Source organism: Agrobacterium sp. 16-2014-1-2a (genome assembly GCF_053522705.1).
Genome location: NZ_JBNWBX010000003.1, coordinates 456,081 through 513,751 on the forward strand (window position 1 = coordinate 456,081; position 57,671 = coordinate 513,751).

Here is a 57,671-nt window from a genome sequence, read left to right on the forward strand (position 1 = left end):
CATGCCGAGATCCTGAAGCGCCTGTACTGCGGGGCGAATACAGGCAAGCGTGGGCATGCCGACATTTTCGATGAAGACGTCCTGCGTGGCCGCCGTGCCGCCCTGCATGCCATCAAGCACCACCACATCGGCACCGGCCTTTACGGCAAGTGCGGTGTCGTAATAGGGGCGCGCACCACCAACCTTGATGTAGATCGGTTTTTCCCAATCGGTGATTTCGCGCAGTTCAAAGATCTTGATTTCCAGATCGTCCGGGCCGGTCCAATCAGGATGACGGCAGGCGGAACGTTGGTCGATGCCCTTCGGCAAATTGCGCATATTGGCGACGCGATCGGAAATCTTCTGGCCAAGCAGCATGCCGCCGCCACCCGGTTTCGCACCCTGGCCAACAACTACCTCGATGGCGTCCGCACGGCGCAAATCCTTGGGGTTCATGCCATAACGCGACGGCAGATACTGATAAACCAGCGTCTGGCTGTGGCCGCGTTCCTCATCCGTCATGCCGCCATCGCCCGTCGTGGTGGACGTGCCGGCAATGGTCGCGCCACGGCCGAGCGCTTCCTTGGCGTTGCCGGAAAGCGCGCCGAAGCTCATGCCGGCAATGGTGATCGGCGTTTTCAGCGTGATCGGCTTCTTGGCAAAGCGCGTGCCGAGGGTGACGGTCGTATCGCACTTCTCGCGATAACCTTCGAGCGGATAACGCGAGATGGACGCGCCGAGAAACAGCAAGTCGTCGAAATGCGGCACCTTGCGCTTCGTGCCTGCGCCGCGAATATCATAGATGCCGGTCGCAGCCGCACGGCGGATTTCCGCCAGCGTGTGATCATCGAAAGTCGCGGACTTGCGTGGTGGGGTGAAGGGGTTGTGATAGCTCATCGGAAAATCCCTCGCCTCAATACGCGTCGGCGTTGTCGATGTTGAAATTGTAGAGCGTGCGGGCCGAACCGTAGCGTTTGAACTCGCTTGGGCTGACATCGGAGACGCCGGCTTTTTCAAGAAGTTCGGCAAGCTTCTCCAGATGTTCGGGCCGCATTTCCTTCTCGATGCAGTCGGCACCCAGGCTCTTGACCGAGCCGCGCACAAAAAGCTTCGCTTCATAAAGGGAGTCACCCAACGCATCGCCCGCATCGCCGCAGACAACGAGGTGGCCAGACTGACCCATGAAGGCGGACATGTGGCCGATATTGCCCTTCACGACGATATCGATGCCCTTCATGGAAATGCCGCAGCGGGAAGCGGCATTGCCCTTGATGACCAGCAGCCCGCCGCGACCGGTGGCACCTGCGTATTGCGAAGCGTCGCCCTCGATGACGACGGTGCCCGACATCATGTTTTCGGCAACGCCCGGCCCGGCCGAGCCGTAAACGGTGACGGTCCCGCCATCATTCATGCCGGCGCAATAATAACCGACCGAGCCGCGAACATCGACGATGACGGGGCTGTCGATGCCAACAGCGACGGCATGGTGGCCGCGCGGATTGACAACTTCGAATTCGGTGTCGTTTGCGCCCGAGGAAAGCCCATGGAGCGCGCTGTTGAGTTCACGCAAAGGCGTGTGGGAGAGATCGAAAACTGGCATGGATATGACTTTCGCAATATGCGCCGATGACGGTTTCACGCGGCCTTTTCATGGTCCCAGAAATAGACGGTCGCCGGCTCCGGCTCCCAGACGCGGGCATTTTCGATGCCAGGCAGATTGACAAGCGCGCGGTATTCGGAGCCGAAAGCGACATATTGATCGGTCTCGGCCATCACCGCCGGCTTGCAGGCGATGGGATCGCGCACCACGCCGAAACCGGATTTGGTGCCGACGACGAAGGTAAAGAACCCGTCGAGATCATCGAGCGCGCCGGTCAGCGCTTCGCCCAGATCCTTGCCCTTGGCCATTTCAGCCGTGAGATACGCGGCGGCCACTTCCGAGTCGTTCTGGGTTTCGAAGGTCATGCCCTCTCGTACCAGTTCCCGACGCAGATTATTGTGGTTGGAGAGCGAACCGTTATGCACCAGGCACTGGTCGGCACCGGTGGAGAAGGGGTGTGCGCCAAGCGTCGTCACAGCCGATTCCGTTGCCATGCGGGTGTGGCCGATGCCATGGCTGCCCGCCATGGAGCGCACGCCAAAACGGGCGACGACATCTTTCGGCAGGCCGGTTTCCTTGTAGATTTCCACGCTGTCGCCGGAGCCCATCACCCGCACATTCGGGCGGATGGCAGCCAGGACCGAGCGAATTTCCGTGAGCTTTGCCGATGAAATATCCAGGACCGCGTGGGTGCTTTTCACCGCAATCGAAGCTTCAACGCCATTTTCCTTCAGCGCTTCGGCAAGGCCCGAAAAATCGGCGACGGGATCGGCCGACTGGATGGTCACTTTTGCCCGGCCATCGGCAGCGCTTCCATAGATCGCGATGCCGGCGGAATCCGGTCCACGATCCGTCATGGTCACGAGCATGTCCGAAAGCAGCTCACCCAGCTGCGGTTCAAGGCTTTTGTCTTTCAGGAATAGTCCAACAATGCCGCACATCGACAGGCACCTCCATTCGTTTCTGAATGAAGAGCTAGCATATGGAATTCCATCTCGTCAACTATCAGGAATATTTTTTTCTTCTAAGGCAACTTTTCAATCATTTGTCAGCCGTCTTTGCGGATAGGAAATGATCGACAGATAGCGAGCGGGAAGCTTCACCAGCTCCTCCGGTCCGTGCGGCGCATCAGCATCAAAAAACAGGCTGTCACCCGCCTGCATGGTGAAAAGCTGCTCGCCGTGGCGATAAACCACCTCTCCCTCCAGCATGTAGAGGAACTCCATGCCCTCATGCTGGAAGGTCGGAAATACATCCGAGTCCGTCGTCAGCGTGATGAGATAGGGCTCGACGGTGACGCCGCTAGTATTGTTGTCGATATGGCCAAGCAGGCTGTACTGATGGCCGGCGCGGGTGCCTCTACGCTCGATGTTCACCCCTTGGCCCGCCTTGACGAAGGTGGCGCTGCGCGGCTCCTCGAAGCCACGGAAGAACGCCGTGATCGGCACGCCGAGCGCCTTTGACAGCGTCTGCAGCGTGGTGAGGGACGGCGAAATATTACCGTTTTCGATCTTTGAGAGCATTCCCACCGATACGCCGGTGGCCGATGCGAGATCGGTGACCGTGATGCCCAGCTTCTTGCGATAGGCACGCACCTCATGGCCGATCGCCATTTCGAGATTATTGACCCTCGGCTCGCGAACCGCATGCGGGTCCTGCGACAAAAGCGCAGGCTCGGTCTTTGTGCTGTCCTTTGCCATGTGATCCTCCGGCATAACGTGTTTTCCTTCTTTAAAGGAAAACTATTTTAATTCGGAGGAAATTTTTACATCGCAGCAGCGGTAAAGCCTGCGGAGGGTCAGCACGTCACCCTGCCATCGGAGAGATCAAAGACGGCACCAGTATAGAGGCATTTCAGTGGACTACGGACACGCGCTGCTCATCGTAGTCTTACGCAGATATTGAAGCTCACCTCTAACACGCCGCCAAACGGTGCCAAGAATTACTCGGCACCGCTGGTTTTCGAAAGGCCCTTCCACCAGTCAATGGCAAGAACCGTTCCTGCGGAGTTCAGGCTTCGACCAGCTCGCGAACATCATCAACGAGAAAATGCACGATCACATAGCGCGTCGTGTATTTCTGACCGCTATCGGACACGCTCTCGACGCTGCCGCCGTCGGAGGGATGCCATTTCTGATAGTGAGGATTGTTGGCGATCAGCGTAATCGCCTTGCCCGAAAACCTGCCGGTCAGCCGATAGCGAGCCTCTGCAAGATGCCAAATCTTTTCAAAATCCTGCTGGCTGATGCGGGCTTTCAAAGCCTTCTTGGATATCGTTTCTTCGGGCGAACTGTCGTCGTGTGCCCCCGATGGAATATGCAGGTCAACCTCTTCCGCGCCGTCCAGCAGAAAGGCAAATTCGTCTGGCCACATCCGTCTCACGTATCGCTCCTCCCAAAGCTTATCGTCCTACAACACAATTATGATAGCGCCTCTGCCGTAAGAGGCAATGGCGGATATGAGAGAGCACTTGCCGGCATCCCAATTTTTCGGGAGCGTGGCCGTGTGGGCCTCCAACAGGTGCTGAAGATCGCGGGTGGGACGCAACGAAATGGAAGCCAACCGCTATCTCAACCAGTCTGCCTCCGCTGGCGCAGAGCAGTACCGGCTTCGCTAGCAGACTGCAGCATCAAAGCGACCAACGAATGAAATCAGGCTATCTCGGAAAATCTTACTGCTTAGCGTAAATTATGGCGGAGAGGGTGGGATTCGAACCCACGATACCCTTGCAGGTATGCCGCATTTCGAGTGCGGTGCATTCGACCACTCTGCCACCTCTCCGCATGCGCGAACGCTTGCGTTGCGCGCTCCTCATAAACATCAATGGCGGGACTGACAAGGGAAATTTCGTGTTTGTGTCACAAATTATTCGTCCCGGACAAGGCTGTATAAATGCTTCGGCTTCTGGCCGTTTTGTGGATATTTTTCACGTGGCGCCACACCGCGTCACTCCTGCACGTCACATTCGGGCGGTGGCGTTACAGCTGTTGATAACGACGTAATATTTCCACGATCCGGTCATCCTGTTCCTGATCTGGCAGAAGGGCGGGTTGCCGGCTGGCGCCGACGGATGGGTCCTGAAGGTAAAGCGAGCGCTTGACCATGGCGGGCGCAAAACCGAGCGCATAGAGATCGGTGCGAAAATCCGTATAGATCGCCTGCTGGCGTTCGGCCTCGGCGATATCGCTGGCGTTGAAAGCATTGAGAATGCCGGCAAGTACATGCGGGAGCGCGTTGCCGAGGCCGGAGATGCAGCCGGCGGCACCGTTCTGCAACGACCAGAGAACGAGATGATCCGGGCCGGAATAGACTTCGAAACCGGGCATCTCCTTTGCTACCTGTAGATAGGCTTCCAGCGTCTGCTGCGCACCGCCCGAATCCTTGATGCCGGCAATGTTGCCATGGGCGGCAAGTTTGCGGGCGGTTTCCGGCTCTATGTGGTTCTGGGTTCGGGCGGGAATATCGTAAAGATAGACCGGTGTTTCGAGGGCGTCGGCCACAGTCGAGAAATGGCGGATCAGCCCATCCTGGGTGCAGGCGATGAAGAAGGGTGTGATGACGGCAATACCGTCTACGCCGATGCGGTCGAAGGCTTTGGCGAGTTGCAGCGTTTCGAAAGTGGCGGGCATGCCGGCATTGACGATGACCTTCGCACGGCCCGCAACTTCGTCCACCACCTCTTCCGTCAGCCGGATTTTTTCTTCATGCGTCAGTGCGGTGAAATCGCCGTTAGTTCCGGCGCACATGATGTTGTTGCCGGCCGCCACCTGACGGCGCACCTGCGCACGGGTCGCTTCGTAATTGATGGTTTCGTCCTCGTTGAAACAGGTCACGAGCGCGACGAAGGCTTGTTTGGTCATGAAAGAACTCCGCTTGGATTTCCAATAGTGTGATCGGCATCGATCCGACGCACAGACTGCATATCGGGGTCGGGATCGAGGCTGGCGGAAAGAAGTGCGCGCGTATAGCCCTCGCGCGGCGCTTCGAAAACCTGCCGGACAGTCCCGAATTCCACAACCTCTCCCCGCTGCATGACCATGACGTGATCGGCAAAATCGCGGACCACCGGCAGGTCATGCGCGATGAAGATGAAGGAGAGGCCCATTTCACGGCGCAGCTTGTCAAGAAGTGCAACAACCTGCGCCTGGACAGACACGTCGAGCGCCGAGACCGCTTCATCGCAGATGATGAGCTTCGGCTCCAGCGCCAGCGCGCGGGCAATCGCGATCCTCTGCCGCTGGCCACCGGAAAACTGATGCGGATAACGGCGCATATGTTCCGGCGAGAGGCCGACCTGATGCAGCAATTCCGCGACCCGTTCGCGCCATTTCGCTTTGGGTAGTATGTCCGGATGGATCACCCAGGCTTCGGAAACCAGCTGGAACACAGTCATGCGGGGGTTCAGCGACTGGGTTGGATCCTGAAACACCATCTGTAAATCACGCCTGAGGGCAAAGAGTTCGGCAGGCGAAAGCTTGAAGAGATCACGCCCCTTCCACTCGGCGCTGCCGGCATCCGGCTCGTCGAGCCGGAGCAGAATGCGCGCGAGTGTCGATTTGCCGGAACCGCTTTCGCCAACGACAGCTATGGTTTCCCCCGCCATAAGGTCAAAGGAAACGCCCTTCAGTGCCTCGAAAGCCCCATAACGTTTGCGCACATCGCGCACACGGAGGAGCGGTTCGCCGGTCGCATTCGGCTCGTGCATTTCGCCCCTGCCGGGGGCGGCGCTGATGAGCTTGCGGGTATAGGGATGCTTTGGGTTGCGATAGACCTCGCGAACCGTGCCTGCCTCCACCAGCACGCCCTTTTCCATCACGACCACCCGGTCGGCGATTTCGGCGACGACGCCAAGATCATGGGTGATGATGAGAACGGCCATACCGGTTTCCCGCTGCAATTCCTTGAGCAGGGCAAGAACTTCAGCCTGAACCGTCACATCGAGTGCCGTGGTCGGCTCGTCGGCGATCAGGAGATCGGGCCGGAGCGCAAGCGCCATGGCGATCATCACACGCTGGCGCTGGCCGCCAGAAAATTCATGCGGATATTTCTTCAAGGCTCCGTCCGGATCAGGAATTCCAACACGCGCGACAAGCCGCCTCGCCTCCGCTTCGGCTTTCACCCTGTCCATTCCATGGGTGGTCATCGCCTCGCGGATCTGCCAGCCGACGGTATAGACCGGATTGAGATGGCTGAGCGGGTCCTGAAAGATCATGGCGATGCGCCGGCCATTGATCTCGCGGCGGGCCTCAGCCGGCATTGTCAGAAGGTCTTTGCCATCAAGAAATATCTGGCCGCCGCTGATACGTCCGGGCGGCATGTCGATGAGGTTCATGATGGCCGAGGACGATACCGATTTGCCCGAGCCGCTTTCACCGAGGATCGCAAGCGTTTCACCACGGTCGATATGATAGGAAACATCCTTCACCGCATGCACGACACCGCCTGCGGTGTGAAACTCCACGGAAAGGTTGCGCACATCGAGAAGATGGTCAGGCATGTTTGCGGCCTTTCATTTCCAGCCGCCAGCGCTGCACGGGGTCGAGCGCAATGCGCAGCCAGTTGGACAGCAGGTTGAGCGACAGGGTGGTGAGTATGATGGCAAGGCCCGGCCAGAAGGACAGCCACCAGGCATTGGTGAGGTACTGCCGCCCCTGCGAGATCATCAGGCCCCAGGTGATTTCCGGCGGCTGAATGCCGATACCAAGGAAAGACAGCGCGCTTTCCGCCAGCATCACATAGGCAAAATCGAGCGTCGCAAGCGTTGTCAGCGTCGGCAGGACCACGGGTAGAATATGGCGGAACAGGATACGTTTGCCCGATGCGCCCATCACGCGCGCCGCCTGTACGAACATGCGTTCACGCACCTCCAGCACTTCGGCCCTTGTGGTGCGGATGTAAACGGGGATGCGGGTTATCGCCAGAACCAGCATCAGGTTGAGGATGGATGAGCCGAGCAGATAAAGCACGATGACCGCGATCAACAGTGACGGAAACGACATGATCACGTCCGCCAGCCTCATGATAATCTGGCCAACACGGTTGGAGGAAAAACCGGCGATCAGGCCAAGCACGGTGCCGGTGACGGCGGAAATGAAAACGGCACCGGCGGCGATCATCAGTGTATTTTGCGTGGCGGCGACGATGCGCGCCAGCAGCGGGCGACCGAGCGCATCCGCCCCCAGCCAGAAATACCATTCGCGTTGCCATTCGAACGGAGCAAGGTTGCGTCCACGCAGGTTCTGCTTCGTCGCCAGCTCGCCAAGCCACGCCGGGCCGACAAAGGCGAGAATGATGACGACGATGAGGAAGATCGCGGCGCAGAGGGCGAATTTATCCGCCCACAACATGCGCAGCATGCGCGTTGCAAAGGATGGCTCATCGATGATCTCTGTATCGGCGTTTGAAAGGCTCATGGCTGAACGTCTCCTCAGTGCCGGATACGCGGATCGAGTAGCGCATAGGCGATATCGATCAGAAGATTCATCAGGAAGATCGCAAGCGCGGTCACGAGAATTGCTGCCAGCACGACGTTGAAATCGCGCTGAAGAATGGAATCGATCATCAGCTTGCCAACCCCGGGGAAACCAAAGATGGTTTCGACGATGACTGCGCCGTTGAGAAGGCTTGCCGCCTGATCGCCGATGACGGTGATGACCGGCAGCATGGCGTTTCGCAAGGCGTGGATGAAGATAATCGGACCCGATTTCACACCCTTGGCGCGCGCCGTTTTGACATAGGCAGAGGACAACGCACCGATCATCGAGCCGCGCACCACCTGAACGATGATGCCGAAGGGGCGCACGAACAGAACCGAGATCGGCAGTATCCAGTGCAGCACCGAGCCGGTGCCGGAGGTGGGCAGCCAGGCGAGATTGACGGAAAACACCACGATCGCCACGATCGCGAGCCAGAAATCCGGCACGGAAGCGCCGATGAGCGAAATGGTGGAGGCCATGCGGTCGAAGAAGCCACCGGAGCGGAAAGCGGCAAGCGAACCGACGACGATTGCTGCTGTGGTGACGAGCGACATGGTGATGACCGCAAGCCACAGCGTCCAGACGAAAGCCTCCAGCACCACATCCAGCGCAGGGCGGGCTTTCCTGAGCGATTCACCCAGATCCCCCGTCATCACGTCGCCCGCGTAGCGCAGGAACTGCACCATCAGCGGATCGTTCAGCCCATGCAGCGCACGAAACTGCTGCTTCAATTCCTCCGAAGCCTCCACCGGCAAAAACAGTGCGGCCGGGTCGCCCGTCAGGCGGGAGAGGAAGAAAACCATTACGATGAGGCCGATCAGGGAGATCAGGCTTGCAACGGAACGTTTTCGGATGAAGCTCAGCATGGTTACCTCCGGTGTTCAGCACGACGGCGAAGCTAAAGCTCCGCCGCCGCTCTTTGGCAGATGAAATACCGGCTTACTTGATGCCGATTTCCGAAAGCTGCAGCATCGAATTGGTGGCGATGGTGGGCTTGAAGTCCAGCCGTTCGGAGACGCGTGAGAAGCCAACCATGTGGAACAGCAGCACATCCGCCACGACATCGTCATGCAGGTAGGCGATGAGCTCGGACCAGAGCTTGGCGCGTTCATCGCCGACGGCTGCGGATGCTCGTTCGATCAAGTCATCCACCTTGGGGTCCGAGAAACCGGATTGCGTGCCCTTGGTGGCATATTTGAAGAACATGGTGAAGGACGGATCACCCTTGGAATTGTCGTGCATGGCAGCGACGATCTGCGGTCCCCGGCCTTCCTTGAAGGGCTTGGAATAATAGCTTTCGTGCTCGGCCACTTCCACGAATTTGAGGTCGATCTTGAAGCCGACTTCCTGCAATTGCTGCTGGATCGCCTCCATGATCTCGGTGACATTAGGGAAGTTCGCAGTGCGCGCGATGATGGTGATCGGCGTATCCACCTTCACACCAGCAGCTTTTGCCTCCTCCAGCAACTTCTTCGCGCTATCAGGGTCGTAGGGGAAAACCTTGACATCAGGGTTCCAGCCGAGCGTGGTCGGCGGAACGAGTGCGGTGGCCAGCACAGCACCTTCGGGAACCAGCGTGCCGAGGAAAGCCTGCCGGTCGATGGCGAGGTTGAGTGCACGGCGCACCCGCACGTCATTCAGCGGCGCGATGTTGTGGTCGAGGCGCATGTAGACCGTCTCGCTGTCGAGATAGGAAAAGTCGGTCTTCGGGTTTGTCGCGTCGAGCTGCGAAATGGAGGGTGAAAGATCGGCTTCGCCGGTCTGCACCATGGCGGCGCGAACCGAGGGATCAGCGCGGAAAAGATAGGTCGCTTCCGTCACCTGCGGCTTGGCGCCCCAATAGTCGTCACGTGCAGTCAAAACAATCTGCTGGCCCGGTGTCCAGTTGGTCAGCTTGTAAGGACCGGTGCCAACAGGCTCGCGGATAAATTCCATCTTGGTTTCTTCGGGCACGATGGTGACGAGCGACATCAGGAGCGGCAGAATGGGCTGGGCCGGCTCTGTCTTGAAGTCGATCGTATGGTCATCGACAATCGTGGGGGTGACGGTCATACCGCCGAAGTAACGACGGGATTCGCATGCATTCTTGTCGCTCATGATGCGTTCGAAGCTATGCTTGACATCCTTGGCATCGAAACCCGTGCCGTCGGAAAACTTCACGCCTTCACGCAGGTGGAAACGCCAGCTGCCATCCGCGTTCTGCTCCCATTTTTCAGCGAGGCGCGGCTGCACGCCGTTCTTGCCGCGCACATCAAGCTCGGTCAGCGTCTCGCTGACATTTTCCATGATGATACGACCAATATTGGAGCGGGTCGCCATGCAAGGCTCCAGCAGGTCAGCCTCTTCCGCCAGCACGATCTTGATCGGCCCCGACGCCGCAAGCGCCGGCGAAACCGCGGCGCTAAGGCAACCCATAACAAGGGCGCCCGCAATCAATGACTTCTTCATTCCGTTCTCCTCCCAGATCAGAAATTCAGCAACATGGCGGCGTGCCGCAAGAGGCATTCAAAAGCCCCGTCTCCTGCATTGAGGAGCATGGCGTGCGGATGATCGTCTCCTCCACCCGTTATCAAAGCATCGACGCTATCACATTTTTTGTCAAATTATTTTTCAGAAGGATTTTTTATTGAGACCCAGTACAGAAGTTTTATCATTATAAAACATATATTTATGTTAAGTCATCAAAAATTTTAGGGCCTCCTTTTGTCTTAAATAAACTTGACAACTTTTTGAATATGTCATTTTCATCAGACCAAGAGGAGACCACGATGACCCCTGATGACATTGCTCACGCCATGACCGGAGCCATCCATGCCGTTTCGGAAAACCGGCACGAAGCGTTCCTGCCATCGCCGATGATCCAGAACCATGCGAGCTTCCTGCACCTTCTGCAGGACGGCACCCTGCTGTGCGCCTGGTTTGGCGGAACGCTGGAGGGAAAATCGGATATTTCGATCTTCGCGTCAGCGCTCACACCCGGCGCGAGCCGGTGGGGAGCACCGCAGCGCCTGAGCAACGATCCCGCCCATTCCGAACAGAACCCGGTTATTTTCACCGCACCTGATGGCACTCTCTGGCTGTTTCACACCGCCCAGCCCTCCGGCAATCAGGACGAATGCCGCATCCGCATGGCGCGGGTCGTCCACGACCCGGCAACGCCGGAAAAGCTGTCCGCCGAAGATGGCCGTTTTCTCGATCTTCCGAAAGGCTGCTTCATCCGTGCGCCACTTCGCATCCGCGATGACGGCGCATGGCTTCTGCCGATCTTCCGCTGCGTCCAACGCCCCGGCCAGAAATGGAACGGCAGCCACGATAACGCAGCACTCGGCATATCGAAAGATAACGGCCTCACTTGGCAATTGCAGGAGCTGGCGGGCTCGACCGGCTGCGTTCATATGAGCCCGGTTGCAGGCGCGAATGGGCGCTACTCCGCTTTTTTTCGCCGCCGTCAGGCCGATTTCGTTTACCGCACGGAAAGCACAGATGGCGGTCGCTCATGGACAGAACCGCTGCCGACCGACGTACCGAACAATAATTCCTCCATCGCCGCGATCAGGCTCGCAGACGGCAGGCTGGCGATGATCTGCAACCCCGTCAACGCCGCGCAATCCAGCGACCGCCGCGCCTCGCTTTATGACGAACTGGGCGAGGAAGACGACAGACCGGATGCCGATCCGAGCGGTGGATGTGTGCCCATATGGGGCGTGCCACGCGCGCCGGTTTCCATCTGCCTGTCCGATGACGACGGCCGCAGCTTTCCTACCCGGATTTTGATCGAGGAGGGGCAGGGCACCTGCCTGTCCAACGATTCGACCAACGGCCGCAATCTGGAAATGTCCTATCCATGGCTTCTGGAGGCAGCGGACGGTACCCTGCACGCAAGCTACACCTATCATCGCCGCGCAATCAAATATGTCCGGCTGGCGCCCGGCTGGGCAGACGCCAAGGACGGGAGAATCGGATGAGCAACATCATTGGTATCACCATGGGTGACCCCTGCGGCGTCGGCCCGGAAATCACCGTCCGCGCGCTTGCGGAAATGTACGCCCCGGATAGGGAAGCAACGCGGATTTATGGCAACCTTGCCACGCTGGAAGCGGCGCGGGGTGCGCTTGGCATCGACATCGATCTTACTCGGAATGTGGTCGATCTGCCGGTGGAGGGTGCGCCGCTGCCATGGGGCACGCTGTCGCCGGTTGCCGGAGACGCCGCTTTCCGTTTCATTGAAAAAGCGGTGCGGGATGCCGAAGCGGGCGCAATCGGCTGCATCGTCACTGCTCCGATTAACAAGGAAGCCCTCAATCTTGCGGGCCACCATTATGACGGCCACACCGGCATGCTGCGCAGCCTGACCGGTTCTTCAGCCGCCTATATGTTGCTTGCCTCCGAGCGGCTGAAGGTCATTCACGTCTCGACCCACGTGTCCCTGCAGGAAGCCATTCGCCGGGCAACGACGGAGCGGGTGCTGGCGACCATCCGCGCTGGCAATGCTCATTTAAAGCGCATCGGTTACGAGCGGCCGCGCATCGCGGTTGCCGGTATCAATCCGCATTGCGGCGAAAACGGTCTGTTCGGCACCGAGGATGATGACCAGATTGCGCCAGCGGTTGCCGCCGCGCGCGCTGAAGGCATCGAGGTACACGGGCCGATCTCCGCCGATACCGTGTTCCACCGCGCCTATTCGGGCACTTTCGATCTGGTCGTCGCGCAATATCACGATCAGGGCCATATCCCGATCAAGCTCGTCGCCTTCGATACCGCCGTCAATGTCTCGGTCGATCTGCCGATTGATCGCACTTCGGTCGATCATGGAACGGCCTTCGACATCGCCGGCAAAGGCATCGCTAATCACGGCAACATGAATGAGGCCATAGCCTATGCGCGCAAGCTCGTGGCGGGCAAGGGCGCAAGAGGATGAACACCATGTCCACAGCCTCCATTCTCATCCATCAGCCGCGCAGGCTTGCCGTTGGCGCCGGCACCATTTCTCAGGTCGGCGCCTGGGCCGTCAAAACCGCTTCGACCCTGGTGATCGCCACGCCGCTGACAGCGAAATTTGCCGACCGGCTGCAATTGCAGGGTCCGTTCACTGTCTTTGACGCCATTCCCGGCGAACCGGACACAGGGACGCTCGATGCAGCACTGGCCGCAGCGCGCGCCGCCAAACCCGATCTCGTCATCGGCCTCGGCGGTGGCTCAGTGATGGATGTGGCGAAACTCGTCGCCGCACTCTGGAATTCCAGCCAGATGCTTGAGGATGTGGCAGGACCGAACAGGGTCGCAGGGCGCGACACCAGGCTCGTCCAGATTGCCACCACCGCCGGAACCGGCTCGGAAGCCGGGATTCGCTCGCTCATCACCGATCCCGTCAAGGGCAGCAAGGTCGCGGTCGAAAGCCCTCATCTGATTGCCGATTTCGCGGTGCTCGATCCGGAACTCACCTATTCCGTGCCATCAGCCGTGACAGCGGCGACGGGGGTGGATGCCATGGCGCATTGCGTGGAGGCTTTCACCAATCGCAAGGCGCATCCGATGATCGACGGTTTTGCCCGCATGGGCTTTTCGCTGGTGGGCAAATATCTGGCGCGCGCCGTTCGCGACGGCGCGGATACCGAAGCCCGCGAAGGAATGATGCTCGCCTCCTACTATGGCGGCATCTGCCTTGGCCCGGTCAATACGGCGGCGGGTCACGCCATCGCCTATCCGCTCGGCACGCTTCTCAACCTGCCGCACGGGCTGGCAAACGCTATCGTCTTCCCGCATGTTCTGGCTTTCAACCAGCACGCGGTTTCGGCAAAGACGGCAGAGGTGGCCGGAGCGCTTGGGCTTCGCGAGCATCTTTCATCCGATGATCTTCGCAAGGCAGCGACAGATTTCTGCGCCGGCCTCGGCATTGAAATGTCCCTTGCGCGGCACGGGGCAAGCGAAACCGACCTTCCCCGTTATGCGCAAGACGCTCACGCAATCCGCCGGCTGATGGACAACAATCCCGTCGATATGAGCCTTGATGACGTGCTCGGCATTTACCGCCGCGCTTTCTAATCGAAAGTCCGGTGCGCTATCGCGCGCACCGGCTCGCCGTCACTTCCCTCAATCCGTATGCGAAGACTCGAAGAGGCGGTCACGTGATCCCGTCAGATGGTCGTGCATCAGCCGCCGCGCGGCCTCGGCATCTCCTTCGGCAATCGCCACCGCAATCGCCTCGTGCTCGGCAAACACGCGGGTAAGGCCGGATGCCTCGCGCTTCACCGACATGCCGTGAAACTTCATTCCCACCGCAATGTGGTCCTTGAGAGCCTCCATCGCAGTCGAGAAATAGCTATTCCGTGCCGCCCGCGCGATGGCAAGGTGGAACTGATAATCGGCATCCTCACGGTGGGACTGGCGATTGGTGGCGTCCCGCATCAGCTCGAGCGCCTTTTTGATTGCGACGAGCCTCTCGCCATCATGCCGCAAGGCCGCCGCCGCCGCAGCTGCCGGCTCCAGAGTCAGCCTGAATTCATAACAGTTCAGCAGGTCAGCGACATTTTCGAGCTGGCCGAAGCCCAGCGGCTCGCGCAGGCCGAATGCCCGCACATAGCTGCCGGAACCCCTTCGCGAATAGATGAACCCCTGTTCGCGCAGCCGCCGAAGCGCCTCGCGGACCACCGGTCGCGACACTTCGAATTCCATGGCGAGTTCATGTTCGGTCGGAAGCCGTTCATCCGGCTTGTAGGCGCCGGATTTGATCGCCCGGTGCATTCTCTCGAAAATAATGTCCGGAAGTGCCTTGCGCGCCGTTTCTTTCATCAGCCCCATCTGGTCAGCTTTCTCCAGCGTCATTTTCGCCGAGCATCATTTTCGCAATCCGTTTCAACGTGTCAGCTTGCCCAAAACCACCTGACTTCGCAATGATACATTGGTCGCCGGACCAGCCGACACCAAGACCGGGCAGGCACTCGCCGGCAAGGCGCAGACGCGATACCCCCATGGCAAGCAGCACCGCTTCGGCCGTGGCGCCGCCGGACAAAAGCAACGTGTCGGTCCCGGTGGTGAAAAGCGGCACGACGCCATACGCCAGCTGGTCTGAAACCTCGAGCGGGGAAAGATCTTCCGCCCCTTGCGTCGCGTAAACGAGCGTCAGGCTGGAACGAGCATGCGCGTGAAAGGGCACGACGCCATTGGGTGCATCGGTGACCGATACCAACCCCGTTCCTTTAAGGATTTCAATTTGTTCAACGGTGATCGGGTCGCGCGAACCTATGACGAAAAGCCCCTTACCCGCGGGAATAGATGCCGCTTCGGGCACTGCCTGCGCTGTCATCATTTCGGCCAGCGCCTCGGCCAGCCCTCGCGCGCCCACCAGAAGATCAACCCCGTTTGCGCGCCCGGCAAGCAAAGCCTCCCTGATGTCCGCATGCGATAGGGTGTCTGGGATTGCGCAGCGGCTGGCGTGACCGCCCAGTCTTTCATGAACCGAAATCGTGCCGTCAACGCCAAAGCCGGACACGGAACCGTCTACGACGATGCGTCCAAAATCCGGAATGGCTGGCGCTACAAGCGCATGCCGATAGGAAACAGCATCCATTTCCGCGGCGATATGTCCTTTCAGGCGGGAATCGATCTTCTTGAACAGAATTGTATCCGCCGGAACCAGTGCCATCAGTTCCTGCGTGCGGCGGCGGGCTTCATCCGCCTTGCCATCCCGACAACCCAGATTGACGCTGAGGACGGCCGGCGCATCGGCCACCGCTGCACGGACGCCGTCAAGACCAATCGCAACTTCAGTCGAAAGCCCACGCCCGGCGAAGGGGGCGGCCGCATCAAGCGCACCGGTCAGGTCATCGGAAAAAATCAACAGCACGGGCGAAACCTTAAGAAAAGTTGTAATGTTTTCCTTCGATAAATTTATTTATAATCAATAGATAAATGGATGTGAATAACAAAAATAACACGACAGCTCGATTAGCCGCACCGACACATGTCGTCGTCATCGGCGAAAGATGGCAGGGAGAGGTTGATCGCTAGACGAAGCGGAAAGGCAGGCCTGAGATGAGCGCTTTGACAAAGCGCTTTTTCTGAAAGCGGCCGTTCAGCGAAACGCGCGGCAACAGCATCGGCTTTTCAAGGCTATGGGCCCCAAGAACACCGGCCTGCGTGGTAACAGCTACGGGAAATCCCGCATCAAACACCGCTTTCGCTTCGCGTTCTCCCACGGCCTTTATCCAGCCATAGGGATAGGAAAAGGACCTCGGCCGACGGCCGACATAGGTCTCCACCCGTCTTGTCGATTCCTCGATTTCGTAGGCCAGACGCGCCGCATCGATCTTGCGCATGTTCACATGCATCATGGTATGCGCGCCGAGATGGACCAGGGGATCGCTCGACAGCGCCTTGAGTTCGGCCGCATCCATAACGAGTTTTTCCACGATCGCGATCGGATCGATACCATGTTGCCCCGCGACACGGTCGATCCTCTCCACCGCCTCGTCCTCCGCGAATATCTGGACGAAGTTTTCCAGACGCGCAAAGGCTTCCGCTTTTTGTGGAAGGCTGCCGGATTTAATCTCCTCCGGCCCTGTCCCGAAATCGAATTCAAAGGACGTGGCTTTCTGCGTCAGCGCGGCAGTGGTTTCCCACCACACGCTACGCGTCCGCTCCACAAAACCCGGCGTGATGAAAATCGTATAGGGAACAGCATATTTCTGGAAAATCGGTGCAGCATATTCGGCATTGTTGCGATAGCCGTCATCAAGCGTGAAAGCGCAGAACGACCGTTTCTCGGAATTATCGGCGAGTAGGCCCGGCAGATCGTGTAGATGAACGGGAACGAGACCACATTCGAGCGCCGCCTCTATCGCCTCTTCCAGAAATTGTGGCGTGATCGACAAGTGTGCATTCGGCGCAAAAGCTGAGGCTTCCTCGTCAGGACGAACATGGTGCAGCGTGAAGATCACGCCACGCCCGGCAAGAGCCGGAAAAGCCGCACGAACCGCCGGCAGGGAAGCTATCTCCAGCCCCGCCCTTATGACCCCATATTTCAGAGAGCGTTTTACCGACCGCAAGAACACCATTACCGATTACCGCAACTTCAAACCGGGCAGAACCCGTTTTTTGATGACTCTCCAGACCGTGAGCGGCAGGTCGATAAGGCCCGGCAAAGGATCGTTCGCCGCAAATGCCGCCCAGCTGCGGATTGTGCGCAGAGAGGCGACATAGTCCCCAATTCCCGCCTGTCCCCGTCGATTTAACGTCAATGCGGCAATGGCATCACGGACAAGATAGGACCATGACACACCTTGCCGCGCATCGAGCATCTGGCCGGTCGGCATGTCGTTGGCAACCTGCCACAGCAGCGCGCCGAGATCGATGCCGGCCGCTGAACACAGGCCAAACCACGACCATGGGCGCGGATTGACATCGAGAAGTTTCAGCGATCCATCCCTGCCATCCCGCTTGAACTCCACCTCGACCAACCCGCTGTGACCGGCCGATTTCAATATTTTCCTTGCCGCATCGATCGCTTGAGGGTTGTCGACAACCTCGACACAGGTGCTGGTGTAACCAAAATCGACGGGATACTGACGTAGGCGCCGGGCGGTGAATTCTGCAACAGGCTTGCCATCGCGCCAGAGCGCCGCATAGGAAAACTGGCTTTCTCCCCCGCCGGGAATGAGCTCCTGCACGACGACATTGCCCGCGCCGATCTCGCCGCTCGCAGCGGCAAAAGCGGCTTTCAGCGCTTGCCTGTCATCGGCGCGGATAACCTTCGCCCGGGAAATCGCGGTATCGCCCCCGCCCATATTCGGCTTCAGGATAACGGGAAACGTCACGTCCAGCGCATCGGCGTCATCGGACGAGGCTATGGCATAGGTCCGGGGGAAGCTGACACCGAGTTCCGCCGCGCGTTTGTAGAGCAGCGGTTTCTCGCACAACCATTGAAGGGAGGACCAATCAGGCAGGACGATTTTGTAAAGGGCGGAAAGCTCATCGCGATGTTGTGAAACGAGCTGAACCTCGCCATCCCCTGATGGCACCAGAAGACACCCTTTCAGATGATGCTTCTCTGCCATATCGCGTAAAAACGCCATCGCCCCTGCATCAAGAGGACAGGACCAGCGGATCGTATTCTTCACGAAACGCGACCAGCCCGGCAGCGGTGAATCATGGGTGATATAGTGCACAGGCACATCAAGGGCGCCAAGGCTGCGGGCAAGGGCAAGCGTGCCGTGAGCGCCACCAACAATAACAACACCTGGAATGGTCACAGCCTGATCCCCGCCCTATTCCATACCTTGATCGCAAAAATTGATAAATAAATTGGATATTTCTAAAGTATTGCGCGTTCGGAGATCGAATTGGCGGAGCCGAAGAGCCTCATGCTCTTTCGGCTGCCTGCGAACGGTCGGAAGTTTGCTTCGAAGGCAAGCGCCTTACGCCTCTTTGCGCACAGGGCGCGGCTCGCCGTTGTCATCCACCGCTACCATGATGAAGACGGCCTCCGTAACCTTTTCCCGGGAATCCTGATAGTGCCTGCGGGTCCAGGCCTCGATCTTGAGCGTGACGGAGGTGCGCCCAACCTTTTCGATCCTGGTATAGACACACAATGTATCGCCGATCTTGACCGGTTTCTTGAAGACGATTTCATGAACCGCCACTGTGACGGTACGCCCGCCTGCCACATCATTGGCGCGGACGAAGGCGGCAAGGTCCATCTGCGACATCACCCAACCGCCGAAAATGTCGCCGGCCGGATTGGCGTCAGCCGGCATGGCAAGCGTTCTGAGCGTGAGTTCCATATCGGCGGGCGGTTGCTGTTCCATATCAAATTCCTTTCAAGAACCTCCCGCCGCCGGATTTAAACAACCGCGCCCCCTCAGCCAATAGCCGATTTTTCGCGGCAGCCCTTCCAAAACAGCAAGGAATCACGAAGCCATCGTAAGCTTCGGTTAACCATGATGCGGCACGATTCCAAAAAACCGCGAGGGCGTGCGAATGGCCTATGACTGGAGTGGAAACAATAAGATACAGCAGCGCTACGACCGTATCATTCTCGCGGTTGCCAGCGTCATTGCCATCAGCCTGGCGACCGGCACCTTTGTTCTGCGCTCGCAGATGGAGCCGGACGGCACCATAAGCCTTGCCAAACAGCAACGGCTGGACCTCGAAAAATGGCATTTGCGGCTTTGATCCGCACGATAATGTCAACAGCAGCATAACCCGGCGGCTTATTTTGGAGCGATATCCGGCTTTACGGTATTTTCCTTCATGGGGGCATGGTCCAGATGGGCCAAAGCCGGGGTAAGAACCGACAAAAATGTCTCTGATCTGCCGATATAGATAATCGCTACGCCGTCGATCCCATTCAAAACCTCCGCCAGCGTATCCTGTGTCTGTTTTTCCAGCCCTTCCAGCAAATCGTCGATGACGATGAATTTCGGCTTCAACAACAGGGCATTGGCGATCCTGATGCTGGCCTGTTCATCCGAATCCAGCTTCTTGTCCCAGCGAATGTGTTCATCAAGCCGGGGCGCCATTTCACCGAGACCGCACGCGGTCAGCGCCGCGACATAGTCTGCCTCCGCAAACCGCTGGGGCGCGCGTGGATAGGCCAGAATTTCGCGCAGCGTACCTGTTGGCAAATAGCCGTGCTGGGCAATGAAAAGCGTGTCGGACTGTTCGGGCATTTCTATCCTGCCCTGCCCCCATGGCCACAGGCCGGCCATGGCGGCAAACAGCAGCCGCCGGTTCACGCCCTGTTCGCCATTGATCATCAGACGATCACCCCGCCCGATTTCAACCTCGGCCTCACGCAGCCGGAAACCACGCTCCAGATCCTGCCCGCCCGCATCACGGCAGATAGTCACCGACCGAAGGCGGATTTTTTCGTTGTCGGCACTCCGTTGAAGATCGATTGCGAGGCCGTGCTGTTCAACGCTGTCCATCTGGATCAGAGCGTTGCGGAACACAGAAACACGCTGCAACGTCGCCTTCCAGCTGGCAATCGGCCCGAAATTGTCGATATACCAGCGAAGTGCGGTATTGACCTGGTTGAAGGCGCCGACGGCCATCATCAGCCCGCCGAAGGTGAGGTTGCCGGAAAAATAGACCGGCGCTGCGATAAGAATGGGCGCCACAACCGCCAACCAGCCGTAGCCCGACGACACCCAGGTCAGATGCGTCATTGCTAAAGCGAGCCCGCGGATTACGCCGAGCACGGCATCGATATCGACGCCGATCCGCCGCCGCTCGTTTTTTTCACCACGCGCAAGCGCAATCGCCGCCAGATTTTCGCTGGCCCGCATCAGGGAAAAGCGTAGTTCGGCCTCTTTTGAATAACGTTCAGCATTCAGGCCGACCAGACGATAGCCGACAAGGTTGCTGAGCAGGGACGCCGAGCCCGCATAAAGGATCGCCGCCCAGACCATGTATCCGGGAATCGCGACCGGATCGCCGTTGATCGTGATGGAAAAGCCTGCCGACAATGTCCACAGAACGCCGATGAAGCTGATGAGCAGGATCGTCGCATTCACAAGACCGATGGAAAGCGCCGTGCTGCTTTCCGCAAGGTTGCGGACATCGTCGTGCAAACGCTGGTCCGGATTGATCGCAATCGTGCCGAAACCGGCAAGGCGGGCGGCGCGCCCCGGTTTCAGCCACTGGTCCACCATATCCTTGGCCAGACCCTCGCGCATGTTCAGCGCCGTCATCTGGTTAAGCCAGGTCTGAATGACATTGAGAAGCAACAACAGCCCGGCAATGATCGCGAAGACTTCGAGCTGGTGGAGGAAGGCGTCAAGATCGCGCCGCTCCAGCGCATTGTAAAACGGCGCGTTCCACTCATTGAGCCTGATCTGCCCGTAAGCGGTGAGCAATATCACCGTGAGCAGGGCAATCGACAGCAATATCAGCCGGTTGCGAACCGGCGACGTCCAGAAGGCATTGCCCATCATGCGCAGTTGCGAACGAAAATCGAGATCGAAGCCCGAAAGGTTCGCCGCACTCTTGCGCTGATCGTCGGTCACCGTTGTTGCCATTCATTCCATTCCGAAACGTCAGTCGGCAAAGAAAGCGGTTTGCGATCCTGCACCTTGCGATGCCCAGCAATAACACGCCGTTCGACCTTGTCCACAACCGCGGAGAAATCCTCAGGGAGACAATTAAAAAGCCGCGGCAATTCTTCGCGCCGGCAAACATCGGCGCCTCGGCCAACAATGCGGTTGCCTCCGGAAATGATCCTTGCTTTCTTTTCCTGCATTGCACAAAATCCAAATAATTTCAGAGGGGCGGACAAACCGCATAAACCGGAAAACCGGGCAAGGCAGATTAATGGCGATCAAAGCGAGCATCTATCATCTGACGCATTATAAATACGACAATCCGGTTCGCCTTGGACCGCAAATCATAAGATTGAAGCCCGCCTCGCACTCCAGAACCCATGTTATCAGCCATTCTCTCAAGGTTTCACCGTCCAATCATTTCGTGAACCTTCAACAGGACCCATACGGCAATTATCTCGCCCGTTTCGTTTTTCCCGAGCCGGCGACGGAATTCAAGATCGAGGTCGATCTTGTCGCCGATATGACGGTTTACAATCCGTTCGATTTCTTCGTTGAGGAAGAGGCGACCAAGTGGCCGTTCGATTATCCGCAGGAGCTGCGGGAAGATCTGTCCATCTACATGAAACCGGAACCGACCGGCCCCCTGCTTTCCGCCTTCATGGCCACCGTGGACCACACACCCGGACAACCGACGGTGGATATGGTCGTCGGCCTCAACGCCCGTCTGCAGCAGGAAATCGGTTACGTCATCCGCATGGAACCGGGTGTTCAGACGCCGGAAGAAACGCTGGCTTCCGGCAAGGGTTCATGCCGCGACACCAGCTGGCTGTTCGTCCAGATCTTGAGACATCTCGGCCTTGCCGCACGTTTCGTGTCCGGATACCTCATCCAGCTGACACCGGATCTCAAGGCATTGGATGGCCCGTCAGGGACAGAGGTCGATTTCACCGATCTGCATGCCTGGGCCGAGGTCTATATGCCGGGCGCCGGCTGGGTCGGTCTCGACCCCACTTCGGGGCTTTTGACCGGCGAGAGCCATATTCCGCTGGCGGCAACGCCGCATTTCCGCAATGCCGCGCCGATTTCCGGCGGTTATTTCGGCGAGGCCAATACGGAATTCGCTTTCGACATGCAGGTTCGGCGCGTTGCCGAGACCCCGCGCATCACCAAACCCTTCTCCGATGAGAGCTGGGAGAGCCTCAATGCACTCGGCGAAAAGGTCGATCAGGTTCTGAACGCCCATGACGTCAGGCTGACCATGGGCGGCGAGCCGACCTTCGTTTCCATCGACGATTTCGAATCCGAGGAATGGAACACCGGCGCGGTTGGACCGACGAAACGCGAAAAAGCGGACGTGTTGATCCGCCGCCTGCGCGAACGTTTCGCGCCCGGCGGCTTCCTGCACTACGGGCAGGGAAAATGGTATCCAGGCGAAAGCCTGCCGCGTTGGACATTTTCGCTCTACTGGCGAAAGGACGGTCTGCCGATCTGGCAGAACCCTGCGCTGATAGCCGAAGAAGGCGCAAATACCGGTGTTGCGGCCGACGACGCGCAAAAGCTACTGAGCGGTATCGCCACTCATCTCGGTGTGGAGCCGGATCTGGTGCTTCCGGCCTATGAGGATCCGGCCGAATGGATCATCAAGGAAGGTAGTCTTCCCGAAAATGTCGATCCGTCCAACTCGAAACTGAAAGACCCGGAAGAACGCAATCGCCTTGCCCGCGTGTTCGAACGCGGGCTTACGACACCGACGGGTTATATTCTTCCGGTGCAGGCGTGGAACGCCAAGCCCACCACAGACAAACGCTGGGTCAGCGAGAAATGGAAAACACGGCGCGGCAAGATTTTCCTCGTTCCGGGTGATAGCCCGGTAGGTTACCGCCTGCCGCTTGGCACCCTGCCCCATGTGCCGCCATCCGCCTATCCTTATATCCATGAAGCTGACCCCTCGATCCCGCGAGGGCCGCTTCCCGAGAAATTCCAGCCCTCCGGACGCACCATGCCGGAAGCGTCTTTCCATGCGGATGAGGCATCCGGCCAAGAACGCATCGAGCAGACGCTTGGTGAAATCGGCGGCGCGGTGCGCACAGCCATGTCGGTGGAACCGCGCGATGGACGGCTCTGCGTCTTCATGCCGCCTGTCGAACGCATCGAGGATTATCTGGAACTGGTCGCAGCGGCAGAAGCGGCAGCGGCCGAGCTCGGGCTGCCCGTCCATATCGAAGGTTATGCTCCGCCGCATGACGAGCGTATCAATGTCATCCGTGTAGCGCCCGATCCCGGCGTCATCGAGGTAAACATCCACCCGGCCGCAAGCTGGAAGGATTGTGTCGACATCACCACGGCGGTCTATGAAGAGGCGCGACAGACGCGTCTGGGCGCTGACAAGTTCATGATCGATGGCCGTCACACCGGCACCGGTGGTGGCAACCATGTGGTCGTGGGCGGGGCCAACCCGAATGACAGCCCTTTCCTGCGCCGTCCCGACCTTCTGAAAAGCCTTGTCTTGCACTGGCAGCGGCACCCATCGCTTTCCTACCTGTTCTCCGGCCTGTTCATCGGACCGACGAGTCAGGCGCCCCGCATCGACGAAGCCCGCCACGACAGTCTTTACGAACTGGAGATCGCGCTGGCGCAGGTGCCTGCCCCTGGCCAGGGTGCGCCGCCGCTACCATGGCTGGTCGACCGCCTGTTCCGCAACCTCCTGACGGATGTGACGGGCAACACCCACCGCGCCGAAATCTGCATCGACAAGCTGTTTTCTCCGGATGGGCCGACCGGCCGCCTTGGCCTTGTGGAGTTCCGCGGCTTCGAAATGCCGCCGAATGCGCGCATGTCGCTCGCCCAGCAATTGCTGGTGCGCGCCCTCATCGCCCGTTTCTGGAAAAACCCCGCCGCCGGCAAATTCGTGCGCTGGGGCACGGCACTTGCAGACCGATTCATGCTGCCGCACTACATCTGGGCGGACTTTATGGACGTGCTCGGAGACCTGAGGGAAAATGGCTTCGACCTGAAGCCGGAATGGTTCACAGCCCAGCAGGAATTCCGTTTCCCCTTCTTTGGTGAGGTGGAATACGAAGGCGCGAAGCTGGAATTGCGCCAGGCTCTGGAGCCCTGGCATGTTATGGGCGAACAGGGTGCCATCGGGGGAACCGTGCGTTTTGTCGACAGCTCCGTCGAGCGTATGCAGGTCCGCCTCGAAACCTCCAACCCTGCGCGCTATACCGTGGCGTGCAACGGTCGCGCCGTTCCGCTAACTCCGACGGAAAACCGAAGCGTTGCGGTGGCCGGTGTTCGTTTCAAGGCGTGGCAGCCCTCTTCCGGCCTGCATCCCGTTCTGCCGGTCAATTCGCCCTTGACCTTTGACATTTATGATACATGGTCGGGACGATCGATCGGCGGATGCATCTACCATGTTGCTCATCCGGGTGGTCGCAATTACGAGACCTTTCCCGTCAACGGCAACGAGGCCGAGGCACGCCGCCTTGCCCGTTTCGAACCATGGGGACATACGGCCGGGCAATATCCGTTGATGGCGGAAACCGTGTCGCCAGAATTTCCGCTGACGCTCGATCTGCGCCGGCCATACGGAGTATAAATTGTCCAAAGCCCCGGCCACGGAACGCAAGACGGAAACGAGCGCGCAATCGCGCGGGCTTGACTACTCCACCTTGCCCGGCGTGGCCGATGAGATGCTCGATACCAACGGCAAGGTCAGACCGGTCTGGAAAACCCTGCTCGGTGCCCTGTCGCGCATGTCGGAACGCGAACTGCATGAGCGCTTTGCCCGCACCGACCGCTATCTGCGCGATGCGGGCGTGTTTTACCGCGATTATAGCAAGGGCAGCAGCGAAAGAAACTGGCCGATCTCCCATATTCCGGTGCTGATCGACGACAAGGAATGGACGGTTCTTTCCGAAGGGCTTAAACAGCGCGCCAATCTTCTGGAAGCCATGGTCGCCGATTTTTACGGCGAAAACCGGCTGGTGAAGGAAGGTTACGTACCGCCGGCACTGATCGCCTCCAATCCGGAATATCTGCGGCCGATGGTCGGCGTAAAACCTGCAAGCGGCCATTATCTGCATTTCTGCTCGTTCGAGATTGGACGCGGACCTGATGGCAACTGGTGGGTACTGGCCGACAGGACACAGGCGCCTTCCGGCGCAGGGTTTGCGCTGGAAAACCGGGTAGCGACCACACGCGCGCTTTCCGACATCTATGCCGAAACCCATGTTCACCGTCTCGCTTCATTTTTCGGCGCTTTCCGCGACACCTTGCAGTCGCACAGAAAACATCCGGATGACCGCATCGCCGTGCTGACGCCCGGCCCCGCCAACGAAACCTATTTCGAACACGCCTATATCGCCCGCTATCTCGGCTTCATGCTGCTAGAGGGTGAGGATCTGACCGTGGTCAACGGCCGCGTGATGGTAAGAACCGTGGCCGGACTGAAACCGATCGGCGTGCTTTGGCGGCGCCTCGATGCCTCCTATTCCGATCCGCTGGAACTGAACCAGCAATCCCACATCGGCACGCCCGGCATGGTCCAGGCGCTGCGCAATGAAGCACTGACAATCGTCAACGCGCTCGGCACCGGCATTCTCGAAACACGGGCCCTGCTGTCCTTCATGCCGCGCGTCTGTCGCCACCTGCTTGGCGAAGACCTGAAACTGCCGTCCATCGCGACCTGGTGGTGCGGACAGGAATCCGAGCGTCGCCACGTTGCCGGCAATATCGAGGGCATGGTCATCGGCCCGGCCTATTCCCGGCTGCCCTTCTTCGAAGACAACGGTCAGTCCGTGCTCGGCTCGTCCTTACGCGAAACGGCGAAGGAATCGATCAGCGACTGGCTCGCTTCCGATGGCCACAGGCTTGTCGGCCAAGAGGTGGTGACGCTTTCCACCACGCCAGCCTATATCGACAACAAGCTCGTGCCGCGCCCGATGAGCCTTCGAGTTTTTGCCGCCCGCACCCAGGATGGCTGGCAGATCATGCCGGGCGGCTTTGCGCGGATCGGCAGCAGCAACGATGTATCCGCCATCGCCATGCAATCAGGCGGCAGTGCTGCGGATGTCTGGATCGTCAGCGACAAGCCGGTGGAACGCACTACGCTTTTACCGGCGGAAGAAAGCTTCACCCGCAACATGCCGGGTAGCCTGCCGAGCCGTGCGGCGGACAATCTCTTCTGGCTCGGCCGCTATATCGAACGTTCGGAAGGCGCATTGCGCATCTTGCGCGCCTGGCACGGACGTTATGCCGAATCCGCCGACCCACGTCAGCCCTTGCTTGCGCATGTGACGCGTTATCTCGAAGCGCTGGATGTGGAAATGAACGATGCCGTGCCGGAAAGCCTGCTGAACAACATCAACAGCGCGCTCTATTCCGCCAGCAACATCCGAGACCGTTTTTCGCCGGACGGATGGCTTGCGCTGAATGACCTTGCCAAGACTGCCCGTCGGTTCCACGCAAAGGTTTCGCCGGGCGACGACGCGACCCATGCCATGACGATCCTCCTTCGCAAGCTTGCAGGCTTCGCCGGTCTCGTGCACGAAAACATGTATCGTTTCACCGGCTGGCGGTTCCTGTCGATCGGCCGCTATCTCGAGCGTGGCCTGCATATGACAAGGCTTCTCGGCCACATGACCGGACCGGATGCTCCAGATGGATCCTATGACATGCTGCTCGAAATCGGTGACAGCGTCATGACCCATCGCCGCCGCTACAATGTCAGCACGGCGGGTCTGACCGTCACCGATCTTCTGGCGCTCGATCCGCTCAACCCACGGTCCATCCTGTTTCAGCTGAACGAGATTCGTACCGAGGTGGAGCAGCTGCCGAACGCCTTTACGAACGGCCAGATGTCGCCCTTTTACCGCGAGGCGATGCGGCTGCATTCCGGCCTTGCCGTCATGACGCCGGAAAACATGAACGGCGCGATCTACCGCCAGCTCGAAACGGACATGGAACATCTCTCCGATGTTCTGGCCCAGACATATCTCGGATAACCCGATGCTTTATGACCTTTCCCTGCATATGGGTTACACCTACGACACGCCGGCCCATGGCGCGCGTCACATCATCCGCGTGCTACCCCTTTCGATCCCGGGCCGTCAGCGCTTCATCGCCGGCACCATCGATGTTTCGCCGGTGCCGGAAGAACGGGCGGTCTTTGAAGATTTCTTTCATCAATCGGCCACCTCAGTGCATCTGCGCGCACCGCACGAAAAGCTGGATATCCGCATGCAGGCGCGTGTGATGGTGGAGGCACCTGCGCTGACGGCAGATTTTTCACCCGAGCTTTCACGCCTGCCGCAAGACCTTGCCGACGTCTGGTCGGTCGACTTCCAGTCGCCGCATCACTTCATCGGCGCCAGCCCGAGGCTAGGGACGGATACGGCGATATCGGCCTATGCGCGGGAATTGCTGAAGCCCGGAATGACCATTCGCGAAATCGCACTCTCGATGTGCAAACGCATACACAAGGACTTCACCTATGACGGTGAAGCGACGACTGTCGATACGACACCGTCGGAAGCCTTCAAGCTGAAACGCGGCGTATGCCAGGACTTTTCGCATATCATGATCATGGCGCTGCGCAGCCTCGGCATTCCCGCCGGTTACGTCAGCGGCTTCCTGCGCACCATCCCCCCGCCGGGCAAGGAACGTCTGGAAGGTGCCGATGCGATGCATGCCTGGGTTCGCGTATGGTGCGGTGAGGCCGCCGGTTATCTGGAGCTCGACCCCACAAACGATATCGTTGCCGGCAGCGACCATATCGTCGTTGGCTATGGCCGGGACTATTCCGATGTCGCGCCGGTGATCGGCGTATTGAAGAGCTACGGCAACCAGCAGATCAAACAGGCCGTCGACGTCATTCCCGTCCAGTAATGATACATTACGTGTTATTATGAGCATACTCGAATTAATACTTGAAAAACTGCACCAATTTGAGCGACGTATAAAATTTAACCGTCTACATTAGTGGATTCTACATCGTTTGCGGGTTTCCTGCGCTCAGTCTAATGTTCTAATTAGTGAGCCCGTTATGATCTCCTCCGCATATCAAAAAATGACGCGCCGTTTCCTTGCCGATACGGGCGGCAATTTTGGCATGATGACGGCAATATTGCTGCCGGTGCTGCTTGGTTTTGCCGGAGCCGGAATGGAGCTGGCGAATGTGATGCAGGTGAAAGCGGACCTGCAGAACACGGCGGATTCGGCGGCTCTCGCGGCGGCGACCGAGGCCCGCTTGAAAGAAGGCGCTCTGACGGACGAACAAATCAAGGAAATCGCCAAGGCCTTCATCGCCAGCCAGATGGAAAAGACCCTGACCGAGGAGGAGAAGAAGGCGCTCGAGAAAAACTCTCCAGTCAATATTGGCACAACGGACGATGCGCGCGGCAAGACCTACACCATCCAGACCACGATAAACTACCAGATGCAGCTTAATCCGCTCTTGGGGTTCTTCGGGGCGAAAACACTCGATCTTGCCGCGACAGGCACCGCGGTAAGCACTGTCAACAAGGGCGCGCCGATCTCCATGTATCTGGTGCTCGACCGCTCGGGTTCGATGTCCTTCAAGACCGATACGCTCAACACCAAGAAAACGTCGTGCCAGAACTACACGGTCGATAACTGGGGGAGTTATCCCAATCTCAAAAATACATCGCCTTGCTACGTCAACAAGGCTACTTCACTAAAAACCGCGGTCGGCTATCTCGTCGCGACGTTGAACAAGGCCGATCCCACTTATACCGCCAACGGCGGTTCCGAACTGGTTCGAACAGGAGCCTCGGTCTATACGCATGAGACCTACGCGGCCCAGCCTATCACCTGGGGTACTAGCAGCGTTGCCACCTATGTCGACAAACAGATCCCGGAGTTTCCGTCTGGCGGTACGGATGCCCGCAGCAGTCTGAATGCCGCATACAACGCCCTTAAAAAAGCGAATACCGTTGAAGCGAAAGAACACAAGGACAAGAAAAGCGAATCCTTCGAGCGATACATCGTTCTCATGACGGATGGCGAAATGACGGGGAACAGCTCCTCCTGGAGTTCCAGCATAGACCAGACCGTGCGCAATACCTGCGATACGGCCAAGAAAGACGGTATCAAGATTTTCAGCGTCGCGTTCATGGCGCCGGACAAGGGCAAGTCGCTGCTGCAACATTGTGCGTCCAGTCTCGACAATTATTACGCGCCTGAAAACATGGAGCAGATCGTTACCGCCTTCGGGGAAATTGCCCGCAAGGCTGCCGGCAGTTTGGCAACGCTGACCAATTAAGGGAAAATCAAGCCAGCATCCCCCGGAAACGACCCCGCTTCCGGGGAGCGATGTTCCCGGGGCGACCTTGCCGGGTTGCATGGCTGGCACGGCGTGCGCGGCAGGTGACAGCGCCGGCGACACATGCCATAGGAGAGCCGCTCCCATTCACAGGGCCCCTGTCATGATCCGCATCGAAAATATCAGCAAGTCGAACAGTCACCGCATTCTCTACATCGAGGCCTCCGCTGCGCTCAATCGCGGCGAGAAGATCGGCCTTGTTGGCCCCAACGGTTCTGGCAAGACCACGCTGTTCCGAATGATGACCGGCGAGGAACAGCCCGACGAGGGACAGGTCGTCGTCGAAAAGGGCATGACGGTCGGTTATTTCAACCAGGACGTCGGCGAAATGTCCGGCCGTTCCGCCGTGGCCGAAGTCATGGAAGGCGCCGGCCCGGTCAGCGAAGTCGCAGCCGAACTTCGGCAGCTGGAAGCCGCCATGTCCGATCCCGACCGGATGGACGAAATGGATGCCATCATCGAGCGTTACGGCGAAGTGCAGGCGCGGTATGAAGAACTGGACGGCTACGCGCTGGAGGGCCGCGCGCGCGAGGTTCTGGACGGGCTGAGCTTCAGTCAGGAAATGATGGATGGCGACGTCGCCAAACTTTCCGGCGGCTGGAAAATGCGCGTGGCGCTCGCCCGCATTCTTTTGATGCGCCCGGACGTGATGCTGCTCGACGAACCCTCGAACCATCTCGATCTCGAAAGCCTGATCTGGCTCGAGGATTTTCTGAAGAACTACGACGGCGCGCTTTTGATGACCTCGCACGACCGCGAATTCATGAACCGCATCGTTACCAAGATCATCGAAATTGACGCTGGCAACCTCACCACCTATTCCGGCGACTACGGCTTTTACGAACAGCAGCGTGCGCAGAACGAAAAGCAGCAGCAGGCGCAGTTCGAACGCCAGCAGGCGATGCTCGCCAAGGAAATCAAGTTCATCGAGCGCTTCAAGGCGCGTGCCTCGCATGCCTCACAGGTGCAGAGCCGCGTCAAGAAACTCGAAAAGATTGACCGCGTCGAGCCGCCCAAGCGGCGCCAGACGGTCGCTTTCGAATTTGCGCCGGCGCCGAGATCTGGCGAAGATGTCGTCGCGCTGAAGAAAGTCAACAAGGCCTATGGCAGCCGCACGATCTATGGCGAGTTGGACTTCATGGTGCGGCGCAAGGAACGCTGGTGCATCATGGGTGTCAATGGTGCGGGAAAATCGACCTTGCTGAAACTGGTAACCGGTACGACCACGCCGGATTCCGGCAACGTCACGCTCGGCGCCAGCGTCAAGCTCGGTTATTTCGCCCAGCATGCCATGGATGTTCTGGACGGCGACAGCACCATTCTGGAGTGGCTGGAGGAACGTTTCCCGAAAGCCGGGCAGGCACCGCTGCGCGCCCTTGCCGGCTGCTTCGGTTTTTCCGGTGACGATGTGGAGAAGCGCTGCCGCGTTTTGTCCGGCGGTGAGAAGGCCCGTCTGGTCATGGCTGCCATGCTGTTCGACCCGCCGAATTTCCTCGTGCTGGACGAGCCGACGAACCATCTCGACCTCGACACCAAGGAAATGCTGATCAAGGCCCTGTCGGAATATGAAGGCACGATGCTTTTCGTTTCGCATGACCGCCATTTCCTGGCCGCCCTTTCCAACCGGGTGCTGGAACTGACGCCTGACGGTATCCACCAATTTGGCGGCGGATATACGGAATATGTCGAAAGCACCGGACAGGAAGCGCCGGGCCTGCGCAGCTGAGGCAGCTTGACGGACGTATGAGACGCAGAATTCCGGGACAGGTTTCATCTTTTAACGTTTGCAGAGCGGATCGGTGGACTAACAAATGCAACTTAAAGACTGCTACAATTTCCACGATTTTCGCCGAATGGCAAAACAGCGTCTTCCCGGACCGATCTTCAACTACATCGACGGTGCTGCCGACGATGAGGTGACGTACCGGAGAAACACGGCCGCCTTCGACAATTGCGATCTCGTCCCCGACGTGTTGCGGGGCGTGGCCGATGTGGACATGTCTGTCACCGTCATGGGGCAGAAGCTGGCGATGCCGGTCTATTGTTCCCCGACGGCGCTTCAGCGTCTCTTCCACCATCAGGGGGAGCGGGCGGTTGCGGCCGCAGCCGGAAAATTCGGCACGATGTTCGGCGTTTCTTCACTCGGCACCACCAGCCTCGAGGAAGCGCGCCGGATCAGCGGCGGCCCACAGGTCTATCAGTTTTATTTCCACAAGGACCGTGGTCTCAACCGCGATATGATGGCGCGCGCCAAGACTGCGGGTGTGCAGACGATGATGCTGACGGTGGACAGCATCACGGGTGGGAACCGTGAGCGCGACAAGCGCACCGGTTTTGCCATTCCGTTCAAGCTCAATCTTTCCGGCATTGCGCAATTCGCCATCAAGCCGGCCTGGGGGATCAATTATCTGACGCATGAGCGCTTCAGCCTGCCACAGCTCGACGGCCACATCAAAATGGACGGCGGCGCGCTCTCCATCAGTCGCTATTTCACCGAAATGCTCGACCCATCCATGACATGGGACGACGTCGCACAGATGGTGCGTGAATGGGGCGGCCCTTTTTGTCTGAAGGGTGTCATGTCCGTGGAGGACGCCAGACGCGCCGTCGATATCGGTTGCAGCGGCATCGTGCTTTCCAATCACGGCGGTCGCCAGCTCGATGGTTCGCGTAGCGCCTTCGACCAACTGGCCGAGATTGTCGACGCAGTCGGTGACCGTATCGATGTCATGATGGATGGCGGCGTTCAGCGCGGAACGCACGTCCTCAAAGCCCTGTCTCTGGGGGCGAAGGCCGTCGGGCTTGGCCGCTATTACCTTTTCCCGCTTGCCGCCGCCGGACAGCCGGGTGTCGAGCGTGCGCTTGAGCTGATGCGCATCGAAATCGAGCGCGGCATGAAGCTGATGGGCTGCACCACCGTCGACCAACTGACACGCCGGAACCTGCGGTTTCGTGACTAGAGCGGTGTCAGCGCGAGGAAATCGAGGCCTGTCGAGCTTATCGACAATATAGTCGGATAATCACCCGTACCGAATGACCCCTTTGAAACCACCACAGCGGTTTCGAGAGGTTTTCACGCTTTCGGCGCTGCGCAGTGGTGACCTTGGCAAGACCGATCGAATATGATTATGGTTGCATGATGCAACCATAATGGATTTTGGCATGTCCGAAAGACCCTTTCCCATAAACGATATCCGCTCCACCTCGCGTCGGCTCGTGCGCGAACTCGGCTTCATGGGTGGAGACTTTGCCGGCACCGATCTGCCGCCCTCCGCCGTGCACGCCCTGATCGAGATCGAGGCATGCCCACGCATTTCCGCACGCGATCTGGGAAAGATGCTTCGGCTTGAAAAGTCGAGCATCAGCCGCATGCTTCGCAAACTGGTTCTTTCGGGCGATGTTCTGGAAGAAACGGACGAAGAGGATAGTCGTATCAAGCGGTTGCGCCTCGCCGGGCGAGGACAGAAGCGGGTCGAAGCCATCCACACCTTTGCCAACCGACAGGTATCAAACGCACTGTCGCGGCTCGCGCCTGCGGATGGCCAAAAAATCCTTGACGGGCTTCGCCTTTATGCCGACGCGCTGGGAGACCGGGCCGACGCCGCGGCTCCCCCGATCGAAATCGTCAGGGGCTACAGGCCCGGCCTTATTGCCCGTATCACGCAAATGCATGCGCTTTATTATGCCCGGACATCAGGCTTCGGCCAGCGCTTCGAATCCGTTGTTGCCGAAGGTCTCGCCTCCTTTTGCAACCGGCTCGAAAGCCCGCAAAATGCGATCTGGGTCGCAATGCGTGGAGACGATGTCATCGGCTCCGTTGCAATCGACGGTGAAGATCTGGGACCGGGAACCGCGCATCTGCGCTGGTTCATCGTCGATGATGGCGTGCGTGGCGGCGGCGTCGGGCGAAGGTTGTTGGCAACCGCCCTTGCTTTCACGGACGAAAAAGCGTTCGCCGAAACCCATCTGTGGACTTTCAACGGACTTTTGGCGGCACGGCATCTTTACGAGGCCCAGGGTTTTACCTGTGTAGAGGAACGTCCCGGCAGCCAGTGGGGAAGCGAGGTTCTGGAACAGCGCTTCGTCAGGCCGCTTCCTATGGTTGGCGACGCTGAACGTGAAGCGAACTAAACCCCGTGGCGGCCGATCAAGCCGCCTTGAGAGCCCCCCGATGAGCAAGTGCGCCTGAACCCAGCTCGAACTGGCCGAGCAACCGGTTCAGCGCATCGACCTCGCCTGCAAGATTGTGGCTTGCGGCGGTCATTTCTTCCACCATCGCGGCATTTTTCTGCGTGTCCTGATCCATCTGGTTCACGGCGGTATTGATCTGCTGAAGGCCGGACGACTGCTCTTGCGCGGATTCGACGATCGCGGCGACGTGCTGGTTGATCTCCTGCACTTCGGCGACAATCGCGTCGAGTGCCCTGCCGGTGTCGCCGACAAGATGCACGCCCTCTTCGACCTGCTGGTTCGATTTTGTGATCAGCGACTTGATTTCCTTCGCCGCGCCGGCAGAACGCTGCGCAAGTTCGCGCACCTCCTGCGCCACCACGGCAAAACCCTTGCCTGCCTCGCCGGCTCGCGCCGCTTCCACGCCGGCATTGAGCGCCAACAAGTTGGTCTGGAAGGCAATCTCGTCGATCACACCGATGATACTGGAAATCTCGTTCGAGGATTTTTCGATCCGCTCCATCGCGATTACGGCCTGACGCACGACTTCGCCCGATCGTTCCGCACCGATGCGCGTGCGGGAAACCAGACGGCCCGCCTCATGCGCACGGTTCGCGGCGTCTTTCACGGTTATTGTGATCTCTTCAAGAGCTGCGGCGGTTTCCTCCACGGCAGCAGCCTGCTGCTCCGTCCGCCTTGCCAGATCATCGGAGGCTGCCTTGATTTCATTCGCGCCGGCATCAATACCGGCGGCATTATCCGATACCCGCAGAAGCGCGTTCTGCAACTTCCCGGCAGAAGCGTTAAAATCGTTGCGCACGGCATCGAACCGCTCGACAAAGGGATCGTTGATACGACAGGACACGTCGCCATCTGCGAGCCTGGCCAACGCCTGAGCCAGACTGTCAACTGCGAAACGGATGCCGCTCGCCTCATCGGCCGCCTTGTGTTCGCGGGCCACCCGCTCCTGTTCGCCAAGAGTTCGGTTGGCTTCCGCTTCCTGCTCCAGCAAGGCTTTTTCACGATTGTTTTCGCGCAAAACGTCAAGCGAGCGGGCAAGATCGCCGATCTCGTCCCTGGTCTCGATATCCTTCAATGTCAGCTGGAGATTTCCCCGAGCGATCTGGGCAGTCTCATCGATAACATTCGTGATGCGGTTGATGAACCGCCTTGCAATAAACCAGCCGGCCAACGCCAGCAGCACCGCCGCCGTTACGATCGTCAGGACGGCGTCACGCATCATTGCATGCAGCTGCGCAAAGACCGTGTCTTCCGGAACCGAGACGATTGCGTACCATTTCATGTCGCCGGTGAGCATGACCGGCAAGGCGACGGCAAGGGAAACCGTGCCGTCCTGTGCCGTCATTTCCAGCTCTTTTCCGGGATTGGCGATCAGTTTATCCCAGCCTTCAGTTTGTGCGCCGCCATCTGCGAGGTTCTTACCCATTATCGTCGCATCGGGATGGCTGATGATCTTGCCGCCGCCACTCACAAGGCTCATGAAGCCCGTTCCCATCGGCCGGACGGCTGACAACGCCTTGTTCGTTTCCTCCAGCGACAGATCGAGGCCAGCGACGCCCAGAGTTTTACCGTCGACGATGACAGGTTTGGCGACCGAGGTAATCAGAACCTCCTTGCCATCGATTGCGTAAGAATAGGGTTCGATGACGACTGTTTTCTTCAATGTGAAGGGCAACTGATAATAATCGCCTGGACCCGCGGTGGTATAATCCGTCAATGCGGTGTTGCTTATTTTGCCTCCGCTCCGCACCCAATAGGGTACATAACGACCAGTCGCATCATATCCCTCCTTGTTGACGAAGTCCGCATCCTTGCCATCGAAGGCATTGGGCTCCCATCCGGTCCAGAGACCAAGCAAATCGGGATTGTTCGCCAGCATGTGCCGGATAAGCTGATCGGCCTTGCCCCGATCGGCATCGCCCGACTGCTTCATCGATTCCAGAACCGAGCCGAGGCTATTGACGATGTGGATCATACCGCCGATATTTTTCTCGGTCGTCAAGGCTTCGGCTTGCGCGATCTGCTGCATACGCTCCATACTGTTGGCCCTCGTATCCTCAAAGGACCGATAAAACAGCACGGCCGAAGCCGCGATCGTTGCAACGACGCCGCATGCGGCGACTGCGAAGATATTACGGCCCGTTGTCGATTTAAACAGCATGTCACATCCCCACAAAAAATCCCGGCCGCGACGGCTGAGGTCGCTGCGCGCAAGCCCAAAATGTCAGCAACCAGACCAGACGATAATATTAGAAAACTATGCTTAAAAATTACTTTAATTCATATTTTTAGCGCAATTAAGAAAACAGAAATAAATTATAAAACCGTAATATTACAGTACAAACAAAATATTACGGGATATCCGAACCTTCCGAAACGCCAGCATATATTGCAAGCTACGAGCAAGCTCATGCGGCACGCATCATTGCGTGCCGCTGATCAGGAAAACCGGGAGCCTTTTAGTCCTGCAAACGCAGATCACTCCAGAAGCCGCGCAACTGGTCGGTCAATTGTGTGTAGAGGCCGTAGCGCCGCCTATAATGTGGAAGTTGCCCCGCATCCGGCCGGTAGGCACTGGCCACGCGGGTCATCGCTGCGACCGCCGCTTCATAGCCGGGATAGAGACCGACCGCCACGGCCGCGCCGATGGCCGCACCAAGCGCGCCGGTCTCGCGGGCCTCCGCGACACGCAGCGGGATTTCCAGAACGTCCGCCATGATCTGCGGCCAATGCTGGCTGCGGGAACCGCCGCCGGACATGACGGCACTGTCGACCGGCAGCCCCGCTTCCCTGAGAACGCCGATATGGCGGCGGTGTTCGAAACACACACCCTCGAACAGGGCTCTCAGCATGTGGCCTTCGCCATGCCATCCCGCCAGACCATAAAACCCGCCCCGAAATTCCGCGCCCAGTCGCGAGCCGAAGATGAACGGGTGGAAGAACGGATCGTCGGCGCGTTGCAAAACGGAACCGACCAGATCGTTGCAGCGCTCGAAGGCATGGTCACCATGGTCACAGCGAACACGGTGCACGTACCATTCAAGATTGGCCGCAGAGGTGGCGCTGGACTCGATATTGACATAGCGGCCACGTCCAAAGGTCGTGACCATGAAGACATCGGGGCTGATGACCGGTTTATCCGCGAAAACCTGATTAATGCTCCAGGTGCCGGCGATGATAGAAGCCTCCCCGGCGTTGATGACGCCCGACCCCATGGCGCTGGAGACGACATCGAAAAAACCGCCGATAACGGGTGTGCCCTCGGAAAGCCCCGTCAGAGCGGAAGCCTCAGCTGTCACATGGCCGACGATATCCGCCGATTCCACGAGGCGCGGAAAAAAGGCGACGGCATCCTCAAGCCCGTAGAGCGACAGGAGTTCCCGGTCGAGCTTCGCTTCGGGGAAGGCAAGCAACCCCGCACCACTGAGATCGGAAATATCATTGGCAAGACAACCGGTCAGGCGGAAGTTCAGGAAATCCTTGCAGAACAGCACCGTTCCGATCTGGGCATATGTATCGGACGCATGCCTTTTCACCCAGGCCAGCAGGCTGGGCGTTTGCGCGGGCCAAGGCCGTTGCAGACAACGGTTCTGTAGTTGCGCGCCGCTTTTCCGGTCAAGCTCTACCGCCACATCGGCGGCTCGGCTGTCAAGCGACTGGATACCGATCAGGGGCTGCTGATCCTTGTCCAACAGGTACAGACCGTTGCCGTGGCCGGCGCAACCGACGGCGAGGATGCTCCGGGGATCGACGGACGATTTTCCCAGAAGCTGGCGGATCGCCTCGCATCCGTTGCGCCACAACTCCTCCAGATCGCGCTCGACGTAACCGGGCTGCGGAAATGTCGAATGGCCGTCGATGGCGTGTTGCGCGACCTGCCGGCCGACCGTGTCGAACAGCACCGCCTTGATCACCGTGTTGCCGACATCCAGACCCAATATATGATTTTTATCAGCCACGATTATAGATGTCCCATGCTTCTTCCCTGCCCGCACCCTGATGGATGATAGCCATCAAGGCCGCAACGACGGCCTTGGGGTTGTCATGCTGGTAGATATTCCGTCCATAGACCATCCCGTTCGCACCTTCGGCCACCAGTGCCGCTGATTTCGCCAGCACGTTGCGCAAGTCCTCACGCCCCCCGCCCCGCACCAGAACCGGGCACCGCGCTGCCTCGATGACCTTGTGAAAATCCAGCGGATTGCTGGTGGGATCGGCCTTGATGATATCGGCTCCCATTTCCGAGGCAAGACGCACCAGCGTGACGATCTTTTCAGCATCGCCATCCACCTGGTAACCGCCGCGCACATCATTGGGCAACATCACCAGCGGTTCGATCATCAGCGGCATGCCGTAACGATGGCAATCGGCGCGCACGCGGCTGATATTCTCGACGCATTGGCGAAACAGTTCCGGCTCGTCCGGCAACATGAACAGGTTCACGACGACGCAGGCGGCGTCCATCTCCAGCGCGCCGATGATCGGATCGTGATAGTTCTGGAGCTGCGACCACATGGTTCTGTGGCGCGTTGAATTATAGGGGTTGCCCATGTCGATGCGCATGACGAGCGCCGGCTTGTCGCGCTGCGGCCTTTGCTGCAATAGGTCCGCCTGTCCGTAGGTCATCTGGATGGCATCGGGACCTGCTTCCACCAGCCTGTCGACAGTTTGAGCCATATCCTCCAGCCCGACGAGGAAGCTCGGCTCGTTGCAAACCCCGTGATCAATGGCAACGTCCAAGCATCCACCATTGCGGAACAGCCGGTTCATGCGCGCCTTTTTCGAAATCCGCATCATCATGCATTCTCCTTGCATCTGTGTTTAAGCATTGCCGTCGTGACCCCGTAAAAGGTCTCCAGTTCATCAACGAGCCGCTGCCGTTCGTCCGCCGCCTGCTGTGGCGCCCATCCCAGTTCGCGCGCTGCGACGCCAAGGATCGCATCGATCAGATCGGCATCGATGACGCCGGTAATGGCAAGCGTCGTGCGGCGCAGGATGAGATCCGTCAGATGGCGGACATGTTCGCAGCGGATCAGCCAGACTACCTCTGCCGCCGTGATCGGCGGTTTTTCGCAAAGCGGACTGTCATCCGTACGGCCCCGACAAAAACCCATCAACTCGAAGGCACGTGAACCGTAGGCCGATGCCAGATACTCGGCCCGGTCCCGGTCGATCGAAAATTCCTCCGACAGCAGGGTCGGCAGGCGCCCGGCACCGCTGGGGAAGTTCCTGCCGCCGCCGATCGGGCGGTTCATTGTGCCAGTCAGCCGCTTGCGTCCGAGAAAGGCCAGGGCCTCGTCGGTCACCTGTTCGCCAAAGGCTCTGAACGTCGTCCACTTGCCGCCGATCATGCAGAGCTGCGGCGGATCGCCCTCCACGCGGTGGATGAAATGGCTGCGGGATATTCTTCCGGTAAAAGCGGCGTCGCTGCGCGGCAGCGGGCGTATGCCGCTGAAACTGTAGACGATGTCGCAATGGTCGATGGAAATATGCGGAAAGACCTGACGGACCGCATCGAGAATATAATCACGCTCTTCCGGTTCGCATCGCACCCGTTCGGGACGATCGACCTTGATATCTGTCGAACCAGCGAGAACCCGGCCAAGATAGGGAAAGAGGATACAGACACGGTTGTCGGCATTCTCGAAAAAAATCATATGGCCGTTCAAGGCCTTAAAGAGCGCCTCGTTGGCGAGGATCAGATGCGATCCCTTGGTGCCGGAAACGGTCGGTTTCGCCCTCCCCGCAACCTGTGTGGTCGTTAGCGCTCCAATCGTCTCATCGATCCAGGCGCCCGTCGCATTGACGATGATGCGTGGCCGGACGGGCAAGGTTTCGTCCGTGCCCTCCACCTTAAGACCATAATCACCGCCAGCGCGGACAAACTCGGCATAGTTCAGCGCAATGCTTTGCGGCGCATCGGCCCGGGTGTCGATCAGAAGCTCCAGCGCAAGCCGTTCGGGCTGGCTGATCCACGCATCGTAATAGGTGGCCGAATATCTGATGCCTGGCGTCAGGCCCGGCCAGCGTTGCAACGTCTTGCGTGCGTTGCGGAAGGTGTGTCGGGGAAGGATGCGATTTTTGCGGGTGACGAAGTCATAGAGCATGAGGCCAGCCTTGATCGCCAGTGCCCCTCGGCTGGCAGGTTTTCCGCCGGAACCCACAAAGGTCGCAGCCGCGTTGAACAAGCCGCTGAAGGTTGAAAAGATCGGGATCGTCGTCGGCAGCGGATGAACCATATGCGGTGCCAGCGTCAGAAGCGCATCACGCTCCCGCAGCGATTCCGCCACAAGGCCGAATTCACCATTTTCGAGATACCGCAGGCCACCGTGGATCATGCGCGAGGGTGCGGCACTGCAACCGGACGAGAAGTCGTTGCGCTCTACCAGAAGCACCCGCAGTCCCTGTAAAGCGAGATCGCGATAGGCGGCGATACCATTGATACCGCCACCGATGACGACGGCGTCGAAATCACCGTCTTGCCGGATGCGGCGTAGAGCGTCCTCGCGAAAACTGGGCATAGGAATACCGTTCGCTGGCTAACAACCAGCGTCCCAATGTTGTTAAACGTTTAAAGCGACGAGAGAGAGGGGTAGCGAAAATTATGCGCTATTCGCCTGAAGCCCCGTCTCAGCTACATGATTTACGCATCGAGCCCCACGAGATGCTCGGCAACGCCAGCGCTGATGAGAGCAAGTTCATTTTCCGCGAGGCGCAGGCGGGCCGCAGCAGCGTTTTCAACCGCCTGAGCCGGATCGCGCGCCCCGCACAGCGAGAATGTTATGCCGGGCTGGGCAATCGTCCAGGCAATCACGACCTGCGCAATCGACGCCCCATGCGCTTCGGCCACCGGCTCCAGACCCCGCATCAGCCGCGCGATCTTCTCGCGGTTTGCCTGGCTGAAACGCGGATTGCCCTTGCGCTGATCATCCCCTGCAAAAACCCGTTCAGGTCCGACCTTGCCCGAGAGGAGACCGAGCGCCAGCGACGAGTAGCTCAGGACCGAAACAGCACTCGTGCGGCAAAGCGGCAGAAGTGTCGTCTCGATGTCCCGCCGCACCATTGAATATTCTTCCTGGATGGCATCCAGCGCGCCGGTGGCGATATAGGCTACCAAATCCTCCGGCGAGACGTTGCTCGCGCCGATCGAACGGATCTTGCCTTCGTCCTTCAGGCGCACAAGCGTTTCCACCGTCTCGGCAATCGGCGTCGTCGCATCCTGCCAGTGGGTGACATAGTGGTCGATATAGTCGGTTCCGAGCCGCTTCAGGCTCTCTTCGACCTCATGCCGGATCGAAGCGGCGCCGAGATAACGGTGAACTGGCTTGCCATCCTGGTGGAAGAAATAGGCGCCCTCGTTCACATGCCAGACCAGCCCGCATTTGGTGACCAGCACCACCTTGTCGCGCCGGCCGGCAATCGCCTTGCCGACGATGGTTTCCGCAAGACCCATGCCATAGGCTGGCGCGGTATCTATCAGGGAAATGCCGGCGTCAATGGAGGCCTGGATAGCGGCGACGGATTGCCGCTCATCGGTGCCGCCCCACATCCAGCCACCGATGGCCCAGGTGCCCAGCCCCACGGCTGATGCGCTGATACCGCTGCCGCCAATCGTCCGGGTCAATATTGAATTGTCCGTCACGAAGTTTCCCCCTCTTCCTGATCCAGTAAATAGCCGGCGATCGCCTCGTCCACGACGAGCGAGGTCAGATAGCGGCCGGCAAGCGTGGCTGCCACCGGTCCGGCCTTGATGGCCCCGGCCGCCACGCCGATGATGTTCGGGCACCGGGCAAGCTGCCCGGGGTCCAGCGCCACCACGCGCGAGTTGAGATCGATCCGCGCCAGCTGCCCATCCGCCATGGTGAGATGGGCAAGGAATTCCCCGGCAATGCCCGCATCCACCAGCGCCTGCCCGCCACGGGCCACATCCGGCAGCAGATCGTAATAACCGGAACCGGGCGCCTCCACGGAACCGATGCCAACCAGTGCCACCTGCGCCTGTCGCGCTAAGTCGAACACTTCGCGGATCGAAGCGACATTCATCAGGAGATCACGCTGTTCCTCATCCTCGGCAAATAGCGGCGCATGAATGAGCGACGCGCTGCCGCCGAGCTTTTCCGCCAGTTGCGTGGCCAGATGATTGACATCCGTATAATGCTTGCCCTGCACACCCCCGGTCAGCGGCACTACCCGCACATCGAAACGGCGCTCCACCTCCAGATTATCGACGACGGCGCTCACCGCCTTGCCGCCGGTAATCGCAATCACGTCGCCGTCGCGGATAGTCTCCAGCAAGTGGTTGGCGGCCACGCGTCCGACCATCTGCAGCGCGGTTTCCGGATTGTCGGACACCGTCGGTGTCACCACCGACTGTCTGAGGCCGAAGCGGCGTGTGATCTCGTTTTCGAGGTCCACCAGCCTCTGATAGGGACTGGCGATAGTGATCTTTACCATGCCTGCCTTGCGGCCCGCCGCTATCATACGGTTCACCTTGGTGTGGGAAAGATTTAGCCGCTCGGCAATTTCCGACTGCTTCACGCCCTCGATGAAATGCAGCACCAGGACGGAGTACATCTGCCTCTGTTGATCGAAATCGTCCTTGGTATCCAGCATGATCGTATATCTCCAATTACCACAGGCGCTCAGCGGCGACGCTTGACAAGATAGTGGTCGAACAGGACCGCCGTCAGCAATATGCTTCCCCTGATGATGTCCTGCCAGTAGACAGACACATTGAGCAAGGCAAGCGAACTGGAAACGACCGACAGAAGGATCGCCCCGAGGATTGCGCCGAGAATGGTGCCCGAGCCGCCCGAAAGGCTGGCGCCACCGATGACCGCGGCTGCAATCACGTTAAGTTCCATGCCGACTCCGAAGCTCGGCTGTGCTGACCCGAAGCGGGCCATGTAGATCACGCCTGCGACACCGCACAGCATCGAACAAAGCGTGGTGGTGGCAAACACCACCCGGCCGACGCGGATGCCGGAATAAGCCGCCGCTTTCGGATTGCTGCCGGTATAGAACACCTTACGGAATGCCGTCGTGCGCCGCAGCAAGAGATCGAAGCAGACGACCACCACCGCGAATATGATCAGCACCAGCGGAATGCCGCCAAGCGCGCCCTGGCCGATGAATTTGAATTCCGGCGGCAGCGAGTAGAGACCGAGCGGCCGGCCGCCCGTTGCGAGCAGGCAGACGCCGCGCGCAATCACCATGACGCCCAGCGATACGATGAAGTGATGCAGGCCGATGACCGTTGTCAGAAATCCCATGGCCATGCCGACCAATGTGGTGAGGCAGATTGCCAGCCCGGCCGCGACCCAGGGATCGACACCGTTGAGGAATAGCCAGCCAGCCGCAACCATCGCAAGCGCCGTGACGGAACCGACGGATAGATCAATGCCGCCCGAGATTAACAGGATCGTCATGCCGACCACGACGATGCTTTCGATGGCGAAAACCATCGCCATGGCCCGCAGATTGTCGACCGTCAGGAAATACGGGGATATGAAAGACATCACCGCGAAAAGGGCGAGGATGATGACGATAAGTCCGGTCTCCCGTGCCTTGAGCGCCGGTTCCCACCAGCCTGTGCGGCGAACCGCCACTTCTGCAATGCCCGAAGGTGTTTCCGATGTTGCCATTTTCCCGCTCCCTCAGGCCCCTGCCGGGCTCTCTGCAATATTGATCGATGCGAGCTGCATGATCTTTTCTTCCGTCATGTCCTCACCCTCAACCTCGCCGGCAATGCGCCCCTCGCGCACGACCAGTACGCGGTCGCTGACACCGATGAGTTCCGGCAATTCAGAGGATATGACGATCACGCCCACACCCTCGCGTGCCAATTCCCGGATCTGGCGGTGGATTTCGGCCTTTGCGCCCACATCCACCCCGCGTGTCGGCTCGTCGAGAAAGACGACCTGTGGCTCCACCGACAGCATCTTTGCCAGTGCCACCTTCTGCTGGTTGCCGCCGCTCAAGGTAGAGACAGCGTCACCGACGCTGTTTGCCCGCAATTTCAGCCGGCGTCCCAACTCGTCGGCGCGCTTCATTTCCTTGCGCCGTTCGATAAAGCCCATGCCGTTTGATATCCTGCCGACATCGAGCGCCGAGACATTCGCGGCAATGGACATGTTGAGAAACAGCCCGTCGCCCTTGCGGTCCTCCGACAGATAGACCAGCCCCTCGCGGATGCTGTCGCGATAGTCCTTGAGCCTCAGCGGCCGGCCGCGCAACGTGACCTCGCCTTTTGGTTTTCCCTCCAGCCGGCAGACCGCCCGCACAATTTCGCTTCGCCCTGCGCCGATCAGGCCGGCGAGCCCGAGGATTTCGCCCCGGCGCAGATCGAAATCGACATCGAAAACGCGCTTTCCCTCGTTCAGTCCCCGAACAGAGAGAATGACGTCATTCGATTTTTCTTCTTCCGCAAGTTTCGGTGGGTAGAGCTTATCGAGCACCCGTCCCACCATGCTGTTGACGACTTCCTCCGGGGAAATCTCGGAGATATTCTCCGTCCTGATGTGGCAACCGTCGCGCATCACCGTGATGCGGTCGCAATGCTCAAAAATCTCCGCCATCCGGTGCGAGATATAGATGATCGCAATTCCGCGTTCCGCCAGCCGGTGCATGATCCGGAAAAGGGTCTGGGCCTCGGTTTCGGTCAAAGCCGCCGTCGGCTCATCAAGGATCAGGATACGGCAGTCCAGCGTCAGCGCCTTGGCAATCTCAACGATCTGCTGTTGCGAAATCGACAGATCACCGGCGCGGCTGGCGGGATCGATATCGCCGATTTCCTTCAGGATGGTTGCCGCCCGCTTGCCAAGATCGCGATAATTCATGAACCAGGATTTGCTTTGGCCGGTCTCCGACATGAACATGTTTTCGGCAACCGAAATTTCCGGGCAAAGCGCAATCTCCTGATGCACGAAACCGATACCGAGCCGGTTCGCCGCATTGGGCGAGGATATTTTGACCGGTTTGCCGTCCAGCAGGATTTCGCCGCCATCAGGCTGCAAAATGCCATCGATAATATGCATCAGCGTCGATTTACCGGCGCCGTTTTCACCCGCGAGCGCATGGATTTCTCCCCGCCGCAGCTCAAAGGCAGCAGTGCGCAACGCCCGCACAGGCCCGAACGCCTTGTGAATATTCGTCATGTTGAGGATGACCTCGCCCATAACGCCCCTCCCGAACGTGGCTCCCCTTTGCCAGCGAGGCGTAAACCTCGCCGGTTTCAGGGCGGCGCGTCAGCGCCCCTTCATATAGTCATTGAGATCGAAGGAAGCGGCGTTCGCCTTGGTAATCACGGCGAAACCATTGTCCATCGAAGGAACCTGCATAGGGTTGAAACCTGATACCTTGTAGTCGTTGAAGGGGTCGATCAGATCCGAATGGGCACCCAGAAAGGTGTTCATGAAACCCATGAAGCCCTGAACGCCCTGATTGGGATTGATGGACATGTAGATGTTGCCCTGCTTGATGTGCTCCAGCGTCGCCGGGGTAATATCCGCATGCAGGATCAGGACCTTCTTCTTGGCCTCGAGAACAGCGGTCGTTGCGCCTTCAGCCGAGCCGGCTTCAGGAATCCACAATGCGCCGAGATTGGGGTTGGCCTGCAACAGGGCACCCACCGCCTGATAGGCGACGTTTGCATCCTGGTTGGTCGCCTGGCGGCCGACGAGCTTCATTTCCGGATAAGTGCGCCCCATGTAATCGATCAGTGCGGTGACGCGCAGATCATGGTTGCTTTGGCCCGGATTTTCGAGAACGGCATATTCGCCCTTCTTGCCCAGCTTCTTGACGATCTCGTCAGCCGCAAATTTCGCCTCGGCAACATTGTCAGAGGTGATGTAGGCGGTGCGTTTCGACTTCGGCGAATCCGCCGCAAAAGTCGTCACCGAAACACCGGAGTCGATCGCCTTGTTGATCGGTTCGATAAAGGGATCGGCCTGCATCGGATGCAGCAATATACCCTTCGGCTTCTTCACCAGTTCCTGCTCGAAGGACGCGATCTGCTTGGTGATGTCGTATTCGGGCGTACCGGTGAAAACGGCCTCGCAGCCCAAGGCCTTCGCGGCCTGCTTGAAACCTTCAAACACCGGCACCCAATAGGGGTGGCTGGAAACCATGACGTTCATCACATAGGTCTCGCCCGGTTCACAGGCGAATTTGCCCGCAGCAGTGGCCTGAGAGCCGGCGCCTGCGGAAATCGCCACGGCTAAAACACCCGCGGCAACGGTCGATTTCAGAAAAGCCAACATATTCCCCTCCCAAGGACAATGACCAATCCGCAATAAATTTTAAGTCGTGTAATTTATTGCATGACGTTTGAGATATCGGGAAACCGGGCAAGCGTCAATCCGGTTTGCATTTTATTTTTTTGAGTGAAATTTATTGCGGAGCGCATGGATAGTTTGGAGGCTGCCTACAGGATAGCCCGTCGCTCGAGCGAACTCCGCGGATCGAATAGGTAGTCAATAAACGTGCCTATACCAATCAGCTGGCGGCAGTCGGATGTCTTAAGACCAAGGGATGGCAAGGCGCGATGCACTCAGGACGCCAAATGGCGGGTAGCGCGCAAACGCTTCGGTTCATCACGCCCTCCTCCATGTCCATGCCTCATGGAAGGCCGCTAAGTCCTCCTGGCGATCCTCTTTGCCCTAGTTGGAGTGGTATTTATGACGGTGTCGCAGCGTGTTCCTGTGATGGGACCGTTGACGCGTACTCCATAGGGGACAGGTTCGATTGACACTGAGGCCACTATGCAAAAAGGCCCTGCGATTTCTCGCAAGGCCTTGATATTTAAGAATTCGGATGGTGGGCGTGACAGGGATTGAACCTGTGACCCCTACGATGTCAACGTAGTGCTCTCCCGCTGAGCTACACGCCCTCCGTGGCGGCGGATAGACCACAAAACCGGTTCATGCGTCAACTGCTTTTTTTCGGTTTTGTGAAGGTTTTTTGAGACCCCTTACGCCACAAGGAGTTTGTTGACCTCATCCACCAGATCGCGAAGATGGAACGGCTTGGAAAGCACCTTGGCATCCTTTGGAGCCTTCGAATCGGCGTTCAGCGCGACGGCCGCAAAGCCGGTGATGAACATGACTTTCAGGTCGGGGTCGAGTTCAGTCGCGCGCCGGGCCAACTCGATGCCATCCATTTCGGGCATGACGATATCTGTCAGCAACAGCGAGAAAGGCTCTTCGCGAAGCCGGTCGTAAGCGCTTGCGCCATTGTCGAAGGAAGAAACCTTGTAACCGGCTTTTTCCAGCGCCTTGACGAGAAAGCGGCGCATATCGTTATCGTCTTCAGCGAGAAGAATTTTCTGATTCATCATAAGTGACCGTAACTGCTCAATGTTTGAGATACCCTAGCCCGATTATAGGATTTTCACGGTAAATATCATGTGAACACAAGAATCGGTATAGCGCTGCATGGTCGATAGTATGGACTTGCCGCACCGTAACTGGCAACATGAACATCCTGATAGTTTACGACATGGTAAATGGCACTGAATGGACTGGATAACGGGTGAATACGAGCTGTTCGAAGTAACGGAACCTGCCGTTCAAACCCTGCCATTCGTCTATAATTCACCCCATAGCGGTCGCTGTTACCCCATCTCCTTTCTGGAATCGGCACGGCTTGATTCGCACGAGATCCGGCGCTCGGAAGATCACTTCGTTGACGAGCTGTTCGCCGCTGCGCCCGACATCGGTGCGCCGCTGCTCAAAGCCAATTTTCCCCGCGCGTATCTCGACGTCAATCGCGAGCCCTACGAGCTTGATCCGCGCATGTTCGAAGGCACTCTGCCTCCCTACGCCAATATCGGCTCCATGCGGGTTGCCGGCGGCCTCGGAACGGTACCCCGTATCGTCGCTGAGAATATGGACATCTATGCCCACCGCCTGCCGGTGGACGAGGCGCTGTCACGGATCGAGACGATTTACAAACCCTACCACGCCTGCCTGCGCCGGCTGCTGTCACGCACCCACGCCAATTTCGGCATGGCGGTACTGATCGATTGCCATTCGATGCCGGGCAATATCCGCGTTGCCGGCTCGAACCTGCGGCCGGATGTCATTATAGGCGATCGCTACGGCACCAGTGCTTCCCAAGAGGTCTCCCGCGCCGCTCTGCATTTTCTTGAAGAACTGGGTTTCGTTGCGGTCTGCAACAAGCCCTATGCCGGCGGCTTCATCACGGAACATTACGGCCGACCGATCCGCTCTCTTCACGCGCTCCAGATCGAGGTCAATCGGGCGCTGTACGTCGATGAAAAAACGCTTTCGAAGAAAGCAGATTTTCCCGCCATTCAGGCATCGCTTGAAATCTTCATGCGCCAGCTCGGCGTTTTCGTTTCGGAATACGCGATCGAAACCTCGCTCGCCGCCGAATAACACATCAAATTCCAGGATATTTCAGACCTCTGTTCCAGACAGCCTGCCCACGCGCCGGGCAAAAAAAACCGCGCCTTGGCGCGGTCAAGTCTAGGGAGGAAACACCCAAGGAGGGTATTTACAGTCAAAGACTGCAGGGTCACGCTACGCATTATATGCACAATTGTCAATCATTTTATTTTATGCACTTTTTTTAGGCTTATGCTGAAAATTTGGAATCGGCCGTGCCTGCATCCATACGTGTGGACGGCGGGTGCAATTCCGGTCTATGCATTTCGCCATACAATTCAGGCCCAATAATTCAGGCAATGAGGTTTCGCATGCTGCCCGACCGGGATTTCTTCTTCAAACTTGCCGAAGCCGCCAGCGCTGAAACGCTTCCCCGCTTCCGCACAGGCATTGCCGTCACCAACAAGGAGGACGGCGGCTATGATCCGGTGACGGAAGGCGATCAGGCAGCAGAAAGCGCCATTCGCGCCCTCATCGAGGCACGTTTCCCGCAACACGGCATTCTTGGTGAAGAACACGGCAATGTCGGTCTCGATCGCGAACATATCTGGGTTATCGATCCAATTGACGGCACACGCGCCTTCATTTCCGGCGTGCCGGTCTGGGGCACGCTGATCGGCTTCCAGTCGGCCGGCCGCGCTTCGATGGGCATCATGGACCAGCCCTTCACGAAAGAGCGTTATTTCGCCGACGGCGAGGCCGCATGGTATTTCGGGCCGGATGGTGAACGCAAGATCCGCACGCGCGAATGCGCTTCGCTGTCGGATGCTGTGCTGTTCACCACGACACCCCATATCTTCACGGCGGAAGAAAAGCCCCTTTACGACAAGGTGCAGGATCAGGTTCGCCTTTTCCGTTATGGCGTGGATTGTTACGCCTATTGCCTGCTTGCCGCCGGCCATGTCGATCTGGTGATCGAATCGGGCCTGAAGCCCTATGATGTCGGCGCGCTCATTCCGGTGATCGAACAGGCAGGTGGCATCATCACCACCTGGGATGGCGGGCGTCCGGAAAATGGCGGCCGCATTCTGGCAGCCGGTTCCAAAGCCGTGCACGAACAGGCGCTCGCCATTCTTTCAAAACTGTAGATGGTGCGACTGACGGGGATGGCGCAAACCGCGCCATCCCCGTCATCGCCGCGTCATTCCGGCGCGAAAAAGGCGTCGATGGCCGCCAGCGCCTGTTTGCGGAAAACGTCGCGCTCATGCAGCAATTCATGGCGCGCGCCGGTTATGGGAAGAAGCTGCGCCGCGCGGAAGTTGCGCGAGAGTTCCTCCTGCGCCTTATAGGGCGTGATCGTATCCAGCATCGGCGCAAGAATGAGGGTGGGAATGGTTATGTCCGTCAGATGGTCCTGACGGGTCACCCGACCCATTGTTTTCAGCGCTTCATAAACCCATCGCGCTGTCGGTGCGCCGATGAAGAGTTCCGGAAATTGCCGATGCAGCGCAAGATTTCTGGCAAAACGTCGGGCGTCAGAGGTCAGCGGATTGCCATCGAAATCCCGTTCGCGCTGATCCCTGCCGAGCTGAAGCTTTCCAAGACCCAACAGGCTTAAAGCGGTCGCGACCAGCCGGATGACGGACGAAGGAACGGATTGCTGGCTGTCCAGCTCGATAAAGGGCGAACAAAGCGCCAGACGGTCGATCCTGTTCGACAGGCCGGGTGCTGCGGCCAGTGCTGCAAGTGCGCCGGTTGAATGGGCGATCATGAAGAATGGCAGCCGGGTATCCGGCAGCACCACCTGTTCGAGAAACAAACTTATGTCGCGCTTGTAGTCGGAAAAACGTCGTACATGCCCGGCGCCTGGCTTCTTCAGCAGCCGTTCGGAACCGCCCTGCCCGCGCGTATCGAAGGTCGCGACCCAGAATCCCATGGCCGTCAGATCGCTGACGGTCTCGAAATATTTCTCGATACATTCGTTGCGACCATGCAGCAGAACCACAGTTCCGCGCGCAATGTGTCGGCTGGCGCGGAAGATCGCGTATCGAAGCTGTTTGCCGCCGTGGCCGGTGAAATAACCGACGGTATGGTTGCCGGGAACCGGGTTGTCTTCGCTCTCGCGCAATGTGGCTTCGATCATCGGTCTTTTCCGGCTTCTCTGCCTTTTCGGGATAGGTCGGCGGCGGCGGAAGGTCAAAGAAAAAATTGCCGGAACCGTCGGTTAAAGCAGTCGCGGTTCCGGCGAATAGGACAGAAGAAGAAGGGACGTTATTGCTTCTGCCACGGAGCATGTCTCCGATGACGGATATTTATGGCTCTCAAACTGAACGATGCTGGAACCGGATGTTCAGCGATGGTTCATCTTGTGTCGCCCATTCCGCTTTAAAGCGCCCCCTTGACGGAGCGCCAAGCCATTCCCATCTCATTCATGCGGCCGCCAGAACGGGGCCGCGCCATATGTCCGGCCGTCGCCAGAACGGGACGCCGGATCAACCGCAAACAGTCGCTTCATAAGGAGGACACCATGCGTCACGTCGATTTTTCCCCCCTCTATCGCTCCACCGTCGGTTTCGACCGTCTTTTTTCGATGCTCGACGGCCTCGGCCAGCCCGAACAGGCCCAGTCCTATCCGCCCTATAACATCGAGCGGACGGGTGAAAACGCCTATCGTATAACCATGGCGGTTGCCGGTTTCGATGAAACGGAACTCAGCATAGAATCCCGTGCCAATACGCTGACGGTGAAAGCCGAGAAGGCTGCAGATGAGAAGTCGTCTGAAGGCGAGTTCCTGTATCGCGGCATTGCCACGCGCGCTTTCGAACGCCGCTTCCAGATGGCCGATCATGTCGAAGTCCAGACCGCTTCCCTGAAGAATGGCCTGCTTCACATCGATCTCGTCCGCAATATTCCGGAAGCCATGAAACCGCGCCGTATCGCGATCTCCTCCGACAGCGCAGATGCGCCGAAGACGATCGAAGCACAGATCACGCCGGCCCAGGTCAACTAAGCCGATCCGGATGTCAAACGAACGGCCCCGTTAAGGGGCCGTTTTTATTTGCCGAAAATTCATCCCTCAGCGGGTGGATACTGCCGCGCCTTCCGCAGCGACAGTTTCCGTTATCGCTGCTTTTTCATGGGCCTTGCGGGCATAACGCTGGGCCAGAACTGCGCAGACCATCAGCTGAATCTGATGGAAGAGCATGATTGGCAATACGATTGCGCCGATGCTCTGGCCGGCGAAGATTGCTCCTGCCATGGGCACGCCGCTGGCAAGGCTCTTCTTCGACCCGCAGAAGGTGATGGTGATTTCATCCGCCTTGTCGAAACCGAGCGCCCGGCTGCCGAACATCGTCACGCAGAGAACAAGCGCCAGAAGAACGATATTGATGCCGATGACAACGCCGATATCGCGCACGGAAAACGTCTGCCATATGCCTTCGATAACTGCTTCGGAGAAGGCAAGATAGACCACCATCAGGATGGAACCGCGATCGACCGGCGACAGCAATTTCTTGCGTGCCCTGATCCAGTCACCGATCCACGGCTGCAGCACCTGGCCAGCGATGAAGGGCAAGAGCAGTTGCAGGAAGATTTGCAGGAACGCATCCAGCGAAAATCCACCACCATGGCCACCGACCGTGAACAGCAGCCCGACCAGCAGCGGCGTCAGCACCATGCCGAAAATATTCGAGGCGGAGGCTGAACAGATCGCGGCAGGCACGTTTCCGCCTGCCATGGATGTGAAGGCGATGGACGATTGCACCGTCGACGGCAGGACGCAGAGAAACAGCACACCCATATAAAGCGGTGCCGGCAGAATGCTCTCGGGAATGAAACCGATCGCCACGCCCAGCAATGGGAAAAGGCCGAAGGTGACGAGAAGGATCGCCATGTGCAGGCGCCAGTGCAAGATACCCGCAATCACCACATCCCGCGACAGCCGCGCGCCGTGGAGAAAAAACAGCAATGCGATTGCCAGTTTCGTGGCAAGCCCGAAATACACCGCTGGCTGTCCGCTGATCGGCAAAAGGGAAGCCAGGATCACGGTGGCCACCAGCATCATGGTGAAACGGTCAGGCAGGAAGCGGGTCATGGGAGGTCTTTCCGACATCGGTTTTGCTTGAAATATCCCATACTATCGCTCATCATGAATTCGGATGCAAAGACTAACAGTTATCACGATATGAGATAAATGCTGAACCTTCAACATCTTGCCAGCTTCGTGATGCTTCAGCAAACCGGCAGCTTCACGCTGGCTGCCGAGCGGCTGGGTATCGGCCAATCCACCGTCAGCCAGCATATTCAGCGGCTTGAGGCGGCACTTGGCCGTCGGTTGATTGCGCGCAGCACCCATCAGGTGAAGCTGACGGGCGAAGGCGAGGCGCTGCTCGGTTATGCCCGCAATATACTGGAGATCGACAGCAGGGTTTCATCGCTGTTCAGCGAAAACCGCCTGCGCGGGCGCTTAAGGCTCGGCGTTTCCGAGGATTTCGTCGCCAGCCGGCTCACTGCCATTCTGGAAGAATTCATCCGCCTCTATCCCTTGGTCGATCTGGAGCTGACGGTGTCGCTGAGCGGCGTGCTTTACCAGATGCAGGATAATGGCGAGTTGGACGTCGTGCTCGCGAAACGTCGACTCGGTGACAAGCTCGGCCACTTCCTGTACCGCGAACCTCTGGTATGGCTCGCGCGTGACCCGGAGCGAATGCTGAGCCAACCGGACGCCCTGCCGTTGATCGCCTTTCCGCCGCCAAGCATTACTCGAAAGGCGGCACAGGAAGCGCTGGATCGGGCAGGTCTCGCGTGGCGGATCGTCTGCACCTGTGGCAGCCTTAGCGGACTGACCGCTGCCGCAAGGGCGGGCATGGGCATCCTCGTGCAACCGCGCAGCATGGCGCCAGCCGGCCTCAGGGAGATTGCGGCTGATGTGCTGCCGGCGCTCGAAGACGTGGAATTCGTGCTTCAGCCAAGTAAGGGCGCGGACACAAAACTGGTGCGCGCCCTTTCCGATCTGGTATCCAGCAAGAGCATCGCACCGGGCAGTTTTGCGTAAAAAAGACGCTTGCTTGCGTCAATCTTCCCGTTTCGAGAGGCAGCGACCAACACTATCACGCCACCCCGCGATGGCGCTCTTACGCTCAGTCTCATCCATATCTGGCAGAAAACGGCGATCCCGTTTCCAATGGGCAGCAAAGGCCTCCCGGTCCGGCCAGATGCCGGCGCGCGATGCTGCGAGCCATGCCGCACCGAGAATGGTGGTTTCCAGGAATACCGGCCGGTCGACCGGTGCAGCGAGAATGTCCGCCAGCCGCTGCATGGTCCAATCCGAGGCAACCATGCCGCCATCGACCCGGAGCACCGTCTTGCCATTGTCGCCCGCCCAGTCGTTGCGCATGGCGTCCAGAAGATCGAAGGTCTGATAGGCGACGCTTTCGAGTGCCGCGCGGGCGAACTCCGCAGGGCCGGTGCCACGCGTCAGGCCGAAAATAGCGCCCCGCGCTTCGGCATCCCAATAGGGCGCGCCAAGGCCGGTGAAGGCCGGCACGAGATAAACCCGCTGCTTGGGATCAGCCTTTTCGGCAAGCGCGCTGACTTCAGACGCGACCGATATGAAACCGAGCTCGTCACGCAGCCATTGCACGGCGGCGCCGGCAATGAAGATCGAGCCTTCGAGCGCATAGGTCGTCACGCCATCGAGACGATAGGCAATGGTCGTCAGCAACCGGTTTGTCGAGGCGACCCGGTCGGTGCCGGTATTGAGAAGCGCAAAGCAGCCGGTGCCATAGGTCGATTTCATCATGCCGGGTTCGAAGCAGGCGTTACCGATAACGGCAGCCTGCTGATCACCGGCGACGCCGAGGATCGGAATTTCCGCACCCAGAAGCGCCTTGTCCGTTACGCCGAAATCGGCAGCGCAATCAAGCACCTCCGGCAGCATGGCGCTGGGAATGTCGAGGATGGACAGCAATTCGTCATCCCAGGCATTGTCCTCGATATTGTAGATCAGCGTTCGCGAGGCATTGGTGGCGTCGGTCACATGGCGGCGACCGCCGGTGAGGCGATAGATCAGGAAACTGTCGACCGTGCCGAAGCAGATTTCGCCCTTCACGGCTTTTTCGCGAAGGCCGCTGACGCTGTCGAGAAGCCATTTCAGCTTCGTGCCGGAAAAGTAGGGGTCGAGCAGCAGACCGGTCTTTTTCGAAAAAAGCGGCTCCAGCCCCCTTCGTTTCAGATCCTCGCAAATTGGTGCAGCACGGCGATCCTGCCAGACAACAGCCCGATGCACGGCCTCACCCGTATTACGGTCCCACAGCACAGTCGTTTCGCGCTGGTTGGTGATGCCGATCGCCTCGATATCGGAAGCGGAGATACCGGCATCGGCAAGCGCCAGCCGGATTGTTTCAAGCACGCTTTTCCAGATATCCTCGGCATCGTGTTCGACCCAGCCGGAGGCCGGGAAATGCTGCGGAAATTCTCGCTGGCCGACACCGATGACCCGCATGTCGCGATCAAAGACCATCGACCTTGTCGATGTCGTCCCCTGATCGATCGCCAGAATATAACCGCCCATTATGTCACTCCCTTTCAAACGCAATGACGGGGCGGCAAAGCCGCCCCGGTTTAAGATTTCACGCAGACATTACTTCTGCCAGCTTTTGACCAGCTCGTCGTAATTGACGGTGACCGGCTTTTCCTTTTCGTTGGCAATCTTCAGCTGCGGTGCCAGATTGCCCTTCGAAACGGCGTCCTTGTTCCAGTAGTCGATATCGTGTTCTTCCGCCAGTTCTGGGCCGATATCGCCCTGCACACCGGCGCGCTCGATACGGGCCATGACTTTTTCCTGCTCGGCGCAGAGCGAATCCATTGCGGCTTGAGCGGTTTTGGCACCCGAAGATGCATCGCCAATTGCCTGCCACCAGAGCTGTGCCAGCTTCGGATAGTCAGGCACGTTGGTGCCGGTTGGCGACCATTGCACGCGAGCGGGCGAGCGATAGAACTCGATCAGACCACCAAGCTTGGCGGCCCGGTCCGTGAAGCTCTTGTGATGGATGGTGGTATCGCGAATGAAGGTCAGACCAACATGGCTCTTCTTCACATCCACGGTCTTGGAAGTTACGAACTGCGCATAAAGCCATGCGGCCTTGGCGCGATCGTCAGGGGTGGATTTCATCAGCGTCCACGAACCCACGTCCTGATAACCGAGCTTCATGCCGTCCTTCCAGTAGACGCCATGCGGGGAAGGTGCGACGCGCCATTTCGGCGAACCGTCCTCGTTCACGACAGGCAGGCCGGGCTTGGCCATATCGGCAGTGAAGGCCGTGTACCAGAAGATCTGCTGGGCAATGTTACCCTGCGCCGGCACCGGACCGGATTCGGAGAAGGTCATGCCCTGCGCTTCTGGCGGCGCAAATTTCTTCAGCCATTCGAGATATTTCTCGATGGAATAGACCGACGCCGGACCGTTGGTATCGCCGCCGCGTGCCACGCACGAGCCGACCGGCTGCGACTTGTCGTTGACCTTGATGCCCCATTCATCGACAGGCAGGCCGTTTGGCAGGCCCTTGTCGCCGTTGCCGGCCATGGAAAGCCAGGCATCGGTGAAGCGCCAGCCAAGCGACGGGTCCTTCTTGCCATAGTCCATATGGCCGAAGACCTTCTTGCCGCCGACATCACGGCCGGTGAAGAATTCGGCAATATCCTCATAAGCCGACCAGTTTACGGGCACACCAAGGTCGTAGCCGTATTTGGCCTTGAAATCGGCCTTGTTCTTGTCGTCGTTGAACCAGTCGTAGCGGAACCAGTACAGGTTCGCGAATTGCTGGTCGGGAAGCTGGTAGAGCTTCTTGTCCGGTGCCGTCGTAAAGGCGCTGCCGATGAAGTCCTTGAGATCCAGGCCGGGATTGGTGACGTCCTTGCCCTCATTGGCCATGAAATCCGTGAGGTTGCGCACCTGCTGGTAACGCCAATGCGTGCCGATGAGGTCGCTGTCATTCACCCAGCCGTCATAGAGGTTCTGGCCGGTCTGCATCTGGGTCTGAATCTTTTCGACGACGTCACCTTCCTGGATGATGTCGTGCGTGACCTTGATGCCGGTAATAGCGGTAAACGCCGGTGCCAGGACCTTCGATTCATATTCATGTGTTGTCAGGGATTCGGAAACGACCTTGATGTCCGTGCCAGCAAAAGGTTTCGCGGCATCGATAAACCATTGCAGTTCCTTTTCCTGATCTGCACGCGAAAGCGACGACATATCGCCGATTTCCTTGTCCAGAAATTGCTTTGCCTCCTCCATTCCGGCGAAAGCGGAACCTGTCATTGCCAGCAGCATGGCTGCCGTCGTCGTCATCAGATGCCGTCGCATATCAGTCCTCCCAAGGGTTGCGATTGCACGAAGTCTGCCGGGTGCGGTTTTCCTCCGCCGCACCGTTCTTCCTGCTCTAGACGAAACGGAAAACGCCAATTGCGTAAACCGCCGACAGAGCGAGAGCCCACCACAGGTTCGGGCCGACCAGCCCGAGCCATGCAAGATGAATGAAAGCGCTGCCGAGCAGCGAAATGAACAACCTGTCGCCACGCGTTGTCTCGAAACGCAGCAGGCCGAAGCGGGGGTTGCCGCCGGGCGAGAGCTGTTCCCAGAACCACATCCCAACCAGCAACACGGCGATGGCACCGAAAAACGCGGCCGTCTGCCAGGTCCATGCCATCCAGGTAAAATCGGGCATCTTCGTCATGTCAAACCCTCCCCAGCGCAAAGCCCTTGGCGATGTAATTGCGAACAAACCAGATCACCAGCGCACCGGGAATGAGCGTCAGCACGCCGGCGGCGGCAAGCAGGCCCCAGTCCATGCCGGCGGCAGAAACGGTTCTCGTCATGGTCGCGGCGATCGGCTTGGCGTCGGTCGTCGTCAGCGTGCGGGCGATCAGAAGCTCGACCCACGAGAACATGAAGCTGAAGAAACAGGCGACACCGATGCCGGAGGCAATGAGCGGCATGAAAATCTTCACGAAGAATTTCGGGAAGGAATAGCCGTCAATATAGGCGGTCTCGTCGATTTCCTTCGGTACACCCGACATGAAACCTTCGAGAATCCACACCGCCAGCGGCACGTTGAACAGGCAATGCGCCAGCGCCACGGCAATATGCGTGTCGATCAGCCCGAAAGCGGAATAGAGCTGGAAGAAGGGCAGCGCGAAGACGGCGGGTGGCGCCATGCGGTTGGTCAAAAGCCAGAAGAACAGGTGCTTGTCGCCGAGGAAGCGGTAACGCGAGAAGGCATAGGCCGCCGGGAGTGCCGCCGAGACCGAGATCACCATATTCATGACGACGTAGATGATCGAGTTGATGTAACCCGAATACCAGGATGAATCCGTGAAGATCGTCCGATAATTCTGCAACGTCGGCTGGTGCGGATAAAGCGTCATCGACGAGACAATTTCCGTGTTCGTCTTGAAGCTCATATTGATAAGCCAGTAGATCGGCACGAGCAGCAGGATGATGTAGATCGTCGGCACCAGCCAGGAAAAGCGCGATGGCCCATGGCGGCGGCGCGATCGTGAATTCGCAGCAAGGCCTGATATTCTCGCCGAACTGGCTCTTACCGGTGGATTGCCGATACCGTTGAGTTCCACGCTTGTGGTGACATCAGAGGCGCTCATGTCTCAAGTCTCCGCGTCGTGGCTGGTCATCAC

At 58.7% G+C, this 57,671-nt stretch carries 49 protein-coding genes and 2 tRNA genes (2 of these 51 cut by a window edge); 15 read left to right on the forward strand and 36 right to left on the reverse strand.

Features of this window, described 5'->3' with window-relative positions:
• The 11 genes from ACQZ45_RS13755 to ACQZ45_RS13805 form a co-directional block, all read right to left on the reverse strand.
• Window positions 1–876, reverse strand: the 5' portion of a protein-coding gene (locus tag ACQZ45_RS13755; RefSeq protein WP_174068926.1) for an FMN-binding glutamate synthase family protein. 453 nt of this gene lie to the left of the window's left edge; only the first 876 of its 1,329 coding nucleotides appear in the window; it begins with the start codon at window positions 874–876; its stop codon lies off the left edge, out of view.
• A 16-nt stretch (window positions 877–892) separates the two neighbouring features.
• Complete coding sequence (locus ACQZ45_RS13760) at window positions 893–1,579, reverse strand: GltB/FmdC/FwdC-like GXGXG domain-containing protein (RefSeq protein WP_003511508.1); 687 nt, start codon at window positions 1,577–1,579, stop codon at window positions 893–895.
• 35 nt (window positions 1,580–1,614) lie between these two features.
• Complete coding sequence (locus ACQZ45_RS13765; RefSeq protein WP_025595342.1) at window positions 1,615–2,520, reverse strand: class II glutamine amidotransferase; 906 nt, start codon at window positions 2,518–2,520, stop codon at window positions 1,615–1,617.
• Window positions 2,521–2,616: 96 nt separating this feature from the next.
• The gene (locus tag ACQZ45_RS13770) at window positions 2,617–3,294 is read right to left on the reverse strand and encodes a helix-turn-helix domain-containing protein (protein WP_019564961.1); all 678 of its coding nucleotides are present in this window, start codon (window positions 3,292–3,294) and stop codon (window positions 2,617–2,619) included.
• Between the two features lie 295 nt (window positions 3,295–3,589).
• Entirely contained in the window at window positions 3,590–3,952 is a 363-nt protein-coding gene (locus ACQZ45_RS13775; protein ID WP_003511512.1) for a hypothetical protein, read from the reverse strand.
• Between the two features lie 318 nt (window positions 3,953–4,270).
• Window positions 4,271–4,360: transfer RNA gene (locus ACQZ45_RS13780), tRNA-Ser, on the reverse strand.
• Between the two features lie 197 nt (window positions 4,361–4,557).
• The gene (locus ACQZ45_RS13785; RefSeq protein ID WP_025595341.1) at window positions 4,558–5,439 is read right to left on the reverse strand and encodes a dihydrodipicolinate synthase family protein; all 882 of its coding nucleotides are present in this window, start codon (window positions 5,437–5,439) and stop codon (window positions 4,558–4,560) included.
• Window positions 5,436–7,076, reverse strand: coding sequence for an ABC transporter ATP-binding protein (locus tag ACQZ45_RS13790; RefSeq protein ID WP_025595340.1), 1,641 nt, complete (start codon window positions 7,074–7,076; stop codon window positions 5,436–5,438). The genes ACQZ45_RS13785 and ACQZ45_RS13790 overlap by 4 nt, the downstream gene beginning before the upstream one ends.
• A complete protein-coding gene (locus ACQZ45_RS13795) occupies window positions 7,069–7,992 on the reverse strand; it encodes an ABC transporter permease (RefSeq protein ID WP_025595339.1) in 924 nt (307 codons plus the stop codon). The genes ACQZ45_RS13790 and ACQZ45_RS13795 overlap by 8 nt, the downstream gene beginning before the upstream one ends.
• 14 nt (window positions 7,993–8,006) lie before the next feature.
• Complete coding sequence (locus ACQZ45_RS13800; RefSeq protein WP_003511517.1) at window positions 8,007–8,921, reverse strand: ABC transporter permease; 915 nt, start codon at window positions 8,919–8,921, stop codon at window positions 8,007–8,009.
• A gap of 73 nt (window positions 8,922–8,994) precedes the next feature.
• Window positions 8,995–10,503, reverse strand: coding sequence for an ABC transporter substrate-binding protein (locus tag ACQZ45_RS13805; protein ID WP_025595338.1), 1,509 nt, complete (start codon window positions 10,501–10,503; stop codon window positions 8,995–8,997).
• 320 nt (window positions 10,504–10,823) lie between these two features.
• On the opposite strand from ACQZ45_RS13805, the gene ACQZ45_RS13810 reads away from it, so the two are divergent.
• The 3 genes from ACQZ45_RS13810 to ACQZ45_RS13820 are packed head-to-tail and all read left to right on the forward strand — an operon-like array spanning window position 10,824 to window position 14,097.
• The gene (locus ACQZ45_RS13810; RefSeq protein WP_025595337.1) at window positions 10,824–12,020 is read left to right on the forward strand and encodes a sialidase family protein; all 1,197 of its coding nucleotides are present in this window, start codon (window positions 10,824–10,826) and stop codon (window positions 12,018–12,020) included.
• Window positions 12,017–12,973, forward strand: coding sequence for a 4-hydroxythreonine-4-phosphate dehydrogenase PdxA (gene pdxA, locus ACQZ45_RS13815; RefSeq protein ID WP_025595336.1), 957 nt, complete (start codon window positions 12,017–12,019; stop codon window positions 12,971–12,973). Before ACQZ45_RS13810 ends, pdxA begins: the two co-directional genes overlap by 4 nt.
• A complete protein-coding gene (locus tag ACQZ45_RS13820; RefSeq protein WP_025595335.1) occupies window positions 12,970–14,097 on the forward strand; it encodes an iron-containing alcohol dehydrogenase in 1,128 nt (375 codons plus the stop codon). The genes pdxA and ACQZ45_RS13820 overlap by 4 nt, the downstream gene beginning before the upstream one ends.
• A gap of 48 nt (window positions 14,098–14,145) precedes the next feature.
• Here ACQZ45_RS13820 and ACQZ45_RS13825 read toward each other — a convergent pair whose 3' ends face one another.
• The 5 genes from ACQZ45_RS13825 to ACQZ45_RS13845 all read right to left on the reverse strand — a co-directional run bounded on the left by ACQZ45_RS13825 (window position 14,146) and on the right by ACQZ45_RS13845 (window position 18,857).
• The gene (locus ACQZ45_RS13825; RefSeq protein ID WP_003511522.1) at window positions 14,146–14,853 is read right to left on the reverse strand and encodes a FadR/GntR family transcriptional regulator; all 708 of its coding nucleotides are present in this window, start codon (window positions 14,851–14,853) and stop codon (window positions 14,146–14,148) included.
• Window positions 14,854–14,857: 4 nt separating this feature from the next.
• Entirely contained in the window at window positions 14,858–15,898 is a 1,041-nt protein-coding gene (locus ACQZ45_RS13830) for a four-carbon acid sugar kinase family protein (RefSeq protein WP_025595334.1), read from the reverse strand.
• Between the two features lie 160 nt (window positions 15,899–16,058).
• Window positions 16,059–17,108 (reverse strand): polysaccharide deacetylase family protein, encoded by a 1,050-nt coding sequence (locus ACQZ45_RS13835; protein WP_025595333.1) that lies wholly within the window; start codon window positions 17,106–17,108, stop codon window positions 16,059–16,061.
• Between the two features lie 6 nt (window positions 17,109–17,114).
• Window positions 17,115–18,302 carry a carboxylate--amine ligase gene (locus tag ACQZ45_RS13840; RefSeq protein WP_448742294.1) on the reverse strand — a complete coding sequence of 396 codons (1,188 nt, stop codon included), beginning with the start codon at window positions 18,300–18,302 and terminating at the stop codon, window positions 17,115–17,117.
• A gap of 165 nt (window positions 18,303–18,467) precedes the next feature.
• Complete coding sequence (locus ACQZ45_RS13845) at window positions 18,468–18,857, reverse strand: acyl-CoA thioesterase (RefSeq protein WP_025595331.1); 390 nt, start codon at window positions 18,855–18,857, stop codon at window positions 18,468–18,470.
• 172 nt (window positions 18,858–19,029) lie between these two features.
• Here ACQZ45_RS13845 and ACQZ45_RS13850 point away from each other — a divergent pair, with 172 nt between their 5' ends.
• Window positions 19,030–19,224: a hypothetical protein gene (locus ACQZ45_RS13850; RefSeq protein WP_013761913.1), complete on the forward strand. Its 195-nt coding sequence runs from the start codon at window positions 19,030–19,032 to the stop codon at window positions 19,222–19,224.
• A gap of 38 nt (window positions 19,225–19,262) precedes the next feature.
• Here the strand turns inward: ACQZ45_RS13850 and ACQZ45_RS13855 are convergent, their stop codons facing one another.
• Complete coding sequence (locus ACQZ45_RS13855; RefSeq protein ID WP_025595330.1) at window positions 19,263–21,071, reverse strand: ABC transporter ATP-binding protein/permease; 1,809 nt, start codon at window positions 21,069–21,071, stop codon at window positions 19,263–19,265.
• Window positions 21,056–21,292: a hypothetical protein gene (locus tag ACQZ45_RS13860; protein ID WP_025595329.1), complete on the reverse strand. Its 237-nt coding sequence runs from the start codon at window positions 21,290–21,292 to the stop codon at window positions 21,056–21,058. Before ACQZ45_RS13860 ends, ACQZ45_RS13855 begins: the two co-directional genes overlap by 16 nt.
• Before the next feature lie 71 nt (window positions 21,293–21,363).
• Between ACQZ45_RS13860 and ACQZ45_RS13865 the strand changes: the two genes are divergently transcribed.
• The 7 genes from ACQZ45_RS13865 to ACQZ45_RS13895 all read left to right on the forward strand — a co-directional run bounded on the left by ACQZ45_RS13865 (window position 21,364) and on the right by ACQZ45_RS13895 (window position 33,570).
• A complete protein-coding gene (locus tag ACQZ45_RS13865; protein ID WP_003511533.1) occupies window positions 21,364–24,693 on the forward strand; it encodes a transglutaminase family protein in 3,330 nt (1,109 codons plus the stop codon).
• A gap of 1 nt (window position 24,694) precedes the next feature.
• Window positions 24,695–27,100: a circularly permuted type 2 ATP-grasp protein gene (locus ACQZ45_RS13870; RefSeq protein WP_003511535.1), complete on the forward strand. Its 2,406-nt coding sequence runs from the start codon at window positions 24,695–24,697 to the stop codon at window positions 27,098–27,100.
• Between the two features lie 4 nt (window positions 27,101–27,104).
• Entirely contained in the window at window positions 27,105–27,983 is an 879-nt protein-coding gene (locus ACQZ45_RS13875) for a transglutaminase family protein (protein ID WP_003511536.1), read from the forward strand.
• Between the two features lie 157 nt (window positions 27,984–28,140).
• Complete coding sequence (locus ACQZ45_RS13880; protein ID WP_013761916.1) at window positions 28,141–29,379, forward strand: vWA domain-containing protein; 1,239 nt, start codon at window positions 28,141–28,143, stop codon at window positions 29,377–29,379.
• Window positions 29,380–29,542: 163 nt separating this feature from the next.
• Window positions 29,543–31,165: an ABC-F family ATP-binding cassette domain-containing protein gene (locus ACQZ45_RS13885; RefSeq protein ID WP_003511539.1), complete on the forward strand. Its 1,623-nt coding sequence runs from the start codon at window positions 29,543–29,545 to the stop codon at window positions 31,163–31,165.
• Window positions 31,166–31,250: 85 nt separating this feature from the next.
• Window positions 31,251–32,399, forward strand: coding sequence for an alpha-hydroxy acid oxidase (locus tag ACQZ45_RS13890; protein WP_025595327.1), 1,149 nt, complete (start codon window positions 31,251–31,253; stop codon window positions 32,397–32,399).
• 202 nt (window positions 32,400–32,601) lie between these two features.
• Window positions 32,602–33,570, forward strand: coding sequence for a GNAT family N-acetyltransferase (locus ACQZ45_RS13895; protein ID WP_025595326.1), 969 nt, complete (start codon window positions 32,602–32,604; stop codon window positions 33,568–33,570).
• A 16-nt stretch (window positions 33,571–33,586) separates the two neighbouring features.
• Here ACQZ45_RS13895 and ACQZ45_RS13900 read toward each other — a convergent pair whose 3' ends face one another.
• From ACQZ45_RS13900 to cpdR, 11 genes are all read right to left on the reverse strand, one after another.
• Window positions 33,587–35,791, reverse strand: coding sequence for a methyl-accepting chemotaxis protein (locus tag ACQZ45_RS13900; protein WP_025595325.1), 2,205 nt, complete (start codon window positions 35,789–35,791; stop codon window positions 33,587–33,589).
• Between the two features lie 298 nt (window positions 35,792–36,089).
• Complete coding sequence (locus ACQZ45_RS13905) at window positions 36,090–37,589, reverse strand: FGGY-family carbohydrate kinase (protein WP_448742295.1); 1,500 nt, start codon at window positions 37,587–37,589, stop codon at window positions 36,090–36,092.
• Window positions 37,582–38,424 carry a class I fructose-bisphosphate aldolase gene (locus ACQZ45_RS13910; RefSeq protein ID WP_448742301.1) on the reverse strand — a complete coding sequence of 281 codons (843 nt, stop codon included), beginning with the start codon at window positions 38,422–38,424 and terminating at the stop codon, window positions 37,582–37,584. The genes ACQZ45_RS13905 and ACQZ45_RS13910 overlap by 8 nt, the downstream gene beginning before the upstream one ends.
• Window positions 38,425–38,426: 2 nt before the next feature.
• The gene (locus tag ACQZ45_RS13915; protein WP_448742296.1) at window positions 38,427–40,151 is read right to left on the reverse strand and encodes an FAD-dependent oxidoreductase; all 1,725 of its coding nucleotides are present in this window, start codon (window positions 40,149–40,151) and stop codon (window positions 38,427–38,429) included.
• A 122-nt stretch (window positions 40,152–40,273) separates the two neighbouring features.
• Complete coding sequence (locus ACQZ45_RS13920; RefSeq protein WP_025595321.1) at window positions 40,274–41,272, reverse strand: aldo/keto reductase; 999 nt, start codon at window positions 41,270–41,272, stop codon at window positions 40,274–40,276.
• Window positions 41,269–42,243 carry a sugar-binding transcriptional regulator gene (locus ACQZ45_RS13925; protein WP_025595320.1) on the reverse strand — a complete coding sequence of 325 codons (975 nt, stop codon included), beginning with the start codon at window positions 42,241–42,243 and terminating at the stop codon, window positions 41,269–41,271. The genes ACQZ45_RS13920 and ACQZ45_RS13925 overlap by 4 nt, the downstream gene beginning before the upstream one ends.
• A gap of 29 nt (window positions 42,244–42,272) precedes the next feature.
• On the reverse strand, window positions 42,273–43,274 hold the full coding sequence (locus ACQZ45_RS13930) for an ABC transporter permease (protein WP_003511562.1): 1,002 nt from the start codon (window positions 43,272–43,274) through the stop codon (window positions 42,273–42,275).
• Window positions 43,275–43,286: 12 nt separating this feature from the next.
• Window positions 43,287–44,807, reverse strand: coding sequence for a sugar ABC transporter ATP-binding protein (locus tag ACQZ45_RS13935; protein ID WP_025595319.1), 1,521 nt, complete (start codon window positions 44,805–44,807; stop codon window positions 43,287–43,289).
• Between the two features lie 69 nt (window positions 44,808–44,876).
• Window positions 44,877–45,890, reverse strand: coding sequence for a substrate-binding domain-containing protein (locus ACQZ45_RS13940; RefSeq protein ID WP_025595318.1), 1,014 nt, complete (start codon window positions 45,888–45,890; stop codon window positions 44,877–44,879).
• A 554-nt stretch (window positions 45,891–46,444) separates the two neighbouring features.
• A tRNA-Val gene (locus tag ACQZ45_RS13945) sits at window positions 46,445–46,519 on the reverse strand.
• Between the two features lie 81 nt (window positions 46,520–46,600).
• The gene (cpdR, locus tag ACQZ45_RS13950; RefSeq protein ID WP_003497910.1) at window positions 46,601–46,963 is read right to left on the reverse strand and encodes a cell cycle two-component system response regulator CpdR; all 363 of its coding nucleotides are present in this window, start codon (window positions 46,961–46,963) and stop codon (window positions 46,601–46,603) included.
• Between the two features lie 181 nt (window positions 46,964–47,144).
• On the opposite strand from cpdR, the gene ACQZ45_RS13955 reads away from it, so the two are divergent.
• Window positions 47,145–48,029 carry an N-formylglutamate amidohydrolase gene (locus ACQZ45_RS13955; protein ID WP_013761928.1) on the forward strand — a complete coding sequence of 295 codons (885 nt, stop codon included), beginning with the start codon at window positions 47,145–47,147 and terminating at the stop codon, window positions 48,027–48,029.
• A gap of 320 nt (window positions 48,030–48,349) precedes the next feature.
• On the forward strand, window positions 48,350–49,126 hold the full coding sequence (hisN, locus tag ACQZ45_RS13960) for a histidinol-phosphatase (RefSeq protein WP_003511569.1): 777 nt from the start codon (window positions 48,350–48,352) through the stop codon (window positions 49,124–49,126).
• A gap of 53 nt (window positions 49,127–49,179) precedes the next feature.
• On the opposite strand, the gene ACQZ45_RS13965 is transcribed toward hisN, so the two are convergent.
• Window positions 49,180–50,121, reverse strand: coding sequence for an alpha/beta fold hydrolase (locus ACQZ45_RS13965; protein WP_003511570.1), 942 nt, complete (start codon window positions 50,119–50,121; stop codon window positions 49,180–49,182).
• Window positions 50,122–50,505: 384 nt separating this feature from the next.
• Here ACQZ45_RS13965 and hspL point away from each other — a divergent pair, with 384 nt between their 5' ends.
• On the forward strand, window positions 50,506–50,988 hold the full coding sequence (gene hspL / locus ACQZ45_RS13970) for a heat shock protein HspL (RefSeq protein ID WP_019564988.1): 483 nt from the start codon (window positions 50,506–50,508) through the stop codon (window positions 50,986–50,988).
• A gap of 66 nt (window positions 50,989–51,054) precedes the next feature.
• Here the strand turns inward: hspL and ACQZ45_RS13975 are convergent, their stop codons facing one another.
• Window positions 51,055–52,074, reverse strand: coding sequence for a bile acid:sodium symporter family protein (locus ACQZ45_RS13975; RefSeq protein ID WP_025595317.1), 1,020 nt, complete (start codon window positions 52,072–52,074; stop codon window positions 51,055–51,057).
• 99 nt (window positions 52,075–52,173) lie between these two features.
• Here ACQZ45_RS13975 and ACQZ45_RS13980 point away from each other — a divergent pair, with 99 nt between their 5' ends.
• Window positions 52,174–53,034 carry a LysR substrate-binding domain-containing protein gene (locus ACQZ45_RS13980; RefSeq protein WP_448742297.1) on the forward strand — a complete coding sequence of 287 codons (861 nt, stop codon included), beginning with the start codon at window positions 52,174–52,176 and terminating at the stop codon, window positions 53,032–53,034.
• An 18-nt stretch (window positions 53,035–53,052) separates the two neighbouring features.
• On the opposite strand, the gene glpK is transcribed toward ACQZ45_RS13980, so the two are convergent.
• The 5 genes from glpK to ACQZ45_RS14005 all read right to left on the reverse strand — a co-directional run.
• Window positions 53,053–54,552 (reverse strand): glycerol kinase GlpK, encoded by a 1,500-nt coding sequence (gene glpK / locus ACQZ45_RS13985; RefSeq protein ID WP_013761933.1) that lies wholly within the window; start codon window positions 54,550–54,552, stop codon window positions 53,053–53,055.
• Window positions 54,553–54,621: 69 nt separating this feature from the next.
• The gene (locus tag ACQZ45_RS13990; RefSeq protein ID WP_025595316.1) at window positions 54,622–56,343 is read right to left on the reverse strand and encodes an ABC transporter substrate-binding protein; all 1,722 of its coding nucleotides are present in this window, start codon (window positions 56,341–56,343) and stop codon (window positions 54,622–54,624) included.
• A gap of 76 nt (window positions 56,344–56,419) precedes the next feature.
• Complete coding sequence (locus tag ACQZ45_RS13995) at window positions 56,420–56,713, reverse strand: DUF2160 domain-containing protein (protein ID WP_003511580.1); 294 nt, start codon at window positions 56,711–56,713, stop codon at window positions 56,420–56,422.
• Window position 56,714: 1 nt separating this feature from the next.
• The gene (locus ACQZ45_RS14000) at window positions 56,715–57,638 is read right to left on the reverse strand and encodes a carbohydrate ABC transporter permease (RefSeq protein WP_003511581.1); all 924 of its coding nucleotides are present in this window, start codon (window positions 57,636–57,638) and stop codon (window positions 56,715–56,717) included.
• A gap of 3 nt (window positions 57,639–57,641) precedes the next feature.
• Window positions 57,642–57,671: the final stretch of a carbohydrate ABC transporter permease gene (locus tag ACQZ45_RS14005; protein WP_003511582.1), read on the reverse strand. 837 nt of this gene lie beyond the right edge of the window; the window shows 30 of its 867 coding nt (coding positions 838–867); its start codon lies beyond the right edge, outside the window — the gene reads right to left on this strand; it ends in the stop codon at window positions 57,642–57,644.

Bases quoted from the DNA above. Each gene is read 5' to 3' on its own strand.
- pdxA (WP_025595336.1), top strand. From the start codon at position 12,017: ATGAGCAACATCATTGGTATCACCATGGGTGACCCCTGCGGCGTCGGC.
- glpK (WP_013761933.1), bottom strand. From the start codon at position 54,552: ATGGGCGGTTATATTCTGGCGATCGATCAGGGGACGACATCGACAAGG.
- ACQZ45_RS13855 (WP_025595330.1), bottom strand. From the start codon at position 21,071: ATGGCAACAACGGTGACCGACGATCAGCGCAAGAGTGCGGCGAACCTT.
- ACQZ45_RS13860 (WP_025595329.1), bottom strand. From the start codon at position 21,292: ATGCAGGAAAAGAAAGCAAGGATCATTTCCGGAGGCAACCGCATTGTT.
- ACQZ45_RS13890 (WP_025595327.1), top strand. From the start codon at position 31,251: ATGCAACTTAAAGACTGCTACAATTTCCACGATTTTCGCCGAATGGCA.
- ACQZ45_RS13825 (WP_003511522.1), bottom strand. From the start codon at position 14,853: ATGGGGCTGATGAAAGAAACGGCGCGCAAGGCACTTCCGGACATTATT.
- ACQZ45_RS13835 (WP_025595333.1), bottom strand. From the start codon at position 17,108: ATGGTGTTCTTGCGGTCGGTAAAACGCTCTCTGAAATATGGGGTCATA.
- ACQZ45_RS13900 (WP_025595325.1), bottom strand. From the start codon at position 35,791: ATGCTGTTTAAATCGACAACGGGCCGTAATATCTTCGCAGTCGCCGCA.
- ACQZ45_RS13995 (WP_003511580.1), bottom strand. From the start codon at position 56,713: ATGACGAAGATGCCCGATTTTACCTGGATGGCATGGACCTGGCAGACG.
- ACQZ45_RS13955 (WP_013761928.1), top strand. From the start codon at position 47,145: ATGGACTGGATAACGGGTGAATACGAGCTGTTCGAAGTAACGGAACCT.
- ACQZ45_RS13975 (WP_025595317.1), bottom strand. From the start codon at position 52,074: ATGACCCGCTTCCTGCCTGACCGTTTCACCATGATGCTGGTGGCCACC.
- ACQZ45_RS13805 (WP_025595338.1), bottom strand. From the start codon at position 10,503: ATGAAGAAGTCATTGATTGCGGGCGCCCTTGTTATGGGTTGCCTTAGC.
- ACQZ45_RS13850 (WP_013761913.1), top strand. From the start codon at position 19,030: ATGGCCTATGACTGGAGTGGAAACAATAAGATACAGCAGCGCTACGAC.
- ACQZ45_RS13895 (WP_025595326.1), top strand. From the start codon at position 32,602: ATGTCCGAAAGACCCTTTCCCATAAACGATATCCGCTCCACCTCGCGT.
- ACQZ45_RS13875 (WP_003511536.1), top strand. From the start codon at position 27,105: ATGCTTTATGACCTTTCCCTGCATATGGGTTACACCTACGACACGCCG.
- ACQZ45_RS13885 (WP_003511539.1), top strand. From the start codon at position 29,543: ATGATCCGCATCGAAAATATCAGCAAGTCGAACAGTCACCGCATTCTC.
- ACQZ45_RS13930 (WP_003511562.1), bottom strand. From the start codon at position 43,274: ATGGCAACATCGGAAACACCTTCGGGCATTGCAGAAGTGGCGGTTCGC.
- ACQZ45_RS13925 (WP_025595320.1), bottom strand. From the start codon at position 42,243: ATGCTGGATACCAAGGACGATTTCGATCAACAGAGGCAGATGTACTCC.
- ACQZ45_RS13790 (WP_025595340.1), bottom strand. From the start codon at position 7,076: ATGCCTGACCATCTTCTCGATGTGCGCAACCTTTCCGTGGAGTTTCAC.
- hisN (WP_003511569.1), top strand. From the start codon at position 48,350: ATGCTGCCCGACCGGGATTTCTTCTTCAAACTTGCCGAAGCCGCCAGC.
- ACQZ45_RS13785 (WP_025595341.1), bottom strand. From the start codon at position 5,439: ATGACCAAACAAGCCTTCGTCGCGCTCGTGACCTGTTTCAACGAGGAC.
- hspL (WP_019564988.1), top strand. From the start codon at position 50,506: ATGCGTCACGTCGATTTTTCCCCCCTCTATCGCTCCACCGTCGGTTTC.
- cpdR (WP_003497910.1), bottom strand. From the start codon at position 46,963: ATGAATCAGAAAATTCTTCTCGCTGAAGACGATAACGATATGCGCCGC.
- ACQZ45_RS13980 (WP_448742297.1), top strand. From the start codon at position 52,174: ATGCTGAACCTTCAACATCTTGCCAGCTTCGTGATGCTTCAGCAAACC.
- ACQZ45_RS13765 (WP_025595342.1), bottom strand. From the start codon at position 2,520: ATGTGCGGCATTGTTGGACTATTCCTGAAAGACAAAAGCCTTGAACCG.
- ACQZ45_RS13845 (WP_025595331.1), bottom strand. From the start codon at position 18,857: ATGGAACAGCAACCGCCCGCCGATATGGAACTCACGCTCAGAACGCTT.
- ACQZ45_RS13935 (WP_025595319.1), bottom strand. From the start codon at position 44,807: ATGGGCGAGGTCATCCTCAACATGACGAATATTCACAAGGCGTTCGGG.
- ACQZ45_RS13915 (WP_448742296.1), bottom strand. From the start codon at position 40,151: ATGCCCAGTTTTCGCGAGGACGCTCTACGCCGCATCCGGCAAGACGGT.
- ACQZ45_RS13940 (WP_025595318.1), bottom strand. From the start codon at position 45,890: ATGTTGGCTTTTCTGAAATCGACCGTTGCCGCGGGTGTTTTAGCCGTG.
- ACQZ45_RS13990 (WP_025595316.1), bottom strand. From the start codon at position 56,343: ATGCGACGGCATCTGATGACGACGACGGCAGCCATGCTGCTGGCAATG.
- ACQZ45_RS13910 (WP_448742301.1), bottom strand. From the start codon at position 38,424: ATGCGGATTTCGAAAAAGGCGCGCATGAACCGGCTGTTCCGCAATGGT.
- ACQZ45_RS13800 (WP_003511517.1), bottom strand. From the start codon at position 8,921: ATGCTGAGCTTCATCCGAAAACGTTCCGTTGCAAGCCTGATCTCCCTG.
- ACQZ45_RS13810 (WP_025595337.1), top strand. From the start codon at position 10,824: ATGACCCCTGATGACATTGCTCACGCCATGACCGGAGCCATCCATGCC.
- ACQZ45_RS13760 (WP_003511508.1), bottom strand. From the start codon at position 1,579: ATGCCAGTTTTCGATCTCTCCCACACGCCTTTGCGTGAACTCAACAGC.
- ACQZ45_RS13795 (WP_025595339.1), bottom strand. From the start codon at position 7,992: ATGAGCCTTTCAAACGCCGATACAGAGATCATCGATGAGCCATCCTTT.
- ACQZ45_RS13965 (WP_003511570.1), bottom strand. From the start codon at position 50,121: ATGATCGAAGCCACATTGCGCGAGAGCGAAGACAACCCGGTTCCCGGC.
- ACQZ45_RS14000 (WP_003511581.1), bottom strand. From the start codon at position 57,638: ATGAGCGCCTCTGATGTCACCACAAGCGTGGAACTCAACGGTATCGGC.
- ACQZ45_RS13880 (WP_013761916.1), top strand. From the start codon at position 28,141: ATGATCTCCTCCGCATATCAAAAAATGACGCGCCGTTTCCTTGCCGAT.
- ACQZ45_RS13865 (WP_003511533.1), top strand. From the start codon at position 21,364: ATGGCGATCAAAGCGAGCATCTATCATCTGACGCATTATAAATACGAC.
- ACQZ45_RS13775 (WP_003511512.1), bottom strand. From the start codon at position 3,952: ATGTGGCCAGACGAATTTGCCTTTCTGCTGGACGGCGCGGAAGAGGTT.
- ACQZ45_RS13820 (WP_025595335.1), top strand. From the start codon at position 12,970: ATGAACACCATGTCCACAGCCTCCATTCTCATCCATCAGCCGCGCAGG.
- ACQZ45_RS13770 (WP_019564961.1), bottom strand. From the start codon at position 3,294: ATGCCGGAGGATCACATGGCAAAGGACAGCACAAAGACCGAGCCTGCG.